This window comes from Mycobacterium sp. SP-6446 (assembly GCF_001954045.1).
Classification (GTDB): Bacteria; Actinomycetota; Actinomycetes; order Mycobacteriales; family Mycobacteriaceae; genus Mycobacterium.
Genome location: NZ_MBEM01000009.1, coordinates 1 through 57,671 on the forward strand (window position 1 = coordinate 1; position 57,671 = coordinate 57,671).

Genomic DNA, 57,671 nt, shown 5'->3' on the forward strand with positions numbered 1-57,671 from the left:
TGTCGGATGTGATGAGCGTGCAGACCCCGGCTGGCCCCGCAGCCAGGAACCACGCACGCCCGGTCGCGGTGCTCGAGTGCACGGCGAAGCCGGCGGTTGATCAGCCGAGTCGAGCGGCCGGCGCCGATGAGCTGACCGTCGCGTTCCAACCACACCTCACAGGTGGCATCACAGGACAGGTATTGGCGTTCGGCGTCCGATAACACCGGGCCCAGGTGCAGTGCGGCGATGCGCGCCTGGGTGTCGAGATGCATCACCACGGTGGTGTGCTGCCCATGCGGGCGGCGGGCCACCTCGGCGTCCCACCCCGCCTCGACCAGTCGCATAAACGCCGCAGCGGTGTTCGGCAACGGCGGCGCGTTATCCGATGCCCGTGCGTCGTGGTCGCGATCGTGTTTCCACTCGGCGATCAGCGCATCACGATGCGACGCCAGCGCCGCGTCGAACTTCGCCGCCTCATCGTGAGCAAGGGTGATCCGGTAGCAACTGCCCTGCTCGGTGCTGGTCCTGGTGAACGCGCGCTCGGGCTCGCGGCGCGGTTCGGGTTGGGGCCGCGGTTCCAGCTTGAGCGCGGTGCGCAGCTGATTGACCGTGGCCACCCGCGCCAACTGCAGGTAATGCTCATCAGCTCCCGCACCCGCGCGCGCGCCGCGATGACGCCCACCCGATCCAGCGACAACCAGCCCTCCCGCATGCCCTGAACGCAGCGCGGGAACTCCGGGAGCCGGGCCGCGACAGTCGCGATCGTGTGGGCGTTTGTCGATGACGAACCCAGTTTCCAGGCCACCAACGCCGGCACCGAGCGCGCCCCGGTGGCGCCCCACAGCCGGTCGCGATCAATCTCGGACACAATCTCCACGATGCGCCCATCAATCGCGTTGCGCTGACCGGCCAACTCCGCCAACTCCTCAAACAACACCTCAAGACGCTCAGCAGGACTCAACCCCGCCAAGGCAAGCGATGCAGTCGAAGACATGACCACATCCTCGCAAAGGGGTACGACAAATCCCGGCCGCCCAATCCGGGGCAGCCCCGGGGGCCGGACCCGTCGCTCTAACCGATCAACACGGCGTAGCGCGGCTTGATCACCTCGTCGATGATCGCCAGGCGTTCGTCGAACGGAATGAACGCCGACTTCATCGCATTGATCGTGAAGCGCTCGAGGTCGCTCCATCCGTAGCCGAAAGCCTCGACGAGACGGTGCATTTCCAGGCTCATCGAGGTATCGCTCATCAGCCGGTTGTCGGTGTTGACGGTCACCCGGAACCGGGATCGGGCCAGCAGATCGAACGGGTGGTCCGCGATGCTCTTGGCCGCGCCGGTCTGCACGTTCGAGCTGGGACACATCTCCAGCGGAATTCGCTTGTCCCGCAGGATCGATGCCAGCCTGCCCAACCGCACGCCACCGTCGTCCAGGACGTCGATGTCGTCGACGATCCGCACCCCGTGGCCCAGCCGATCCGCCCCGCAGAACGCGATCGCTTCGTGGATGGACGGCAAGCCGAAGGCCTCACCCGCGTGAATCGTGAAGCGCGCGTTGTGATCTCGCATATACTCGAACGCGTCCAGATGTCGCGACGGCGGGTTGCCGGCCTCCGCGCCGGCGATGTCGAAGCCGACCACACCCTTGTCCCGGAAGCGGATCGCCAGCTCGGCGATCTCCCGTGACACCGCGGCGTGTCGCATGGCGGTGACCAACAGGCGCACCACGATGGGCCGGCCGGCGGCGGCGCAGGCCTTCTCGCCGTCGGCGAAACCCGCGAGCACGGCGTCGACGATCTCGTCGAAAGACAGTCCGCGGTCGATGTGCAACTCGGGCGCGAAGCGCACCTCGGCGTAGACCACCGAATCGGCGGCCAGGTCCTCGACACACTCGTAGGCCACCCGATGCAGCGATTCGGACGTCTGCATGACCGCGACGGTGTGCGAGAACGGCTCCAGATAGCGCTCCAGCGAACCGCTGTGCGACCGGGTGCGAAACCAGGTGGCCAGCTCCTCGACATCGGTGGCGGGCAGCCCGTCGTAGCCGGTCTGGCCGGCGATCTCCAGCACGGTCGACGGGCGCAGCCCACCGTCGAGGTGATCGTGCAGCAGGGCCTTCGGCGCTTTTTCGATCTGCCGCAGATCCAAAGGTGTGGTCACGTGGCGATCCGATCGATGATCAGCGGCCTTGGAACCGGCCGCGGCGCCGGCGGTGTGTCCCCGACGCTCCACGCGCCGTCCAGCTCGGCCATCGCGGCGCCGAAGCGTTCCGGGGTGTCGGTGTAGAGGGTGAATAACGGCTCGCCGGCCGCCACGGGTTCGCCGGGACGGCGGTGGATTTGCACGCCGGCGCCGAATTGCACCCGCTCGCCCGGGCGGGATCTGCCCGCACCGAGCCGCCATGCCGCCAGCCCCACTGCCATCGCGTCGATATCGCCCATTGTGCCGCCCCGGGTGGCGGCCACGGTCTCGGACAGCGCACCGATCGGCAACGGTATCGACAAATCACCGCCCTGGGCCGCGACGAGCCGGCGAAATCGGTCCATCGCGGTGCCGTCGCGCAGGGTCTCCGCGGGGTCGGCGCCGTCGATCCCGGCGAGTTCGAGCATCTCGCCGGCCAGCGCCAGCGTCAGCTCGACCACGTCGGGCGGCCCGCCGCCGGCCAGGACCTCCAGGGATTCGGCGACCTCGAGCGCGTTGCCGACGGCCGCGCCGAGCGGGGTGCTCATGTCCGTCAGCAGCGCGCGGGTGGGCACCCCGCGCGCGGCGCCCAGCTCGATCATGATCTGCGCCAGCTCGCGGGAGTGCGCCTCGGACTTGAGCAACGCCCCCGCGCCGACCTTCACGTCGAGCACCAACGCGCCCGCGCCCTCGGCCAGCTTCTTGCTCATCACCGAGCTGGCGATCAGGGGCAGGGACTCGACCGTGCCGGTGACATCGCGCAGCGCGTACAGCTTGGCGTCCGCCGGCGCCAGCTCGCCCGCGGCGAAGATCGCCGCGCCCACATCGACGAGCTGTTCGCGCACCCGTCCGTTGGACAGCTGGGCGGTGAATCCGGCGATGGATTCCAGTTTGTCGAGGGTGCCGCCGGTGTGCCCGAGCCCGCGACCCGACGCCTGCGGTACCGCCGCACCGCACGCGGCGACGACGGGCAGCAGCGGCAGGGTGATCTTGTCCCCGACCCCACCGGTGGAGTGCTTGTCCACGGTGGGCAGCGGCCGCCCGTCGCGGCGCAGGTCGCTGAAGTCCAGCCGCTCCCCGGACGCCAGCATCGCCGCCGTCCACTCGGCGATCTCGCGGCGGTCCATGCCGCGCAGGACGATCGCCATCAGTAGCGCCGCCATCTGCTCGTCGGCGACGCGGCCGTCGGTGTAGGCGTCGACGACCCACGCGATGGCGGCGTCGGATAACCGGCCGCCATCGCGCTTGGTCCTGATCACCGTCGGCGCGTCGAATCCGAAATCGGTCAAGAACGTTCCCGGGGGACCTCGGCGCCGAACGCGTCGGGCAGCAGCTCGCCGAGCCGGCGGGGCCCCGCCGGATGGTCGATGAGCAACCCGGGACCGCCGTGCTCCAGCAGCACCTGACGGCATCGCCCGCACGGCATCAGCGGGGATCCCCGCCCGTCCACGCATGCCAGCGCAATCAGCCGGCCCCCGCCGGTGGAATGTAGGGCGCACACCACACCGCATTCGGCACAGAGACCAAGGCCATATGAGACGTTCTCCACATTGCAGCCGGTGACCACGCGGCCGTCGTCGACCAGTGCCGCAGCACCCACCGGGAATCGCGAGTACGGCGCATACGCTCCCGCGGCCGCCTGGATCGCGTTGTCCCGCAGCATATTCCAATCGACATCTGGCATTTCGCAACCCCCGTTCACCGATGGGCTGACTTGTTGGGCCGGTTCAAGCAGCCACCCTAACTCCGATGCGACACGGCGTCTTGGCCGGACCGAGCTCCTACCGCGGCCCGTCGTTGCGGGGTTAAGGTCGGTTGCCCGGCTTGTTGACGAAGGCGGTGAGAACTTCAGTGAGTACACAGGCGACAACCGCGGATCCGGCCGTACCGGCGTCGACGCCCTCGCGCAAGCGGCGGCCGCCGCGAACGCTGTATCGGGGGGATCCCGGCATGTGGTCGTGGGTGCTGCATCGCATCACCGGTGCCACGATCTTCTTCTTCTTGTTCGTGCACGTCTTGGACACCGCCCTGGTCCGGGTCAGCCCGCAGGCCTACAACGAGGTGATCGCGACCTACAAGACCCCGATCGTGGGCCTGATGGAATTCGGCCTGGTCGCCGCGGTGGCGTTCCACGGCCTGAACGGGATCCGGGTGATCCTGATCGACTTCTGGTCGCAGGGCCCCCGCTACCAGCGGCTGATGTTCTGGATCGTCTGCATCGTCTTCCTGCTGCTCATGGTTCCGGTGGGGGTGGCGCTGGGCATCCACATGTGGGAGCACTTCCGATGAGCAGCCCCGACCTTCAGCTCGGCCGGGGCGAGCAAGCGCCGGTACACCAGCGCAGCCACGACCGTCCGGCGAGCCTGGACAATCCGCGCTCGCCGCGGCGCCGCGCCGGCATACCCAACTTCGAGAAGTTCGCGTGGCTGTTCATGCGGTTCTCCGGCGTCGCGCTGGTATTCCTGGCCATCGGGCACCTGTTCATCATGCTGATGTGGGACAACGGGGTGTACCGCATCGACTTCAACTACGTGGCCCAGCGGTGGGCGTCGCCGTTCTGGCAGTTCTGGGACCTGGCCCTGCTTTGGCTGGCGCAGCTGCACGGTGGCAACGGCCTGCGCACCATCATCGACGACTACAGCCGCACGGATCGCACCCGATTCTGGCTCAACAGCCTGCTGCTGCTGTCGATGGGGTTCACGTTGGTGCTGGGTACCTACGTGCTGATGACATTCGACCCGAATATCGGAGGCTGACCGGTGATCCAGCAACACCGATACGACGTGGTGATCGTCGGCGCGGGCGGTGCGGGAATGCGGGCGGCCGTCGAGGCCGGACCCCGCGTGCGCACCGCGGTGCTCACCAAGCTCTACCCCACTCGCAGCCACACCGGGGCCGCCCAGGGCGGCATGTGCGCCGCGTTGGCCAACGTCGAGGACGACAACTGGGAATGGCACACCTTCGACACGGTCAAGGGTGGCGACTACCTCGCCGACCAGGACGCCGTGGAGATCATGTGCAAGGAGGCCATCGACGCGGTGCTCGACCTGGAGAAGATGGGGATGCCGTTCAACCGGACCCCCGAGGGCCGCATCGACCAGCGCCGCTTCGGTGGGCACACCCGCGACCACGGCAAGGCGCCGGTGCGCCGGGCCTGCTACGCCGCCGACCGCACCGGCCACATGATCCTGCAGACGCTCTACCAAAACTGCGTCAAGCACGACGTGGAGTTTTTCAACGAGTTCTACGCGCTCGACCTGGCTTTGACGCAGACCCCGAGCGGTCCGGTGGCCACCGGGGTCATCGCCTACGAGCTGGCGACCGGCAACATCCACGTCTTCCACGCGAAGGCCGTTGTGATCGCGACCGGCGGTTCGGGCCGGATGTACAAGACCACCTCCAACGCGCACACGCTGACCGGCGACGGCATCGGCATCGTCTTCCGCAAGGGACTTCCGTTGGAGGACATGGAGTTTCACCAGTTCCACCCGACCGGGCTCGCCGGCCTGGGGATCCTGATCTCCGAAGCGGTGCGCGGCGAGGGCGGCCGGCTGCTCAACGGCGAGGGCGAGCGCTTCATGGAGCGCTACGCCCCGACGATCGTCGACCTGGCGCCCCGCGACATCGTCGCCCGCTCCATGGTGTTGGAGGTGCTGGAGGGCCGCGGCGCCGGGCCGCACAAGGACTACGTCTACATCGACGTGCGCCACCTCGGTGAGGAGGTGCTCGAGGCCAAGCTGCCCGACATCACCGAGTTCGCCCGCACCTACCTGGGTGTGGACCCGGTGCACGAGCTGGTCCCGGTCTACCCGACCTGTCACTACTTGATGGGCGGCATCCCGACGACCGTCACCGGACAGGTGTTGCGGGACAACACTTCCACCGTCCCGGGCCTGTACGCGGCCGGCGAGTGCGCGTGTGTGTCGGTGCACGGCGCCAACCGGCTGGGCACCAATTCGCTGCTGGACATCAACGTCTTCGGGCGCCGGGCCGGCATCGCGGCGGCTTCGTATGCGCGGGGGCACGACTTCGTCGACATGCCGCCGGAGCCGGAGGGGATGGTCGTCGGGTGGGTGGCCGACATCCTCTCCGAGCACGGCAACGAGCGCGTCGCCGACATTCGCGGCGCCCTGCAGCAGACGATGGACAACAACGCCGCGGTGTTCCGCACCGAGGAGACGCTCAAGCAGGCGCTGACCGACATCCACGCATTGAAAGAGCGCTACTCCCGAATCACCGTGCACGACAAGGGCAAGCGCTACAACAGCGACCTGTTGGAGGCCATCGAGCTGGGCTTCCTGCTGGAGCTGGCCGAAGTCACCGTCGTCGGCGCCCTGAATCGCAAGGAGTCCCGCGGCGGGCATGCCCGCGAGGACTACCCGAACCGCGACGACGTCAACTACATGCGCCACACGATGGCCTACAAGCAGGGCAGCGACCTGCTGAGCGACATCGCGCTGGACTTCAAGCCCGTGGTGCAGACCCGCTACGAACCCAAGGAACGGAAGTACTGATGACTTCGGAACCAGGAGAGGCGTCGGACGCCGAGACTTTGGACCCGCCACTGCCGCCGGTTCCGGAGGGCGCGGTGCTGGTGACCGTCAAAATCGCCCGGTTCAACCCCGACCAGCCCGATGCCTTCGCGAAAACCGGTGGGTGGCAAAGCTTTCGGGTGCCCTGCCTGCCCAGTGACCGGCTGCTCAACCTGCTCATCTACATCAAGAGCTACCTCGACGGGACACTGACCTTTCGGCGATCCTGCGCGCACGGGGTGTGCGGGTCGGACGCCATGCGCATCAACGGCGTCAACCGGCTGGCCTGCAAGGTGCTGATGCGCGATCTGTTGCCTCAAAAAAAGAAGGGGCAGCCCGGCAAGTCTTTGACCATCACGGTCGAACCCATCCGCGGGCTGCCGGTGGAGAAGGACCTCGTCGTCGACATGGAGCCGTTCTTCGACGCCTACCGCGCGGTGAAGCCGTACCTGATCACCACCGGCAATCCGCCGACGCGGGAAAGAATCCAGAGCCCGACCGACCGCGCCCGCTACGACGACACCACCAAGTGCATCCTGTGCGCGTGCTGCACCACCAGCTGCCCGATCTTCTGGCACGAGGGCAGCTACTACGGCCCGGCCGCGATCGTCAACGCGCACCGCTTCATCTTCGACAGCCGCGACGAGGCCGCCGCCGAGCGCCTCGACATCCTCAACGAGGTCGACGGCGTGTGGCGCTGCCGCACCACGTTCAACTGCACCGAATCCTGCCCGCGCGGCATCGAGGTGACCAAGGCGATCCAGGAGGTCAAGCGCGCGCTGATGTTCACGCGCTGATACCTGCACCGGTCAACAAAGCTCGTGGTGATTACTTTGGTTGCCCCCCAACCGTTTAGCCTGATACATCGCGGCATCGGAGGCCGTGATCAGCTCATCGAGAACTGATTGCGGTTCGTTTGCGGCGTCCTCGAGGCGGGCGCACGCGGTGCCAACGCTGGCGGTGACTCCCGCGGCCGAGATCGCGATGGCCCGGCACGCGCGCGCGGCCAACGACTCGGCGTTGCAGGTCGAAGACGTGCCGGCGACGAGAAATTCCTCACCACCGCTTCGGGCCACCACCGCCTGATTGTCGGCGGCGGCCAACAGCGCCCGCGCGACCTGGACCAGTGCGCGATCGCCCGCCGCGTGGCCACACCTGTCATTGACGGCTTTGAAGTTGTCGAGATCGATCAACATGACCACGAGGTGGGAGTCGATGCCGCGTCGGGCCAAGATCATTCCCAGCGCCTCGTGCTGAAATGCGCGCCGATTGAGCAGGCCCGTCAACGGATCGCGGTCGGCAGTCAGCAGATCTCCCGCCAAAGCGCGCACCAGGATCCGAATGGCGAGAGGTAGGGCGATGTTGACCTCGATCACCAGCCACAGGTCCACCCCCGCCAGGCTGGGGTGTCCAGATCTCGCCAACGACACCGCCTCCCAGGAGCCGACGGCAGCGGCAACCGCGAAGTTGTACAGCACCAATCCCGTGGTGTGAAAGAACGCCATGTAGGCGCCGAAGGTCGCGAATGCTATGCACCCGATCAGCGCGGCGAGCGGGTTCGGGTGTGCCAGGCACGCCAAGGCGACGGCGGTGTTGCACGTGATGGCAAATGCGATCGACTGCCTGCGCGTCGGCCACCGCCAAACCCACAGCAACACGCCCGCTACCCCGCCGCCGACGGCGACCCATGTCATCGCCACCGGCACAGGTCCGCGGGGACCGTCCGAACTGCCCAGCAGGGCGAGCAGGCACAACACCATCGACGTCGCGATGAACGCCATCAGGGCCCGAGTGGCGCCGCCGATGCCCCGCGACGCGAGGTAGCCGGACAGCCAGTCGTACTGGTCGGCCCGCCGGCTAAACAGCGCAGTCATCGTTGACTCCCAATCGCCACCACTGGCCATCGATGCCGAGAGGCTAGCCGCATGCTACGGCCGTCTCGCGGCCCGCGAGGCAGAAGGCCCGAAGTCGCCCCTCGCGCTGACCGCGCTCGTCACACATTGTCGACCTGTCTCGTCTGAGGGGTATGACACAGAAAACACGCATCGAGCCCCTGCCCCCCAAGCGCGCCGGCCTGCTGACCCGCGCGATGTACCGGGTCGCCAAGCGGCGCTACGGCCAGGTTCCCGAACCGTTCGCCGTGTCCGCGCATCATCGCAAACTGATGATCGCCGGCGCCGTCCACGAGACCATGGTCGACCGGGCGTCGAAGACGCTTCCGGTCAGCGTGCGTGAGCTCGCGGTGTTGTGGACCGCGCGCGCGATCGGCTGCTCCTGGTGCGTCGACTTCGGGTCGATGCTGCAACGCCTGGACGGCCTGGACATGGAGCGGCTCAAGGACATCGACAACTACGCCACCTCACCGGCATTCACCGACGACGAGCGCGCCGCCATCGCCTACGCCGACGCGATGACCACCGACCCGCACACCGTCACCGACGAACAGGTCGCCGACCTGCGGACCCGTTTCGGCGACGCGGGAGTGTTCGAGCTGACTTATCAGATCGGGCTCGAGAACATGCGGGCGCGGGTGAATTCCGCCCTGGGCATCACCGAGCAGGGCTTCAATTCCGGTGACGCCTGCCGTGTTCCGTGGGCGGAGGAAAACCAGGCCGCGCGCTGATTGCCCGGACACGTATCGGATCGGTGACCTCAGCTGGTCGAACTCGGACCCCGTCGAAAGGGGGAGACGATTTCCCCCACCCAATCCGGCTTTCACCCGATAGACCGACCAACATCATGGCAGAACACTGGTCAGTGAGCGGAGCCAAGCACCCCCGCCATCCGTGTTGAACCGACTTGGGAGAACCGAAATGAACTGCACCGCAACCCCGATGGGCAATACCGGGCAGGCCAGGCGCAAAACGCGCCGGACCGCGCGGTCATGGGCCGCGGCGACTGCGGCATGGATGCTAGCGCTTGCGGCGGCCGCGGCGGTCTGGCTGCCCATCGTGATGCCGGCGGCCGCCAAGGCCGACACCTGCGGCAGCGTCGGCGGCCGCCACTGGTCGGTCAGCGGGTGCCCAGCCCCACCGGCCTACGATCCGCCGCCGCCAACGGATTACACCCCTAACGCGACCGTCTGCGCCCAGGGTGGACGGTGGTTCAGTTGGAGCGCCTGCAAGTAGCACGACGCCAATGCATCGAGGGTCGTTGCATTTCGCGGCTTGGCAAATGAACATCGTTAATCAATGAGTACGTCGGATCTCGACCGAGTGCGCCGGACGCACCGGCTTCGATCGCTGCGCGCAGGGTATGGGCTTCGTGTCGGCGTGGTGGCCATCATGGTCGGTGCGATGCTGGTGAGCACCGATCCCGGCAAATGGGTCAACGAGGGCGTCCTGGTCGCCCTGTACGCCGCGATCGCGGTGACCGCGGCCGTCGTGGTGCTTTCTCCCCCAAGCCATCTGGTCACCGGCGACTGGTTCGTGGTGATCCTCACGCTCGTCGACATCGCGGCGGTGTGGTGCTTCAAGCTGATGTCGCCGGGTGGATACCTGCCCTTGCTACTGATGGCCCTGCTGCCCATGTTGGTAGCGACTGGAGTGTCGTGGCGGCCGACGGCGGTGGTGCTGGGGACGATCTACATCGCGTTCGCGATAGTCCTATTGCAAGACCCGGTGATTCAGCCACGCATCGGGTGGCCCGAAACGACGCTGCTGCTGGCCATGTATGCATTCGTCTGTTCCGCGAGGTTGGTGGTGGCCGTTCTTCGGGCGAGGTACGAGGACGAAGTCGCCACGGTAACCGCGTCACGCGAGGAATTGCTCGCGGATACGATGACCTCTTCGGAGGCGCAGCGCCGCCAGATCGCCGAAGCCATCCACGACGGTCCGCTGCAGGATGTGCTCGCCGCCCGTCGCGACATCTCCGACCTGCGCAAGACGACACCCGCGGTGCAGCTCGACCGCGCGGTGGCCAGCCTGCAGGAGGCGTCGCGGCGCCTGCGGGAGGCCACGTTCGAGCTGCACCCGGAGGTCCTCGACGAGGTGGGGCTTGGCGCCGCGGTGCACAAGCTGGCCTCGCTAACCGCGGAGCGATCGGGTATCGCCATCGCAACCGATATCGAGTATCCCGGCACCAACGCGATCGACCCGATGATATTTGGGGTGACTCGCGAGTTGCTGTCCAACGTGGTCCGTCATTCCCGTGCCAGCCGGGCCTCCGTGAAACTGGCGGTGGTCGACGACGCGTGCTGTCTCGACGTGGCGGACAACGGGATTGGGATCAGGCGCGACGCCGCGGCGCGCCGCCTCGCGGAGGGGCACATCGGCCTGGCGTCGCACCGGGCGCGGGTAGAGGCCGCCGGTGGCAGCATGCGTATCGTCGACGAACCCGCCGGAGCGCACATCCGCATCGAAGTCCCGCTGCGGGTGTAGGTAGAGCGCCCCGGTCACTCCACCAATCGACGCCGCATCGCCTCGGCCACCGCGGCGCCCCGGTCGGAGACCTTCAGCTTCTCGTAGAGGTTCTGCACATGCGACTTGACCGTGCTGGGCGCCAGATGCAGCCGCGACGCAATCTGAGGAACCGACAACCCGTCGGCCATCATGCGGACCACCTCCTGTTCGCGCGTCGTCAACAGCGCGGACTCGCCTTTAGCCCGCTGCTGGAGTTCACCTGCCAGTGCACCGGACAGGTGGGTAGGTAGGTAACCGTCGCCGGCCGCGCATTTGAGGACCGCGGTGATGATCTCGTCGCTGTCGGACTCTTTGGTCAGGTAGCCTTTGGCGCCTTCGGCCAGGGCTTTGTACACAACCGAACTGTCGTCGAAGGCACTGAGCAGCACGATGCGGGTGGGCAGCGCGTCCCGGGTGACGGCGTGGACGACGTCAAGTCCGTTGAGTTCGGGCATCTTGTAGTCGAGCAGCGCCACCGCCGGCCGCAGCTCGCGAATCGCCTCCAGCGCGGCTCTGCCGTCGGCCACTTCGGCGACAACCTCTACTCTTCCGCTTGAATTCAGCGCTCGTACTACGCCTTGTCTGGTCACCGGGTGGTCGTCGGCTACGACTACTTTGATCCGTTTTGAGGGGTAGCTCATGGGATGCTCCCGAAATGTCGCGCTGGTCCCACCGGGCACCGCTATGTGGTCTTTGTATTCTTGCTCCCCGCGGGGGGCAGTGTGGTCACTTTCTCCCGCGCTCCAATCACTTCCACGCGATGCAGATCCGGCCCCAGCTCGATGCGCCCACTGAACTGTGACCGCGCCCGTCCCCGCCAGTCATCCTCCTGACCGGGCGCCACCGCCGGCACACAGTGCGTCAGGACCAGAGTATCGACGCCGGCCCGCTCTGCGGTGCAGGCGGCCTCTTCGACCGATGAGTGATAGTCGCAGATGTCGCGGATCCGCTGCATCGGCAGCGCCTCGATGAGGTCTTTGCGGATCACGGTGTGTACCAGTGCATCAGCGCCTGCGGCCAGCTCGTCGAGGCTGGCGCACGGCACCGTGTCGCCGGCCAAGACGACAGACGCCGAATCGTGGTGTAACCGAAAGCCGATGGTGGGATCCACCGGCCGGTGATCCGTCGGGGCGGCCTCGATGCGCACGTCACCGGCGTCCCATACGATGCCCTCGGTGAATTCGCGGACGTCGACGGCGGGAGGACCGTTCAGGTCGGCGTGGTGCGCAATCCGATAACCGATGTCGGCGCCGAACGCGCCGAGCGTCGCTTCGACCGCGGCAGCGGTCCCGGGCGGACCGATGATCGGCAAGGGTGCCGGTTCGGGCGTGAAGGTGCTCACCCACCGGGTGATCAGCACGTCGCCGAGGTCGGCGATATGGTCGCTGTGCAGGTGGGTGAGGAGCAGGGCGGTCAGCGCGTTGGCGCCGACGCCGATCGCGGCGGCACGCTGCAACACACCCCTGCCGCAGTCGATCAGAAACGTCTGACCACCCGCACGTACCAGGGTCGCGGGCCCGGCCCGCAGCGGATCGGGTATCGGGCTGCCCGTTCCAAGGAGAATGATTTCGATCACGCCCTAGATATGCCACAACGCGATTGCCTACGCAACGACGTGATTCGGGGGTCACTCGGCATGGTCGCCGGCACTGCACGGGATCCGGACGCGGGTGTGAGCGGCGTCTAAGTTACTCTGCCGCAATATGTTTCGTGCTTCCCAGGCGGTGGCGCCGTTGATCTCTGCGGCCGCTGCGGGCGGTGTGGCTCTCCCCCATTAGGGGGAGAAAGGTTCCTCCACCGAATCCGGCGTTTAGCGGAGCCGTGGCTTCTGACGGCAGGCGTTGGTGCCTCAGCGGGCCTCGCCGACCGCTGCGATGTGCGAGCTGGCGCCAGGCGTCATGTCGCCAGACGCCGCCTTGATCGTGCGGACGCGTCGCTACCGGCGGCCACAACACGCGCTAGCGGCACACACAGCGCGGCGCCGGCGAAGCCAACGACGAGGATGGAGACCGCCACCATCGGCGGACCGCCATGACCCAGTCCGTATGCCACCAGGAGGGGCGCGGCGATCGCCGCCAGCGCCAGGGCCATTCCCCACACCCCGTGGTAGCGCCCGCGATGCTCGGCCGGGGCGATCCGGTGGACGACGCCGGCGGCCAGCACAAACCAGGCGATCTCACCGGGGGCACACGCCGCCACCGCCAGGCTGAAGCTAAGTGTGGAATCCGCTACGGCGGCGGTCGCCAACCACCCGGTGGTCCATGCCGCGGCCGCGGCCAGAATGTCCATTCTTGGAAGTGTCGCAACTTGTCGGCTCAGCCACGGAGTGAGTAATGGCGTAAGCGCCATGACGGTCGACGCATTGGCCAGCTGCGTCCAGCCGTACGCACCGGCACCCAGGCCATGACGCGACATCAACATCGGCAGGGCGGCGAAGAAACCGATGGACGCCGTCAATGTGGCGGCGCTGCTGACCAACAGCAGCATCAATCGGCGGTCCGAAAAAGCCCGACGGTAACCGGTTTTAGTAATCGACGGTGGGCGGCGCACATCGGGCGGCATGCCGCTCAACGCGATCGCCGCGAAAAGCGCGAACGCTACGGCGTTGATCCAATACAGAGCGGGTACGCCGATCGCGTCTGCGAGCAGACCGCCGATGCCGCCGCTGATCGCAGCGCCGGCGTTCGTTGTCCAACCCAGCCGCCAAGCGTCGACTTTCGCCCGCTTCCGAGGATCGGGAATTAGCTCGTTGATCGCTGCACTGAGCACCGGTCGCGGCGCGTCGAAGACCACCCCGACCAGCGCGGCCCCAACTACCAATGCCCCAGCCGTTTTCGCACCGGCCAGCAGCGCCGATGCCAGCCCCGCTAGCAGCATCATGGCCGCCAGCGTGGATCGTCTTCCCAGCCGGTCAATCAGCCACCCGCAGAGCAGCTGGCCCATCACCCACCCGACTCCGAACACCGCCAAAATCGTGCCCACGGTTCCGGGCGCGTGCCCCGGCTCGGCAACGTGATATGCCAGGAACGGATAGGCGAATCCCGCGGCGCGCACGAGCAAGTTGCCGGCCAGGAGGACCCAGATCACCGGCGGATACTCGTAGCGCCCCGGGGTATCACGCCTAGCGGCGGGGGATGCCGTCATCATTTCGTCCTTCACCAAAGGGCCACGCTCATGTCGGTAACCGACGGGCTTCGGTCACGAACGTAAGTCGCGCAAAGCGAAGCGCTAATCCGCCGATCGGCCCTCAACCGCGGTGAAGCGCGCTCCTGCGATTGAGCGTGTCTCCCCCGATTGGGGGAGAGCGTTTCATCCCCTGACTCCGCCAGGCACCCGACAGACACTCGGCGATCACCACGAAATAGTGGTGGTGACCCGAGCGAGTCACGCTCGGCAGACGAATGCCAGCGAAGCCGGAGCATCCATGAGCAATCCCAACGCCCCGATGCGGGCCCTGGTAACGGGCAGTTCCGGTCACCTCGGCGAAGCGCTTGTGCGCACCCTGCGTGCCCGCGGCGCCGACACCGTCGGGCTCGACGCACGGCCGTCGAAGTGGACCAATGTTGTTGGCTCCATAACTGATCCAGGGCTGACACGCGAGCTAATGGCCGACGTGGATGTGGTGTTCCACACCGCCACGCTGCACAAGCCACAGCTGGCATTCGTGCCGCGCCAGGAATTCTTGAACACCAATATCGGTGGCACGCAGACCCTTCTGGATGCGGCGGTGGGGGTCGGCGTTCGCGCGTTCGTGATGACATCGTCAACGACGGTGTTCGGTGACGCGCTCGTGCCGTCGCCGGGGCGGCCCGCCGCGTGGATCGACGAATCCGTGACGCCGATTCCCAAGAACATCTACGGTGTTACCAAGGCCGCCGCCGAGGACCTCTGCCAGTTGGCGCACCGCAACGACGGCCTGCCCTGCGTGGTGCTGCGCACCGCGCGATTCTTCGCCGACGGCGACGATATGCCAGACGTTCATGACGGGCGCAGCGACGATAACGTGAAGGCCAACGAATACGCGTCACGCCGGGTCGCGCTCGAAGATGCCGTCGACGCGCACCTGAAAGCGGCACAGCAGGCGCCGCGTCTGGGGTTTGCGCGCTACGTCATCGCGGCCACAACACCGTTCACGCGTGATGACATGGCCGAGTTGCGAACCGACGCGGAGTCGGTATTCGCGCGCCGCTCGCCGGTGGCCGCGGCCGCTTGGAGAGAACGAGGCTGGCGGTTCCCCCACCGCCTGGACCGTGTGTACGTCAACGCCAGAGCGCGCCATGAGCTGGGCTGGCACCCGCGGTTCGATCTGGACGCGATCGCAGCCAGAGTCGCACGCGGCGACTCCGTGCGCACGCCGCTATCACAACTCGTCGGGGTAAAGGAGTACCCGAGCAGTTCGTACCACTTGGGAGTGTTCCATCCAACGAGCGGCCAGCACCGTGTTCGGGTGTGTCGCGATCAGCTTGCTAATGCCAAGTGCCACAACCACTCACATGCCATCCCGGCCCTCGCCGGCTGATTTATCAGCTGCTGTGTCGGCTGATTTGCCCTACCGTCAACGGCGCACGCGCTGATGCCGCGCGTGGATCAACGCGACCTCGTGATCTAGTAAGTTGCCGCGGCGCGTCTCGGTGGTCGTACCCGCATGAGGCTCGCTGATGCCCCGAAGTCTCATGCAGTCGTGAGTGGCGGTGATGAGACACATTGCACCCGAAGGGTGTAGCCGGTCGGCGATGGCGTCGACCACCTGACAACCGATCCGTTCCTGGACCTGTAGCCTCCGCGCATAGCCGTGTACCAGCCGCGCCAGCTTCGACAGCCCTACGATTCGCTGACCGGGCCCGGGTCGGTACGCGACGGTGGCGTGCCCGGTGAACGGCAGCAGATGGTGAGCGCACGTGGACATCAACGTAATGCCCTCCACGATCACCAGCCCGGGTTCCTGCGGCGCCGGAAACACGCGGCCGAGGTGGTCGGCGGGATCCTCGCGATAGCCGGCGAGCATGTCTCGCCACGCCCGCGCAACGCGGCCGGGCGTATCGGCGGTGTGATCGTGCTCATCGACGTCCATCGCTACCAGGAGCGCCTTCACAGCGACCTCAGCGTCGGCGAGATCCATAGCTCGCTTCCTTTCGTCAGGCGGAGACGGCGTTTTTGCGACAGCCGGACGTTGCGGTCTCCCACACCTCGATGTAGGAAAGTCCGGGAATGCGCAGCCGCTGCCAGATCCAGCAGGCGACGTTCTCGCACGTCGGATTCTCAATGAAGTGATTCAGCGCACTGTGGTCGAGCTCATCTAGCACGGGCTTGATCGCGCACTTGATCTCGGCGAAGTCAACGACAAAACCGGTGTGCGAGTTGGGGATTCCCTTGACGCCCACAACCACTTTGTAGCTATGACCGTGAAGGAAACCGCATTGGTGGCCTGCTGCAACGTTCGGCAGAAAATGCGCGGCCTCGAAAGTGAAAACTTTGAACACCTCGATCGCACTGCTCGTCGGGACTTGCCCATCCGCCAACGTCGGATGTACTGCGCTGGCACGGACTGATGGGTTATTTCTCATTTGGCTTGACGGATGAGCTACGTCTGCAAGGGACGAGGTCTTTGGCATACCGAGAACGTAAGGCTCGCTTCCGGTCTGGACAATCCAACCGTTGCGGGTTTGGGCGGTGGAAGCCGGCTCCTGCGATCGGTGGAGCGCACAACTTTTTGTTAGCCGGCGGCCGGCGTACGAATGACCACCGTGGGGCGGAACCCATATTTTGGAACGACGTTGCCGTTGCCGTTGGCGTTCGCCGCCGGGCCCGTTATCGGCATTGCGGGCACGCCCGGGGGCCCGCTACTCGGAGGCGCGGTGAAGGGGGTGCTGCCCAGAGCCAAGGCCATAGGGCTTGTCGCCGACGACGTGGTCCAGCTCGGCGGCACCGAGAGCGGTCCAATCGATGTCGCCCGACCCAGACCTGCCGACGCCGCACCCGCGCCGACCCCCAGACCCGCCGATCCCGCAACGCGCGCGACGGAAGGCAGGCCTCCCGGAGCTGCCGTAGCCGGGGCACCCGCGACCGGCGCCGCGCCGTTCGCGAGCCCGCCCATGGTGCCGATTGTCGCCATGCATGAGCTCAGAACCGACGAAGCGGATGCAGCAACCACACCGATGTTGGCCACGATGTCGACAAGGTAGTAAAGGGGGTGATTCGTCGGGTCGGGCGACGCGAGCCGCTGAAGCGCGTGCGGGACCGCAGAGATTACTCGCGAGCCCTTCGACATGACCGTCTGCGCGCGGGTTCCCGCCAGCGGCCCCGTGGGGTGGGTGACCGGCGGCGGCGGGGTGAACGGTGTCAACGTCGCGGCTGCCGCCGACGCGGCGGCGTAGCCATACATGGCAGCGGCGTCCTGGGCCCACATCTGGGCATAGAGCGCCTCGGTGGCCGCGATCGCAGGGGTGTTCTGCCCGACGACGTTGGTAGCAATCAGCGCCATCAGCGCGGCCCGGTTGGTCGCGATCACGGATGGCGGAACCGTCATCGCGAACGCTGCCTCATACGCGCCGGCGGCGGCCTGGGCCTGGGTGCCCGCCTGCGCCGCCTGGCCGGCGGTGGCACTCATCCACGCGAAGTAGTGTGTGGCCGCCGATGCCATCGATACCGACGCGGAGCCTTGCCACGGCCCGCCGGTCAGTCCGGAGATGACCGACGCATACGACGCTGCCGTCTCATGCAAGTCGGCGGCCAACCCATGCCAGGCGGCCGCGGCCGCCAGCATCGGACCCGGCCCCGGCCCGGCATACATCCTGGCGGAGTTAATTTCCGGCGGTAGTGCTGCGAAATCCATCGCTCGACCGTCTTGCCGGTGTAATGCGAACCACATAGCTACGGTGCCCAGGCGAGTTCGACATTCGTATCGGCCGACTGGGCAGAACTCAGTACGGGTCCCTGCCCCCCAATCGACGGATCCCGTACCGCGGGCCGGCGCTAAAGTGGCGGCATGCGCGTCTGGGATGTGCAGCCGGGGCGGCTAATTGCGGGCGGCGGATTCTCCGACCTCGCCGTCCACCACCACCCCGCGGTTCAGGTCACAGTCGGTGCGCAGGGTCCCGTTACGGTCACGCGCGACGGCGCTGCACAGGACGTGTGCCGGCTGGTAGTCGTCGCCAGCGGAGCCCGCCACGCCGTGCGGTCGGATTCGGGATCCGGGGCGTTGACGCTGTACTTCGGGTTGCAGACACCGCAGGGCTTTGCGCTGAACACGCTGGGTCACAGCCGCGGCCGGCACGGAGTCTGGATCGTGGACGACGGGCAACGACTGGCCGAGGCGGCCGCGGCGTCGCTGGCCACCGACGGCCCACGCGCCGCGGCGGACTTACTCGTCGACGAGCTGTGCGGGACACACGACCGGCGCCCGGGCGAACCGCCGTCCGTTCACCCACAGCTGCGGCGGGCGATGGACGTCGTGTCGAGCCAGGTTCCCGCCCACGTCGACGTGGCCTCGGTCGCGAATGCCGTTGCGCTGTCGCCCGATTACCTCGGGCGGCTATGCCGACAACAGACCGGCGTCTCGTTGTCGGCCACGATCCGTTGGCAGCGGCTGGTGACCGCCGTCGGCCACCTCCTCGACGGGCACTCCGTGACCGATGCCGCCCACCTGGCCGGATTCGCCGACGGCTCGCACGCCAACAAGGTGTGCTGGGAGATGACCGGCGCAGCCCCGCGCTCCTTCGCGCAAGCGGTTCGCGAGATCTGACGGATCCATACAAGCGCCCCGTTCGCCGCTGACCCACGCTTGGGACATGGCGAACGGACAAATCCCATGACAGCACCGTTAGGTACCCAGACGAAGGCCGCCGTCATCCGGGCCCTCTTCGCGTTGCCCAGACCGGTCCGACGGTTGTTGGCCGGCCCTCCGGTCCGCATCGACGGGCAGGAACTCACCCTCGACGCGCAATTGGTGATCCGGCTCAAAAACCTCTCGGGCTCCGACGTTTTCACCGACCCCGTCGACAACGCCCGCGCGCGCTATGACCAACTCTCGCGAATCATGCCGTACGAATCGCCGGTCCCCATCGCGACGCGGGAAATCACCATCCCCGCCGAGCACGGCGGCGTCCCGGCCACCCTGTACACGCCCGCGGACGTGCCCGAGCCGTCGGGGCTGCTGGTGTATTTCCACGGCGGCGGCTTCTCCGTCGGCTCACGCCTGAGCCACGACCCCGTCGCCCGGTACCTCGCGAGCCACGCCGGCGTGCGCGTGCTGTCGGTCGAGTACCGGCGGGCGCCCGAGCACCGGTTCCCCGCGGCCGTCGACGACGCCGTCGCCGCATTCGCGCACGCGCACCGCCACGCCACCGATCTGGGCGCGGACCCCGGCCGCATCGCGGTCGGCGGCGACAGCGCCGGAGGCAATCTCGCGGCTGTCACCGCGCAGCAGGCGGTGCGGCGGGGCGGTCCGGTGCCGGCGTTTCAGCTGCTGATGTATCCGCCGACAGACCTCAGCACGCGCCGTCCGTCGCGCGACCTGTTCGCCCGGGGCTCCACCTTCAGCGACGCGAACCTCGAGTGGGCGCTGGCGAACTACATACCGCCGGGAACCGATCGCGCCGATCCGCGACTGTCACCGCTGCACGGCGACGTCACCGGCTTGCCGCCCGCCTATGTCGCCAGCGCCGGTTTCGATCCGATCCGCGACGACGGCGAGGCATACGCGAAAACGCTGCGCGCCAACGGAATCCCGGTCGCATTCACACGTCAGGCTGACCTGCCCCACGCATACCTCAACTTCGTCAGCCTCGGCGGCCGGTTCGCCGAGGCGGCCAGCGAGGCAGCGGGTGCGCTGCGGGTCGGGCTGGAAACGATGCGCGCTGATCAAGCCTCGGGCGCGGGTGCGATCTCGATGTAGGTGGTCGGGATGTCGAACGCGGCGCTGCCCTTGTCCAGACTGCGCTCGAACAACTTCATCGGCAGGCTCCAGTTTGCCGCGATCACCTTGTCCGCGTGCGGATGTTCGGACTCGGGCAGAATCCTGGCCACCCCGGCCACAGCTTGCCCTCTCGGCTTGCCGCGAAGGCTGCTCGGCACCACCACGACGCGCGGATTGTTCTTGATCCGCTTGACCTTTCCGGTGGAGCCATCCGTGCGCACGTAGATCTTCCCGCCGGCGACGCCGTGATTGATCGGGCTCGGCATCGCCTCGCCGGAACGCTTGAACGTCACCAACAGGATCTGCCGCGTCTTCTCGAAACCGCTGAAGTCCGTACCTTGCGGGGTCCTGGCGCCGACGTCAAAGGCGCTGCGGTGCCGCATCTTGTCCATGGCGCGGAACATCAACTTGCCCATCGCTTCGGCGACGCTGCCGGCCATGTACTCTCTCCAATCCCCTCTTGACTCGATTGACTTACCGCCGCTCACGCCGCAGCGGAGAACCGGTGAATTTGTCGGGGTTGGCGATATCCCACAGGGCGCAAACCTTTCCGTCGCGCACCGTCATCGCCATCACCCGCGGACACATCTCCCGGTAGCCGTCGCTGGCGGGGAAGCCGGCCGTGTAGATGCCCAGCTCGCCGTTGACCAGCCCCAGCTGATAGGCCGTGTAAAAATCGGGGCCGTAGCGGCGGGCCAGGCCGAGCATGAACCGGACCACCTTCTCCGGTCCGTGGATGACGTGAACTGCGGTGGGCGCCTTGCCATTCGAATCGCCGGTGAACGTCACGTCCGGATGCAGCAGCGCCACCACGGCCTCCACATCGCCGGCGGACATTGCGGCCATCAGCTGGCCAACCACCTCGTTGTGCGACGGGTCGGGCTCCGGGGGCGGTTCGGCGGCCACGGCCTTGCGGGCCCGCGAAGCCAGCTGACGGGCGGCGGCCTCGTTGATCCCCAACACCTCGGCCACTTCCGCGAAGGGCATGCCGAACCCGTCGTGCAACACGAACGCGACCCGCTGATCGGGAGTGAGCCGTTCGAGCACCACCATCGCCGCGAACCGGGCGTCCTCCGCGGCCACGACCGCGGCCAGCGGATCGGGCTCGTCAAAACCCGTGACCACCGGCTCGGGCAGCCAATTGCCGGTGTAGGTTTCGCGGCGATGCGCGGCGGAGCGCAACCGGTCCAGCCCGAGCCGGCTCACCACCGTAGTCAGCCACGCGCGCAGGTCGGTGATCGCGCCCGCGGTCTCCGCGGAATCCCAGCGCAACCAGGCGTCCTGGACGATGTCCTCCGCGTCGGCCACCGTTCCCGTCAGCCGGTAGGCGACCGACAGGAGATGCGGCCGCAGCTCTTCGAACTCGCTGACCTGCTGCGCTGCGGTCATATCGCGAGCCTAGCGTTACGCTCGCGGCGATGACCGAACACCTCTGGCTGCATTTCACCCGGCACGGCCCCAACTTCACGCCGCCGATCATCACCCGCGGCGAGGGCGTGACCATCTTCGACGACCGCGGCAAGAGCTACCTCGACGCGCTGTCCGGTCTGTTCACCGTGCAGGTCGGCCACGGCCGCGCTGAACTCGCCGAGGTCGCCGCCCGGCAGGCCAGCACCCTGGCGTTCTTCCCGCTGTGGGGCTATGCCACCCCGCCCGCAATCGAGCTCGCCGAACGCCTCGCGCGCTACGCGCCGGGCGACCTCAACCGGGTGTTCTTCACCACCGGGGGCACCGAGGCCGTCGAGACCGCGTGGAAAGTGGCCAAGCAGTACTTCAAGCTCACCGGCAAACCCGGGAAACACAAGGTGATTTCGCGATCGGTCGCCTACCACGGCACCACCCAGGGCGCGCTGGCGATCACCGGGCTGCCGTTGTACAAGGCGCCATTCGAGCCGGTGACGCCGGGCGGTTTCCGCGTGCCCAACACCAACTTCTACCGCGCACCCGAACCGTTCGACACCGACCCGAAAGCCTTTGGGCAGTGGGCCGCCGACCGGATCGCCGAGGCCATCGAGTTCGAGGGCCCGCAGACCGTCGCGGCGGTGTTCCTGGAACCCGTGCAGAACGCCGGCGGCTCCATCCCGCCGCCCCCGGGTTATTTCGAACGGGTCCGCGAGATCTGCAATGAGTACGACGTGCTGCTGGTCTCCGACGAGGTGATCTGTGCGTTCGGCCGGATCGGCTCGATGTTCGCCTGCGACGACTTCGGTTACGTGCCCGACATGATCACCTGCGCCAAGGGCATGACGTCGGGCTACTCACCGATTGGCGCGATGATCGCCAGCGAGAAGTTGTTCGAGCCCTTCGACGACGGCAAGACGATGTTTCCGCACGGCTACACGTTCGGCGGGCATCCGGTGTCGGCCGCGGTGGCGCTGGCCAACCTCGACATCTTCGAGCGGGAGGGTCTCAACGACCACGTCAAGACGCACGCGCCGGCATTTCGCGCCACCCTGGAGAAGTTGTACGACCTGCCCATCGTGGGCGATGTGCGCGGCGACGGATACTTCTACGGCGTCGAACTGGTCAAGGATCAGGCGACCAAGCAGACCTTCAGCGACGACGAACGCCGAGCGCTGCTGGGCCGCGTCTCGGCGGCGCTGTTCAAGGCCGGGCTGTATTGCCGCACCGACGACCGCGGCGATTCCGTCATCCAGCTGGCCCCACCGCTGATCAGCGGCCAGGCTGAGTTCGACACGATCGAATCCATCCTGCGCACCGTGCTCCGCGAGGTGGAGTCGGCCTGAATTGCCGTAGATTGAACGCCGGCAAACATAACGATTAGCTGAAATACAAGTCGCGCTTGCCCGTCGCAGGTGTACGTTCTGCGCGATGGGCGCTCTCAGCCGGCCCCCCAAAGCGCCGTTCATGCCGCGGATGATCACCCGCTTTGCGGTGCCGATCGTCCTGTTATGGCTAGGGCTCACAGCCATTCTCAATATTGCCGTCCCACAGCTGGAAGTGGTCGGAAAAGCACGCTCCGTATCGCTGAGTCCGAAAGACGCGCCCGCGGTTCAGGCGATCAAGCATGTGGGTCAGGTATTCGGCGAGTTTGATTCCAACAGCCGGGTGACGATTGTGCTGGAAGGCGACAAGCCACTCGACGACACTGCGCACCGGTTCTACGACGACCTGATGCGCAAGCTTTCGGCGGACACCCGTCACGTCGCGCACATCCAGGACTTCTGGAGTGATCCCCTGACGGCGGGCGGATCGCAAAGCGCGGACGACAAGGCCGCGTACGTTGTGGTGTATCTCGTCGGCAACAACGAAACGCAGGCGTACAACTCCGTTCACGCCGTCCGGCATATCGTGAATGGCACCCCGGCGCCGCGCGGGGTCAAGGCCTACGTCACCGGCCCGTACGCGCTGATCGCCGATCAGACGGAGGCTGGTGACAGGAGCGTCGCCAAGGTCACGCTGATCACCGCCTCGGTGATCGCGGTGATGTTGCTCTTCATCTACCGGTCCGTGGTCACCATGGTTCTCGTCCTGGTCATGGTCGTGGTCGACCTGGGGGCAATCCGCGGGACCGTCGCGTTTCTGGCTTACCACAACGTTTTCGGTCTTTCGACGTTCGCAACCAACTTGCTCACCCTGTTGGCCATTGCCGCCAGCACGGACTACACGATCTTCATGCTGGGCCGCTACCACGAGGCGCGCTATGCGGGCGAGGACCGAAAAACGGCCTTTTACACGATGTTTCGCGGGACCGCCCATGTGATTTTGGGCTCGGGGTTGACCATCGCCGGCGCCATGTATTGCCTGAGCCTTGCCCGGCTTCCGTATTTCAAGACGCTCGGCGCTCCTTGTGCCATCGGCATGTTGATTGCGGTTCTCGCCGCACTCACGCTCGGGCCGGCGGTGCTGGCCGTTGGCAGCATCTTCAAACTCTTCGACCCCAAGCGAAGGCTCAACACCCGGCGCTGGCGCCGAGTGGGCACCGCAATCGTCCGCTGGCCCGGCCCAGTACTCGTGACGACAAGTCTGGTTGCGTCGATTGGCCTGCTCGCGTTGCCGACTTACAAGGCGACTTACGACCTACGCAAATTCATGTCTCCTAGCATGCCGTCCAATGTCGGGGATGCGGCCGCGGGTCGACACTTTTCGCAGGCGCGGCTCAACCCCGAGGTGCTGTTGCTCGAATCCGATCACGACATGCGCGATCCGGTGGACACGCTGGTGTTGGACAAGGTAGCGAAGGCGATCTTTCACAGCCCCGGCGTCGCGCAGGTGAAATCGATAACCCGGCCGCTGGGAACGTCCATCAAGCACACGTCGATTCCGTTCATCATCAGCATGCAAGGCGTAGTGAACGCCGAAAACATCGGGTTCATGAAGGACCGATTGAACGACATGATGGTCCAGGTACACGCGATGGATGAGTCGATCGAAGCGATGCAGCGCATGTATCAACTCATGGGCGGAGTTGTTGACGACACCGTCGACATGGATCACCTCACCCACGACATGTCGGACATCACCGACTTGATAAGGGACCACCTTGCGGACTTCTCGGATTTCCTTCGCCCGATCGGTAGCTATTTCTACTGGGAGAAACATTGTTTCGATATCCCGGTCTGCTGGGCGATTCGATCGGTATTCGACACGTTCGACAATGTCGACCAGCTGAGCGAGAAGCTGCGATTTCTCACCAAGGATCTGGACGTTCTCATCCGGCTCTTGCCGGAGATGCGAGCGCAGATGCTGCCGATGCTATCGACGATGAAAATCATGCGGGACATGATGCTGGTCTGGCACAGCACACTTGCGTCTCTCGACAACGAGCAGGAGATGAATAGCAAAGATCCCGGCGCCATGGGCCGGGACTTCGACGCCGCCCAGGTCGACGATTCGTTCTATCTGCCCCAATCCGCCTTTGACAACGCGGATTTCAAGCGCGGCCTCAAGATGTTCTTGTCGCCCGATGGCAAGGCGGCCCGCTTCATCATTGCCCTCGAGGGAGAGCCCGACACGCCTGAGGGCATTTCCCGTGTCGAGCCGATCCAGCAGGCGGCAAGAGAAGCCATCAAGGGAACTCCGCTGCAGGGCGCCGTGATCTCGATGGGCGGCGTCGCCGCGACGTTCAAAGACCTACAAGAGGGCGCCACCTACGATCTGCTGATCGCCGGAGTGGCTGCGATCAGTCTCATCGTGATCATCATGATGATCGTCACCCGAAGCGTGGTTGCCGCCGCGGTCATCGTGGGCACGGTGCTGCTCTCGCTGGGCTCCTCGTTCGGCCTATCGGTGCTCGTCTGGCAGGACTTGCTCGGCATCGATCTGTATTGGCTCGTGTTGGCGATGTCGGTGATGCTGCTGTTGGCGGTGGGATCGGATTACAACCTGTTGCTGGTCTCCCGGCTCAAAGAGGAAATCGGTGCCGGTCTGAATACGGGGATCATCCGCGCGATGGCGGGCACCGGAGGGGTGGTGACGGCCGCCGGCATGGTCTTCGCCGTCACCATGTCGCTCTTTATCTTCAGCGACTTGCGGATCATCGGACAGATCGGCACCACCATCGGGCTGGGCTTGCTCTTCGACACGCTGATCGTGCGCTCGTTCATGACGCCGTCCATCGCCGCGCTGCTCGGGCGCTGGTTCTGGTGGCCCCAACGGGTGCGCCCGCGCCCCGCCAGCCACATGCTTCGGCCGTCTGGACCGCGTCGCGTGGTGCGCGCCCTGTTGCAGACGCCCACCGAAAAGCCGGCGCAGCCGACCCGGCGCTAGGCCGGCTCCGCGGCGACGCGCGGCTGCGACGCGGGTGCGCCCAGTGCCGCGACGGCGGCGGCGACGGCCAGGATCAGCACGACGGCGACCGGCCAGATCGTGGCGTGGTTTTGTGCGATGCCGCCGAGGGCGCCTCCCAGGGCCGTGGTTTCGATGGCGAGCAGCATCGAGCAAAACCCGATCAGTATCCCGCGGTGGGGTTCGGCGGCGACCACGCCGATCCACGAAATCGCCGCGGCGAAGACGGCCAGGGCGGCCACCGTCGCCAGCAGGAACACGCTGCCGTAGGCCCAGATGTGAACCCACTGGCCGCGCGCCTCTGCCGCGATGGCCAGCACGCCGGCGGCGGCGCTGAGCAGGGCGCTGCCCAGCAGCATGCCGCGAACGCCGAACAGTTGGTAGACCTTGCGCCACAGCGCGGAACCGATGACCAGTGCGACGCTGGACAGGGCCACCAACACACGCAGCGTGCCGCTCTCGTGCGCGGTACGCAGGGCGTAGAAGGTGGTGCCCAGCGAGAGCGGGGCGAACAACAGGCACGTGATCACGTATCGGCGAAACCAGGGCTGGGTGCGGGCGACCCCGAAGCCCTGGCGGCAGGTGTCGCGCACGGAGATCCTCGGGGCGGTCGACGTGGACCTCGCCGGGCCGACGAACAGGGCCGCGAATCCGGCGGCGGCCAGGCCGAATGCGCCCAGGCACAGCAGATCGCGGTGCAACGTCGCCTTGTCACCGGTGGCGAACCCGGGCACCAGGAACAGTGCGGCAACGGTGGCCACCACCGACGCGATGGCCCCCTGGACCATCAGCAGCCGCAGCGCGGACAGCTTGCTGGGCGGCATGTCCGGGTAGGCGGCATTGGATACCGCGACGAGGACTCCGCCCCCGGCGCTCATCAGCAGAAATACCGCCCCGGCGAGCACGCCACTCCAACGGATCACAGCCCCACACAAGATCAGCGCGGCCGCACTCGCCGCCATCGCCGCCAGCAGCAGGTGCCGCACCTGGCCCACTCGCCGCAGGACCGCGGGAGACACCGAGTTCCCCACGATGGAGCCAAGCCCGTACGCCGGAAACAGCAGCGCGGCCAGCCAGGTGAGCCCCAGGTGTGCGCAGATGAACGGCAACACCACCGCGCCGTTGCTGAACTGCATCCCGGCGGTGTAGAACGCGCCCTGGGATGGCAGGCGCGGGAACGGGTTCGTGTGTACGGAAACCCCGTCCAGCGATCCGGCCATGGCACCGACACTATGGGCGCTGAGCAGGCAGAACTATCCTCCGATCGGATACGGCCGGACGAATCGCATGTCCCCCGATCGGGGGAACAGCCAGACCCGCCAGCGGCTTAGCCGATGGCGAGGACCCGTTTGACTTCGTACGCGGCCAGCAACACGTCCCTGGAATGCGCCGGCGACGGGCTGCTCGCCAGCCGCGATTGCGCGTTGCAGAGCCAGGCGAGCGCCGAACGCAGGTCGGCGTTGGTGGTGCTGTCGCGATGCTGCTTCAGGTCGTCCAACACACCGTCGGCCCCGGAGCCGCGAACCTGCGTCCCCTTCTCGACCTGCTTGAGCAACTGTTCCAGCGATCGCGGCGCGGAATCGTCACCGTCGCGCCGCCACCTGGACCAAAATCGGTTGTTTTGAATGGTGTCAGCGTAGTGCTTCGGCGCCGTCCGCGCCCGCATCGGCGAGTTTGTAACATCTGCCCCATCAGTCACAGCGCGGCTCCCGGGAATTGACCTTCCGATCGCCTAGTCTGCTGAAACAATGAGCCTGTTACGTTCCGCGTCATGCCTGGCAGCGGCCGTTTTTATGGCCGGCGCCCCAATCGCTGTGCCGGTTGCTGTGCCGGCGTTTGCTAACGCCGAGCCCACCCCCGGACCCAACGCCGGTCCCGCCAACTGCCCGTACCAGGTGAACACGCCGCCCGCGGTGGATTCGTCGGAGGTGCCGCAAGCCGGTGACGCGCCGGTCCCGCTGGCGGTGCCGCCCAAGCCGGTCGGCGGCGACGCGCTCGGCGGCTGCGGCATCGTCGCCGCGCCGGGCACCCCCCCGCTGCCGAACGACGTCTCCGCCGACGCCTGGCTGGTCGCGGACCTCGACAGCGGCGCCGTCGTCGCCGCCAAGGACCCACACGGCCGTCACCGCCCGGCCAGCATCATCAAGGTGCTCGTAGCGATGGCGTCCCTGAACGCGCTGCCGCTCAACAAGTCCGTCGTCGGCACCCCCGACGACGCGGCCGCCGAAGGCACCAAAGTCGGTGTGGACGACGGCGGTACGTACACCGTCAACCAGTTGCTGCACGGGCTGCTGATGCACTCCGGCAACGACGCCGCGCACGCGCTGTCCATGCAGCTGGGCGGGATGCAGCAGGCGCTGGAGAAGATCAACATCCTGGCCGCCAAGCTCGGCGGCCAGGACACCCGGGTGGTGACGCCGTCGGGACTGGACGGACCCGGCATGAGCACGTCGGCCTACGACATCGGGTTGTTCTACCGGTACGCGTGGCAGAACCCCACCTTCGCCGACATCGTGGCCACCCGGACGTTCGACTTCCCCGGCCACGGCGACCATCCCGGCTACGAGCTGGAAAACGACAACCAGCTGCTGTTCAAATACCCGGGCGCGTTGGGCGGCAAGACCGGCTACACCGACGACGCCGGGCAGACCTTCGTCGGCGCGGCCAACCACGACGGGCGACGCCTGATGGCGGTGCTGCTGCACGGGACCCGGCAGCCGATCGCCCCGTGGGAGCAGGCCGCGCACCTGCTGGACTACGGCTTCAGCACCCCGACGGGCACCCAAGTCGGCAACCTGATCGAACCCGACCGCTCGCTGATGGCCGCAAAGCCGGACGCGGCGGCCGACCGGCAGACCAACGACGCCCAGGCGGGCGGGATCCTGCCGTCGGCAGACGCGCTGCCGGTGCGGGTGGGCGTGGCCGTCATCGGCGCCATCATCGTGTTCGCGTTGATCATGGTCGCGCGCTCGATGAACCGCCGCCCGCAGCACTAGCCGCACATAACAATTCGTTGAAACTCAAGGATGCTGCGGTCCATTCGCGGTAGCGTTTTCGTCGCTAATGCGACGACGCGGCAATGACGCGACACGCGATATTTCGACCCGGTGGCACAACACGAGGGAAAAGATGATTCGGGTTACCAGGTTCGTCAAACGAATGTGGTTATTGCTGGCAGTCCTCGCGGTGGCCAGCGTCGCGGGATTCGGCATCTATCGCCTGCACGGGATGTTTGGCGTTCACGGGCACCCCGTTGTGAGGGTTAAGGCCGATCGCGATATCCCGCCGTACAACCCAAAACAGGTCACCTATGAAATCTTCGGACCCGCGACGTCCGCAAGAATCGCCTATTTGGATCCCGATGCCAGGGTGCAGCAACTGGAAAATGCGCCGCTCCCCTGGTCCCAAACGGTGACGACGACGCTGACCGCGATCACGGTCAACCTTGAGGCACAGAGCAGTGGCGACATGCTCGGCTGCCGAATCACCGTGAACGGCGCGATTAAAGACGAGAGGTCCGTGACCGGACCAAAGGCCCTGACTTATTGCGAAGTGGCGGGCGGATGAGCGAAACGGACGCCGCCCCGGATTCCAGCCCGCCGCTCTTCCCGCGGCTGATCCGCCGGTTTGCGGCGCCCATCGTCCTGTTGTGGGTGGTGCTCACGGCCCTTCTCAATATCGCTGTCCCGCAACTGGAAGCGGTCGGAAAAGCGCACTCGGTATCCATGAGCCCCAAGGGTGGCGCCTCGATTCAGGCGATAAAACGAATCGGCAAGGTGTTCGGCGAGTTTGATTCCGAGAACGCGGTCACCGTGGTGCTGGAAGGCGACAAACCACTCGCGGATGCCGCTCACCGGTTCTATAACGAGCTGCTGCACAGGCTTTCAGCCGATACTCGCCACGTCGCGCACATCCAGGACTTCTGGAATGATCCGCTCACCGCCACGGGATCGCAAAGCGCGGATCACAAGGCCGCGTACGTCGTGGTCTATCTCGCCGGCAAAAGCGAGACGGAGGCGTACAACGCGGTTTTCGCCGTCCGGCACATCGTGGATAGCACCCCGGCGCCGCCGGGGATCAGGGCCTACGTCACCGGTCCGACAGCGCAGATCGCCGACCAATCGGTGGCCGGGGACAAAAGCATCGGCAGGGTCACCCTGATTACCGGTGTGGTGATCGCGGTGATGTTGCTGTTCATTTACCGATCCGTGGTCACCATGGCCCTGGTCCTGGCCATGGTCGGGATCGAGCTGGGGGCGATTCGCGGGACCGTGGCATTTCTGGCCGCTCACAACGTCTTTGGCCTTTCGACCTTCGCGGTCAACCTGCTCACCCTGTTGGCCATCGCCGCCAGCACGGACTATGCGATATTCATGCTCGGCCGCTACCACGAGGCGCGCTACGCGGGCGAGGATCGAAAAACCGCTTTCTTCACCATGATTCACGGCACGGTTCACGTGATTTTGGGCTCGGGCCTGACCATCGCAGGCGCCATGTGTTGCCTCAGCTTTGCGCGACTCCCGTACTTCCACTCGCTCGGCGCACCCTGTGCGATCGGCATGTTGGTTGCCGTCCTCGCCGCGATCACACTCGGCCCCGCCGTGCTGACCGTCGCCAGCTTCTTCGAGCTGTTCGACCCCAGGCGACGGCTCAATACTCGGCGCTGGCGCCGAGTGGGCACCGCGATCGTCCGCTGGCCGGGCCCGGTGCTCTTCGCGACGTGCCTGATCGCGTCGATCGGCCTGCTGGCACTGCCGACTTATCGGACTACTTACGCGCTGGGCAAATACATGCCGGCCGCTATGCCGTCCAATGTCGGGGATAGGGCCGCGGCCCGACACTTTTCGCTGGCACGGCTCAACCCCGAGGTGCTGTTGCTCGAGAGCGATCACGACATGCGCACGTCGGTTGACATGCTGGTGCTGGACAAGGTGGCCAAGACGATATTTCACAGCCCCGGAATCGCACAGGTGAAATCGATAACCAGGCCGCTGGGAACGTCCATCAAGCACACGTCGATTCCATTCCTCATCAGCATGCAAGGCGTCACGAATGCCGAAAACATGGGATTCATGAAGGATCGATTGGACGACATGCTGGTCCAGGTGCAGGCGATGGATGTATCGATCGAAACGATGCATCGCATGTACGACATCATGGGCAAGATCATCGACAATACGAACGACATGGACAGCCTGACCCATGACATGTCAAATATCACGGATACAATTCGCGATCACCTCGCGGACCTCTCGGATTTCCTTCGCCCGATCGGTAGCTATTTCTACTGGGAGAAACATTGTTTCGATATCCCGGCCTGCTGGGCGATCCGAGCAGTATTCGACACGTTCGACAATGTGGACCAGCTGAGCGAGAAGCTGGCATTCCTCGCCAAGGATCTAGATATCCTCGTCAAGCTTTTGCCGGAGATGCGCGCGCAGATGCTGCCGATGCTGTCGACGATGACGATCATGCGAGACATGATGGTCGTCTGGCACGGCACACTCTTGTCGTTCTACAAGCAGCAAGAGATGAATACCAAAGACCCCGGGGCCATGGGCCGGGTCTTTGACGCCGCCCAAGTCGACGATTCGTTCTATCTGCCCCAATCCGCCCTCGACAACCCGGATTTCAGGCGCGGCCTCAAGATGTTCTTGTCGCCCGATGGCAAGGCGGCCCGCTTCATCATTGCCCTCGAGGGAGAGCCCGAGTCGCCCGCGGGCATCGGCCGGGTGGAGCCGATCCAGCAGGCGGCAAGAGAAGCCATCAAGGGAACTCCCTTGCAGGGCGCTGCGATTTCTCTCGGCGGCACCGCCGCGATGTTCCGCGACATCCAAGAGGGCGCCACCTACGATCTGCTGATCGCCGGAGTGGCTGCGATCAGCCTCATTCTGATCATCATGATGATCGTCACCCGAAGCGTGATTGCCGCCGCGGTCATCGTCGGGACGGTGCTCCTCTCCCTGGGCTCATCCTTCGGCCTGTCGGTCCTCGTCTGGCAGGACCTGCTTCACGTCGATTTGTATTGGCTGGTCATGGCGATGTCGGTGATCCTGCTGTTGGCGGTGGGATCGGACTACAACCTGTTGCTGATCTCCCGCCTCAAAGAGGAAGTCAATTCGGGTTTGAATACGGGGATCATCCGCGCGATGGCGGGCACCGGGGGGGTGGTGACCGCTGCCGGCATGGTCTTCGCCGTCACCATGTCGCTGTTTATCTTCAGCGACTTGCGGATCATCGGACAGATCGGCACCACCATCGGATTGGGCTTGCTCTTCGACACGCTGATCGTGCGCTCGTTCATGACGCCGTCCATCGCCGCATTGCTCGGCCGCTGGTTCTGGTGGCCCCAACGGGTGCGCCCACGCCCGGCCAGCCAGATGCTTCGGCCCTACGCGGCCCGTCGTCTGGTGCGCGCGCTGTTGCAGACGCCCGCCGACAAGTCGCCGGAACGGCCCCTGACCTAGGCCCTGACCTAGGCGGCCTGAAGGCTCACCGGCGGCGCGACCCTCGCGAAGGACCGGGGCGCGAACGCCACCGTGCGCTCGCGATCGGCGGGTGCCGGTCGCGTCTCCGACTTCGGTGCTCCCAGCGCCGCAATGGCCGCGGCGACGGCCAGCACCAGCACCACGACGTCCGGCCAGATCGCGGTGTGGTTCTGCGCGATGCTGCCGAGCACGAATGCGAGCGCCATGGCCTCGATAGCAACCAGCGTCGAGCTGAACGCGATCAGTGTCCCGCGGTGCGACTCGTCGGCCACCGCGCTGAGCCACGAAATCGCGGCGGCGAAGACAGCCTGGCCCGCCACCGTCGCCAGCAGGAACACCGTGCCGTACGCCCAGACGTGGAACCACTGGCCGCACGCCTCGGCAACCACGGTCAGCGTGGCGGCGGCGATGCTGAGCAGGGCACTGCCCAGCATCATGCCGCGCACCCCGAAGAGCCGGAAAACCTTGCGCCACAGCGGCGACCCGAAAACCAATCCGATGCTCGACAGGATCACCAGCACATGCAAGCTGCTGTTGTGGTGGGCGGTGCGCAGCGCATAGAACGTGGTGCCAAGGGTGACCGGAGCGAACAACAGGCACGCGGTTACATACCGGCGAAACCATGGCTGGGAGCGCGCGACCGCGAAGCCCTGCCGGTAGGTCTGCCGCGCGGACATCCGGGTGGTGTTCGAGACGGACCGCACCGGGCCGACGGACAGCGCCGCGATGGCCGAGACGACCAGTCCGGCTGCGCCCAGCCACAGCAGATCGCGGCGATACATCATCTCGTCGCCGTGGGCCAGTACCGGAACGACGAACAACGTGACCAGGGTGGCCAGCACCGACCCGGTGGCACCCTGGAACAGCAACAGCTCGCCACGCCCCGCCGCGGATAGCTTGCTGGAGATCAGGTCGGGGTACGCGACGCCGGCGATCCCGAGGAGGACTCCGGCTGCCCCGCAAGTCAACAGAAACACCGGCGCGGCGAGACCGCCGTTCCAAGGAACGAACGCGTCGCACAAGATCAGTGCGGCCACGCTCGCCACCAACGCCGCCAGCAGCCGGTGCCGCATCAGACCCACCCGCTGCAGCACCACCGGAGACACCGAGTTCCCGACGATATCGCCGAGGCTGTAGGCCGGAAAGAGCAGCGCGGCCACCCAGCTGAGACCCTGGTGCGCGCAGACGAACGCCAGCACCACGCTGCCGTTGCTGAGTTGCATGCCTGCGTTGTAGAAGGTGCCCTGGGAAAGCAGGCGACCGAACACGCGCGGCTGTGCCGGGGCGGGTACCAGGGCTGCGGGCATGCTGACAAATTTATGGTGGCTGAGGTCACAGAAGTATCCGCCGATCGGGCAGCGCGGGTGGAATTCGCGTGTCCCCCGATGGGGGGACAAGGCCGCGATGCCGCAACATTAGACTCACCGAAATGACTCAAGCCCCCCCATCGCGGCGGGGCCTGCGGGTTGGGCTCACCGCGGCCAGCCTCGGCATCATCTTCGGATACGACCTGTCGATCATCGCCGCCGCGCAACTGTTCATCACCGAGGACTTCGGACTCACGACCCGGCAACAAGAACTCCTGACGACGATGGTTGTGGTCGGCCAGATCGCCGGGGCGCTCGGTGGCGGAGTACTGGCCAACGCGATCGGGCGCAAGAAGTCGATGATCCTGATCGCCGCCGGCTACACGGTGTTCGCGCTTGTCGGTGCGCTCTCCGTCTCGCTACCGATGCTGTTGGCGGCGCGATTCGTGCTCGGTCTGACCATCGGCGTGATGGTGGTGGTCGTCCCGGTATACATCGCGGAATCGGCCCCGGCGGCGGTGCGTGGCTCGCTGCTGACGGCCTATCAACTGGCCATCGTCAGCGCGCTGATCATCGGCTACCTGACCGGTTACCTGTTGGCGGGCACCCACAGCTGGAGGTGGATGCTGGGCCTCGCCGCCGTACCCGCGGTGCTCCTCCTGCCGCTGCTGGCTCGGCTGCCCGACACCGCTCGGTGGTATCTGCTGAAGGGCCGGGCCGACGACGCCCGCCGAGCGCTGCTGGGCGTGGAGGCCAGCGCACAGGCCGACGACGAACTCGCCGAAATCGCCACTGCCATACGGGAAGAAAGCGGCGGGGGGCTGCGCGAAATGCTGCTGGAGATGCTTCGCAGGCCCTATCTGCGGGCCACCACCTTCGTGGTCACGCTCGGTTTCCTGATCCAGATCACCGGCATCAACGCGATCATCTACTACAGCCCCCGAATATTCGAAGCCATGGGCTTCAAAGGCAATTTCGCGCTGCTGGCCCTGCCCGCACTGGTTCAGGTCGCCGGCTTGGCGGCGGTGTGCACCGCGCTGCTTCTCGTCGACCGGGTGGGGCGCCGTCCAATCCTGTTGTCCGGCATCGCGATGATGATCGTCGCCGATGTCGTCCTGATCGCCGTGTTCGCCCAGGGCCATCTCGGCGGCGCCGGATTGTTTTTCGGGTTCGCCGGCGTGCTGTTGTTCATCATCGGCTACACCCTGGGTTTCGGCTCCCTGGGCTGGGTGTACGCGAGTGAAAGCTTCCCGTCCCGGCTACGGTCCATCGGTTCGAGCGCAATGCTCACCTCCAACCTGGTGGCCAACGCGATCGTTGCCGCCGTCTTTCTGACGATGCTGCATTCCCTCGGCGGCGCGGGGACTTTCGCGGTGTTCGCGACCCTCGCGGTGGCCGCCTTCGGCTTTGTGCACCGGTCGGCTCCCGAGACCAAGGGACGCCAACTCGAGGAGATAAGCCACTTCTGGGAAAACGGTGGCCGTTGGGAAAACCCGGGCCCATGATCAGCGCGGGCACCGTCGTACTCGACGGTGAGGTGTGCCGGCCGGGATGGATCGAGACGTCGGGCGCGCAGATCGTCGCCTGCGGTGCCGGCCCGCCACCGGATCAGTCCAGGCGGCCCGCGGACCGCGATTTTCCCGGTTGCGTTGTGGTGCCGGGGTTTATCGACATGCACGTGCACGGCGGCGGCGGGGCGTCGTACACGTCCTACTTGCAGACCGGGGAGATCGCCAAGGCCGCCGGGTTCCACCTGGCGCATGGCACGACGACGACGCTGGCCAGCCTGGTCACCGCCCCGCCCGCGGAGCTGATCGCCGGCGTGCGGGCACTGGCCGACGCGACCCGGCAGGGCGTCGTCGCCGGCATCCACCTGGAGGGGCCGTGGCTGAGTGCGGCTCGTTGCGGAGCGCTCGACCCTGCCCAGATGCGCGACCCAGACCCCGCCGAGATCGACGCCGTGCTCGCCGCGGGCGCCGGAACGATCCGGATGGTCACGCTGGCGCCCGAGCGGGCCGGGAGTGACGACGCGATCCGGCGCTTTCTGGACGCGGATGTGGTTGTCGCCGTGGGCCATACGGATGCGACCTACGAGCAGACCAACCGCGCGCTCGCGCTGGGCGCCACCGTCGGCACGCATCTGTTCAACGCGATGCCGCCGTTGCACCATCGCGAGCCCGGCCCGGCACTCGCGCTGCTGCAGGACCCGCGGGTCACCGTGGAGCTCATCGCCGACGGCGTGCACGTCCACCCCGCGATGACACGCGCGGTGATCGGGGCGGCCGGGCCCGACCGGATCGCCCTGATCACCGACGCGATCGCCGCGGCCGGTTGCGACGACGGGGCGTTTGCGCTCGGCTCGGTGGCGATCGACGTGGAGTCCGGCGTGGCGCGGGTGCGCGGAACCTCGACGATCGCCGGCAGCACCGCCACCATGGATCGGCTTTTTCGCACCGTGGCCGCCGATGCGGGACTGGCCGCCGCGGTCCAGATGACCTCGGCGACGCCGGCCGGTGCGCTGGGCCTGCAGCGGGTGGGCAGCCTGCGGGCGGGCTATGACGCCAATCTTGTTGTGCTGGACCGCGATTTGCGGGTCCGCGCAGTCATGGTGCGCGGCGACTGGCGGGCCGGCTAGTCAGTCACCGCCTGCGGCGGGTCAGGCGGGAAAAGGCCAGCGCACCAACGGCTCCCGCGGCCATCGCGGCCAGGGTCTGACGCGCGCTGGGCCCCTCGCGCAGCTGTACCCGCGGGGCGATGATCGCGGGCGTCGGCGGCTCGACGGGCTTGGCGCGCGGATCGGTGGACGCGGTGGCGGCCCATGCGGCGGCGAACAGGACGAGAAAGCCGGTGATGTAGGCGAACACCATCAGGCCCAACACCGGACCGAACACGGCGCCCGCCGGACTGCGCAGCACGGTCTGCAAGTAGATCGATCCCACCTGTTTGAAGAGTTCGAAGCCGATCGCCGCCATCAACCCGCCCCGCATCGAGGCGACGAGGCTCACCTTTTCACGCGGCAGCCGGGCGATCATCCAGGTGAACAGCAGCCAGGAAACCAGCCAGGACACCACCAGCGAAACGATCCTGAAGATCAGGTCGAACACCGAATACTGGGGTATCCCAAACCACCTCAACATGGCCGACATCGGCGCGGCGTGGGCGAGCGCGCTCAACGCGACGGTGGCCATCAACACCAAGAACGTCGCCAGCATCGCCAGCAGATCGGATAACTTGTTGCGCACGAAGCCCGGCGAGTCGATGCGTTGGTCCCACCACATCTCGGTCAGCGCCTGCCGCAGGTGTGACATCCAGCCCAGGCCGGCCCAGGCCGCGGTCGCCAGACCGATCACACCGACGGATGCCCGCGCGTCGATCGCCGAGTTCATCAATTGGACCAGCTGCTGCCCCAGCGAACCGGGCACCGAGGCGTGGATATGGTTCTGAATCGTGTCCAGCAGCTGGGGGCGCCGGGACAACGTGAATCCGACGATCGCGAAACCCACCATCAGCAAGGGAAATAACGCGAAGATCGTGTAGTAGCTCAAGCCCGCCGCGAAGAAGCTGCCGTTGCGGTCGTCGAAGCGCCCATAGGCGCGCATCACGTGATCGAACCATCCGAACCGGGCCCGCAGCCGATCCATGAATCTACTTCCGTTGGAGAAGGAACCCCAGCCGATCGTAAACCCGCTGTACCGTTTTCCCGGCCACATCCTGGGCGCGCTCCGCGCCGGCGGCCAGCACGGCCTCCAATTCGGTGCGATCGGCCAGCAATTCGTCGACCCGCGTCTTGATCGGCCTGACGAACTCGACGACGGCGTCGGCCGTGTCCTTCTTCAGATCGCCGTAACCGCGCCCGGCGTAGCCCTCGACGAGCTTGTCGATGCCGACACCCGTGACCGCCGATTGGATGGTCAGCAGGTTCGACACGCCCGCCTTCGCCTCGGTGTCGTAACGAATCTCGCGCTCGCTGTCGGTCACGGCCGAGCGAATCTTCTTGGCGGACAACGCCGGATCGTCCAGCAGGTTGATCAAGCCGGCATCGGTGGCCGCCGACTTGCTCATCTTCGACGTCGGATCGCCCAGGTCGTAGATCTTCGCGGTGACCTTGGGGATGAGCACGTCGGGAACCACGAAGGTGTCCGGGAAGCGGGCGTTGAACCGCTGCGCGACATCGCGCGCCAACTCGAGGTGCTGGCGCTGATCCTCGCCGACGGGCACCAGGTCGGTGTCGTACGCCAGCACGTCGGCGGCCTGCAGGACGGGATAGGTGAACAGGCCGACGGTGGTGGAGTCGCTGCCCTGGCGCAGCGACTTGTCCTTGAACTGCGTCATCCGCGACGCCTGCCCGAAGCCGGTGAAGCAGCCCAGCACCCATGCCAACTGCGTGTGGGCGGGAACCTGACTCTGCACGAAGACGGTGCTGCGCGCCGGATCGATGCCCAGCGCCAGGTACTGCGCGGCGGTCACCAGGGTCCGGCGTCGCAGCGCCTCGGGATCCTGCGGGACGGTGATGGCGTGCAGGTCGACGACGCAGAAGAACGAATCGTGGTCGTCCTGCAGCGCGACCCATTGGGTGACGGCGCCCAACGCGTTGCCGAGGTGAAGCGAATCGGACGTGGGCTGCACGCCCGAAAAGATGCGGCTGGGTCCGGTAGCGGTGCTCATGATGCCCCCGATCTTTTCACGCCCCGGTTTTCGTGCGGGCCCACGGCCGTTACCAGACCGCGCCTTGCTTGCGGTACCGGCGGTATCGCCTTTAGTGTCGGCAGCATGACGACTCGCCCGCCGATCCACCTTGGTTCTACGCAGGGCACCAGGGACGGTTCCCGAGAGCCGGTCCTGCTCCTGCACGGGTTCCTGATGTCGCAGACGGTGTGGGACGGGGTGGCGCCGCGGCTGGCCGACACCGGCCGCTACGAGGTGTTCGCCCCGACCATGGCCGGGCACAACGGCGGACCGTATGCGGGCACCTGGCTGCTGAGCTCGTCGGTGCTGGCCGACCACGTCGAGCGGCAGCTCGACGAACTCGGCTGGGACAACGCCCACATGGTGGGCAACTCGCTGGGCGGCTGGGTGGCGTTCGAACTCGAGCGGCGCGGGCGGGCGCGCAGCGTCACCGGCATCGGCGCCGCGGGGGGCTGGACGCGCTGGAGCCCGGTCAAGTTCGAGGTGATCAGCAAGTTCCTCTCGGGCATGCCGCTGCTGGTCCTGGCGCGATTGCTCGGTCAACGGACCCTGCAGCTGCCGTTCAGCCGCCGGCTGGCGACCCTGCCGCTGAGTGCGTCGCCGGACGGGGTCAGTGAACGCGAACTGTCCGGCGTCATCGACGACGCCGCCCATTGCCCGGCCTATTTCCAGCTGCTCTTCAAATCGCTGATGCAGCCGGGGTTGCTCGAGTTGGCCGAGACGGCGGTGCCCGTCCAGCTGGTGCTGTGCGAGAAGGACCGCGTGGTCCCGCCGCGCAGATTCAGCCGGCACTTCACCGACCACCTGCCCGAAGGAACGAAGATCACCAAGCTAGACGGCGTCGGGCACGTTCCGATGTTCGAGGCGCCCGAGCGGGTCACCCAGGTCATCTCCGAGTTCATCGACGAGTGCAGCCCGCCGCTGCGGGCGGCTGAAAACCCGCCGGCGAGTTAGTTAGCCAGTTCCTTTTCGAGGTTCTCGGCGATCGAGTTGAGGAAGTCCTCGCTGTTCTGCCACTCCTGCTCAGGGCCGATGAGGATGGCGAGGTCCTTGGTCATCTTGCCGCCCTCGACGGTGCCGATGACGACGTCCTCGAGCTTCTGGGCGAACTCGATCACCTCAGGCGTGTCGTCCAGCTTTCCGCGGTGCTGCAGCCCCCGCGTCCAGGCGAAGATCGAGGCGATCGGGTTGGTCGACGTCGGCTTGCCGGCCTGGTACTGGCGGAAATGCCTGGTGACCGTGCCGTGTGCGGCCTCCGCCTCGACCGTCTTGCCGTCCGCGGTCATCAGCACCGACGTCATCAACCCCAGGGATCCGTAGCCCTGCGCGACGGTGTCCGACTGGACGTCGCCGTCGTAGTTCTTGCACGCCCACACGTAGCCGCCCTCCCACTTGAGGCAGGCCGCGACCATGTCGTCGATCAGCCGGTGCTCGTAGGTCAGCCCTTCGGCCTCGAACTTGTCCTTGAATTCCTCTTCGTAGATGCGCTCGAACTCGTCCTTGAACATGCCGTCGTAGGCCTTCAGGATGGTGTTCTTCGTCGACAGATACACCGGCCACTTGGCGTTCAGGCCGTACGCGAAGGACGCGCGGGCGAAATCGCGGATGGATTCCTTGAAGTTGTACATCCCCATCACGACACCGCCGTCCTCGGGGATGGACACCATCTCGTGCACCATCGGCTCGCTGCCGTCGGCGGGCGTGAAAGTCAATGTCACTGTTCCGGGCTGGTCGACCTTGAAGTTGGTGGCCCGGTACTGATCACCGAAGGCGTGACGGCCGATGACGATTGGCTTGGTCCAGCCCGGAACCAGCCGTGGGACATTGGAGATCACGATCGGCTCTCGGAAAATGGTGCCGCCCAAGATGTTTCGGATCGTTCCGTTGGGCGACAGCCACATCTTCTTCAGGTTGAACTCCTGGACGCGCGCCTCGTCGGGGGTGATGGTCGCGCACTTGACGCCGACGCCGTGCTTCTTGATGGCATAGGCCGCGTCGATCGTCACCTGGTCGTCGGTGCGGTCGCGGTGCTCCATGCCCAGGTCGTAGTAGTCCAGGTTGATGTCGAGATGGGGCAGGATCAGCATGTCCTTGATGAGCTTCCAGATGACGCGGGTCATCTCGTCGCCGTCGAGCTCGACTACCGGGCCCTTGACCTTGATCTTGGATTCGCCTTTGGATTCGCCTGACATATCGAGTTCGACTTTCTTTTTGCCGCGTCCTTGCGGACCTAGCCTTGGGAGGCTTGCGAAGCGGCTAGCGCTTCGTTGAACGTTTTGCTCGGCCGCATCACTGCAGTCGTCTTCTCGGTGTCCGGGCGATAGTAGCCGCCGATGTCGACCGCCTCACCCTGCGCCTGCGCGAGCTCGGCCACGATGGCGTCCTCATTGCGGCTCAGCTCCTCGGCCAGCGCAGCGAAGTGCGCGCGCAATTCTTCGTCGTCGGATTGCGCGGCAAGTTGTTCGGCCCAGTACAGCGCCAAGTAGAACTGGCTGCCGCGGTTGTCGAGTTCGCCCGGCTTGCGCGACGGACTCTTGTCGTTGTCCAACAGCTTGCCGATCGCCGCGTCCAGCGTCTTGCCCAGTATCTTGGCGCGCTCGTTGCCGGTCTTGATACCGATGTCTTCGAAACACGCTCCCAGAGCGAGGAACTCACCGAGGGAATCCCAGCGCAGATGATTCTCCTCGACGAGTTGGTGGACGTGCTTGGGCGCCGAACCGCCCGCTCCGGTTTCATACATTCCGCCGCCGGACATCAGCGGCACGATGGACAGCATCTTGGCGCTGGTCCCGAGCTCCAGGATGGGGAACAGGTCGGTGAGGTAGTCGCGCAGGATGTTTCCGGTCGCGGCGATGGTGTCCTGCCCGCGCATCAGGCGCTCCAGCGTGTACCTCATGGCCCACACCTGCGGCATGATCTGGATCTGCAGGCCCTCGGTGTCGTGCTCCTTCAGGTAGGCCTTGACCTTCTTGCGCAGCTCGACCTCGTGCGGCCGTTCGGTGTCGAGCCAGAACACCACCGTCATGCCCGAGTTCCGGGCCCGCGTGACGGCCAGCTTGACCCAGTCGCGGATCGCTTCGTCGGTGACGATGGGCATCCGCCAGATGTCGCCTTCTTCCACGTTCTGGGTGAGCAGGACTTCCCCGGTGTCGAGGTCGACGATGTTGGCGACGCCGTCCTCGGGGATTTCGAACGTCTTGTCGTGCGAGCCGTACTCCTCGGCCTGCTGCGCCATCAGGCCGACGTTGGGCACGGTGCCCATCGTCGTCGGGTCGAACTGCCCGTGGGTTTTACAGAAGTTGATGATCTCCTGGTAGATGCGCGCGAAGGTCGACTCGGGGTTGACGGCCTTGGTGTCCTTCTGCCGCCCGTCGGCGCCCCACATCTTGCCGCCGGCGCGGATCATCGCCGGCATCGACGCGTCCACGATCACGTCGCTGGGCGAATGGAAGTTGGTGATGCCCTTGGCCGAATCGACCATCGCCAGCTCGGGACGGTGTTCGTGGCAGGCGTGTATGTCGCGGATGATCTCCTCGCGCAGCGACGCCGGCAACGACTCGATCTTGTCGTAGAGATCGACCAGTCCGTTGTTGACGTTGACGCCGAGTTCGTCGAACAGCGCCTGGTGCTTGGCGAATGCTTCCTTGTAGAAGACCTTCACGGCGTGGCCGAAGACGATCGGGTGGGAAACCTTCATCATGGTCGCCTTGACGTGGAGTGAGAACATCACGCCGGTTTCGTAGGCGTCCTGCATCTGCTCCTCGTAGAACTCGCAGAGCGCTTTCTTGCTCATGAACATGCTGTCGATGACGTCGCCGTCGCGCAGCTCGACTTTGGGTTTGAGCTCGAGGGTCTGCCCGCTTTTGGTTTCCAGCACCATCTTCACGTTGCGCGCGCGATCCAGCGTCATCGACTTCTCGCCGTGATAGAAGTCGCCGTGCCGCATGGTCGCGACGTGGGTGCGCGCCGCCGGCGAGAACTCACCCATGCTGTGCGGGTGCTTGCGCGCGTACTCCTTGACGGCCTTGGGCGCGCGTCGGTCCGAGTTGCCCTCACGCAGTACCGGGTTGACCGCGCTGCCAAGGCATTTGGCGTATCGCTCGCGAATTGCCTTGTCCTCGTCGGTCTTCGGACTCTGCGGAAAGTCCGGAATCTTGTACCCCTTGCCTTGCAGCTCCTTGATCGCGGCGACCAACTGGGGCACCGAGGCGCTGATGTTGGGCAACTTGATGATGTTGGTGTCGGGTCGCTTCGTCAGCGCGGCCAGTTCCGCCAGGTCGTCTGGCACCCGCTGCTCTTCGGTGAGGTAATCGGCGAACTCGGCAAGGATCCGGGCGGCCACGGAGATGTCACGCGTCTCGATCTTGATGCCCGCCGGCTCGGCGAACGTTCGCAAGATCGGCAGGAACGCGTAGGTCGCCAGCAGCGGCGCCTCGTCGGTCAGCGTGTAGATGACGGTCGGCTGTTCGGCGCACACGGTTGGTCCATCTCCCGGCGTTGGGTCAGATTGGGGTCAGATATGGATAGGGCTCGGCGTTCTGCTTGCCACGTTATCAAGGGGATTTGGACAGGTGTCGACCCGCAGGCCAGGCCGCACACCGCGGCACCGATGGCCCACCGATGGGCACCGCAGCGGCCCATTGGCGCCCGCTCCGCACAATAAGCTAGGCTTCGTATCGGTCATGAGCGCCAGCGACAAGCCCCGGCTTGCTGGCCGGCAACCCTCCAACCGCGGTGGGGTGCCCCGGGTGATGACCAGGTTGAGTAGCCACAACCGGCTATCCGGCAAGCGCGGGTCCGCCATGACGGGCCCCTGACTAGAGGGGAAGCTTTCCATGAGCGACGACACCGGTCCCGAGGCCGATCCGACTGCACATGGCTCGTCCGAAACCTGGTCGTTCGAGACGAAGCAGGTCCACGCCGGCCAGAGCCCCGACCCGGCGACCAGCGCCCGTGCCCTGCCGATTTACCAGACCACGTCCTACACCTTCAACGACACCAGCCACGCCGCCGCGCTGTTCGGGCTCGAGGTCCCGGGCAACATCTACACCCGCATCGGCAACCCCACCACCGACGTCGTCGAACAGCGCATCGCCGCGCTAGAGGGCGGCGTGGCCGCGCTCTTCCTGTCCTCGGGACAGGCCGCTGAGACGTTCGCCATATTGAACCTCGCGAGTGCCGGGGATCACATCGTCTCCAGCCCGCGGCTCTACGGCGGCACCTATAACCTCTTCCACTATTCGCTGCCGAAGCTGGGCATCGACGTCAGCTTCGTCGAGGATCCCGACGATCTGGATTCCTGGCAGGCGGCGGTGCGGCCGAACACCAAGGCGTTCTTCGGCGAAACCATCTCCAACCCGCAGATCGACATCCTGGACACCCCAGGGGTTTCCGGGGTGGCCCACGCCAACGGTGTACCGCTGATCGTCGACAACACCATCGCCACACCGTATTTGATTCAACCGCTGACGCAGGGTGCCGACATCGTCGTGCACTCGGCCACCAAATATCTGGGCGGGCACGGCGCGGCGATCGCCGGCGTCATCGTCGACGGCGGCACGTTCGACTGGACGCAGGGCCGCTTCCCCGGGTTCACCACACCCGATCCGAGTTACCACGGCGTGGTGTACGCCGAGCTGGGACCGCCGGCGTTTGCGGTCAAGGCCCGCGTGCAACTGCTGCGCGACTACGGGTCGGCGGCGGCGCCGTTCAACGCGTTCCTGGTGGCGCTGGGTCTGGAGACGCTGAGCCTGCGCGTGGAGCGCCACGTCGCCAATGCGCAACGCGTCGCCGAGTTCCTGGCCGCGCGTGACGATGTGCTGTCGGTCAACTACGCGGGGCTGCCCGGCTCGCCGTGGCATGAGCGCGCAAAGAAGCTGGCGCCCAAGGGAACCGGGGCCGTTCTGGCGTTCGAGCTGGCGGGCGGTGTCGAGGCCGGGAAAGCGTTCGTCAACGCGCTGCAACTGCACAGTCACGTCGCCAACATCGGCGACGTGCGCTCCCTGGTGATTCATCCCGCGTCGACCACGCACGCCCAGCTGAGCCCCGCCGAGCAGCTGAGCACCGGCGTCAGCCCGGGGCTGGTGCGGTTGGCCGTCGGCATCGAGGGCATCGACGACATCCTCGCCGACCTGGAGCTCGGCTTCGCCGCGGCGCGGAAATTCGGTGCGCCGGCGGCGGGGTCCGCTCAAGCCGGCGACCCGCAGACGGTGGCGGCGTTCTAAGGAACCCCGACGTGACGATTTTCGAAATTCCCACCCAAACGCTGCCCGCCGAAGGCGAAATCGGCCTGGTCGACATCGGTTCGCTCACCCTCGAGAACGGTGCGGTGCTCGACGACGTCTACATCGCCATCCAGCGCTGGGGTGAATTGTCGCCAACGCGTGACAACGTGGTGGTGGTACTGCACGCGCTCACCGGGGATTCGCACATCACCGGACCGGCCGGGCCCGGGCACCCCACGGCCGGATGGTGGGACGGCGTGGCCGGGCCGGGCGCCCCGATCGACACCAACCGGTGGTGCGCGGTGGCCACCAATGTGCTGGGCGGTTGCAGCGGCTCTACGGGTCCGAGTTCCCTTGCCAGGGACGGAAAGCCGTGGGGCTCGAGGTTTCCGCACATATCCGTACGCGATCAGGTGGAAGCGGACGTCGCGGCGCTGGCCGCGCTGGGTATCGAGCGGGTTGCCGCCGTCGTCGGCGGATCCATGGGCGGCGCAAGGGCTTTGGAATGGATAGTCGGCCACCCCGACGATGTTGGGGCCGGGCTCCTGCTGGCGGTCGGCGCGCGCGCCACCGCCAACCAGATCGGAACCCAGTCCACTCAGATCGCCGCCATCGAGACCGACCCGAATTGGCAGGGCGGCGATTATTACGACAGCGGGCGAACACCGGATGCCGGGCTGGCGATTGCCCGTCGCTTTGCGCACCTGACCTACCGGGGCGAGGTCGAGCTCGACACCCGGTTCGCCAACGGCGGCCAGGGCGATGAGGACCCACTGAACGGCGGCCGCTACGCGGTGCAGAGCTACCTGGAATACCAGGGCGACAAGCTGGTGGGCCGGTTCGACGCCGGCAGCTATGTGGTGCTGACCGAGGCGCTGAACAGCCACGACGTCGGCCGTGGCCGCGGCGGGGTGCGCGAGGCGCTGCGCGGGTGCCCGGTACCGGTGGTAGTCGGTGGCATCACGTCCGACCGGCTGTACCCGCTGCGGTTGCAGGAGGAACTGGCCGAGCTGCTGCCCGGCTGTGCCGGCCTGCAGGTGGTCGACTCTCCCTACGGGCACGACGGCTTCCTACTGGAATTCGAGGCGGTCAGCGACATGATCCGCAAGACCCTCGAACTGGCCCAGCGCGAATTGGCCCACAACGAATTGGCCCAGAACGAAAGCGCGTGACGGCAGCGTTGTGATGAACTCTGAGATGATGACGTCCGACATTTCACGCCAGACTCCCGCCCAGACGCTGCCCCCCGAAGGCGAAATCGGCCTGGTCGACATCGGCTCGCTGACGCTCGAAAGCGGTGCGGTGATCGACGATGTCCGGATAGCCGTCCAACGCTGGGGTGAATTGTCGCCAACACGTGACAACGTGGTGGTCGTGATGCACGCGCTCACCGGCGATTCGCACATCACGGGACCCGCCGGACCCGAGCATCCCACGGCCGGATGGTGGGACGGGGTGGCCGGGCCTGGTGCGCCGATCGACACCAACCGCTGGTGCGCGGTGGCCACGAATGTGCTGGGCGGTTGCCGTGGCTCCACCGGGCCGAGCTCGCTTGCCCCGGACGGAAAGCCGTGGGGCTCCAGGTTTCCACGGATTTCCGTGCGGGATCAGGTCGAGGCGGATGTCGCCGCGCTCGCCGCACTGGGTATCAAGCAGGTTGCCGCCGTCATCGGCGGATCGATGGGCGGCCTAAGGGCTTTGGAGTGGATGGTGAGCCGCCCGGACCAGGTCCGGGCCGCACTGCTGTTGGCGATGAGCGCCCGCAGCTCCGCTGACCTGATCGGTCATCTGGAGACCCAGATTTCGGTCATCAAGGGCGACCCCGACTGGCAGGGCGGCGACTACTACGACACCGGACGCAAGCCCGATTTCGGGATGTCCATCGCCCGTCGCTTCGCCCACCTGACCTACCGCGGCGAGGCCGAGCTCGACACCCGGTTCGCCAACGGCAGCCAGGGCGATGAGGACCCGTTGACCGGCGGCCGGTACGCGGTACAGAGCTATCTGGAGCACCAGGGCGACAAGCTGGTGGACCGGTTCGACGCCGGCACCTACGTGGCGCTCAGCGCGTCGTGCAGCAGCCACGACGTCGGCCGCGGCCGCGGTGGGGTGCGAAAAGCGCTGCGCGGGTGCCCGGTACCGGTCGTGGTCGGCGGCATCACCAGTGACCGGCTCTACCCACTGCGGTTGCAGGAGGAACTGGCCGAGCTGCTGCCGGGCTGCACCGGCCTGCATGTGCTCGAGTCCCCCTACGGCCACGATGGCTTCCTGATCGAAGCTGAGGCGGTCAACGACTTGATCCGCAAGACCCTGGAATTGGCCGGGAACGAAGGCGCGTGACAAAGGTGACCCGCCCCAGGCACGACCGCTCGCTGTCGTTTGGCTCCGCAGCTGCCGCCTATGAGCGTGGCCGTCCGTCGTATCCGCCCGAGGCGATCGACTGGTTGTTGCCGCGCGGCGCGCGCCACGTGCTCGACCTCGGTGCGGGTACCGGCAAGCTGACCACGCGCCTGGTGGAGCGCGGCCTGGACGTGGTGGCCGTGGATCCCATTCCGGACATGCTGGAGGTGCTGCGTAGTTCGCTGCCGGAGACTCGCGCCGTGCTGGGCACCGCCGAAGAGATTCCGTTGGAGGACAACAGCGTTGACGCGGTCCTGGTCGCCCAGGCGTGGCACTGGGTGAATCCCGAGCGCGCTATTCCGGAGGTGGCCCGGGTGCTGCGGCCGGGCGGCCGATTGGGCCTGGTGTGGAACACCCGTGACGAAAGGCTCGGCTGGGTACGCGAACTGGGCGAGATCATCGGCAGCGACGGCGACAGGGGCCGGTTCGACGTCGGGTTGCCCGCGCCGTTCGCCGAGTCGCAGCGCCATCAAGTCGAATGGACGAATTACCTTACCCCGCAAGCGCTGATCGACCTGGTGGCTTCGCGTAGTTACTGCATCACCTCCCCCACCGAGGTCCGCACCAGGACGCTCGACCAGGTGCGGGAGTTGCTCGCCACCCATCCGGCACTGGCGAATTCCACCGGCCTGGCGATGCCCTACGTCACCGTCTGCATCCGCGCGACGCTGGCCGAGTAGGGCCGAGTCAGCCCGCCGAACTTTGTTGCTCGAATTCATGTGACGGAGTCACAGAAACGTTAGGCTCTCGCGCAGGCTTCGGGTGCCTGACAATCAACGCAGTTTTGTACGGGGTTCGATATGCGCGTTCAGATTAGGGTGCTCGTCGTCGCGTCAGCGATTGGAGCGTCAGCCCTAGGCATTGCGTCAACCGTTGTCGCCGGCAGTCCGACGGCGGTCTTGGCCAGTTGTAGCAGCGGTTATTACCAAAACTCGGACGGGCAATGTATCCCTCGGCCATCGTCGGGTCTGCCCCCTGGCGGTGCCCCCGGCCTCGTAGGTGGTGGGCCACCTTCCGGCGCCACCGCGATCTGCCGCGATGGCGACTATTCATTCAGCACCCACCACACGGGCACATGCTCGGGCCACGGCGGCGTACGCCAATGGCTGACAAGCTGAGCAGTTACCACTCGTCATCGTCCTCGTCGTAGCGCAGCAGTTTCTCGGGGTGATGGAAGGTGTTGGTTCGCGGTTGGCCGCGATCCAAGTGCGTGGGCGGGATCCATTCGGTGTCGCCGTTGGCGCGTTTTCGCGTCGTCCAGCCGCCGGGTCGCAGCAGTCGGTGGTGGGGTCCACAGCCGAAGGTGAGGTCATTGACGTCGGTGGTGCGGCACTTCGCGTAATCGGTGACGTGGTGGACTTCGCTGTAGTACCCGGGCACGTCGCAGCCAGGCGCCGAGCAGCCGCGGTCCTTGGCGTACAACACAATCCGCTGGGCGGGGTTTGCGAGCCGTTTCGTGTGATAGAGCGCCAGGGCCTTGCCCTTGTCGAAGATCGCCAAGTAGTGCCGGGCATGCCGCGCCAGGCGGATCACGTCGCTCATGGGCAAGATGGTGCCGCCACCGGTGAGGCCCTTCCCGGCGGCGGCTTCCAGTTCGGCCAGGGTGGTGGTGACGACAATGGAGGCCGGTAACCCGTTGTGCTGACCGAGTTTTCCCGACGCGAGTAGAGCGCGCAGCGCGGCATTGAGCCCATCGTGGTTGCGCTGGCCCGCCGAGCGGGCGTCTTTGTCGATGGCCTCTTGCGGGGGCGGCCCATCCACCGTTGGGGCTTCATCGAGAGGATTGCACATCCCGGGTGCGGCGAGCTTGGCCAGCACCGCCTCCAGGGTGGCGCGGGCCTCCGGTGTCAGCCAGCCGCGCAGCTGCGACATTCCATCCGAGCCCTGGGTGCCCAGGGTCAGGCCGCGGCGCCGGGCTCGTTCCTCGTCGGTGTAGGTTCCGTCGGGGTTGAGGCAGTCGGCCAGCGTGTCGGCGAGCCCGGCCAGTTGTTCCGGACGAAACTGGCTGCCCTGCTTGGCCAATTGGGCTTCGGCCTGGTCGCGCGTGGAATCATCTATCCAGCCGGGCAGCTGGTGATAGAAGCGGCGGATCACCGCGACTTGCCCGGGGCCCAACGTCCCATCGCGCTGCCCGGCGGCGGCGCCCGGCAGCACAGGAGGGAGGGGTTCTCCCGTCAATGCTTGTCGGGGTCCCAGATCGGCGGCTTCGCGGATGCGCCGGGACGCCTCGGCGCGGCTGATCAGTGTCCACTCGGCCATCGCATGCGAGAGCTTGCCGCCCATCTCCTCCGGAGTGGCCTGGCGGCCAAGCTGATTGATCAGCGGATGCTCCACCGCCGGCAACCGGCGACGCACCCGTTCGCAGCGCTCCAAGAAACGGAAGCGTTCGGGCGTGGTCAGCGGATCGAAGTCCAGCGCGGCGACCACGTCGAGTGCGGCGTCCAACGCATCAAAAGCAGCCGTCATCGCCTCTCGGTCGACCACCCCGCCGGAATTCATAATGCGAAGCTATCCAAGCGCACCGACAAGAATCGTTAGTTTGTGACTACTGAAACCAAAGTGGCGCAAGAAATTTGAACGACGGTGGACCGACCGGAAGGCGTCAGAAGTTCAATCCGGAGAACATGATCCGGTTCGGGTCGTACTTCTGCCGGACGGTCGTCAGCCGCGACAGGTTCGGCCCGAAGTAGCGGGCCGCGGGGGTGTTGACCTCGAGGTAATTGACGTAGCCGCCAGCCGAAAACTGTTGCACCGCTTGGTGTGCGGAATTCAGCCACTGATTGGCTGCGGACACCTGACTTGCGGCCGGCTCCACGTACCATTGCAGCACCGCGGACTGCTGACGCCAGGGAAATGCGGTGTCTCCGGCGGCCACATCGCCCACCGCGCCGCCCAACGGGTCGACGAGCACCGACGCCTGCCCCGCCGAAGAGGGCCACTGCCCGATCGCGGTGGCAATGGCATGGGCCGCAGCCGAATCCACCGAACCGATGACGTCGGATCCGGCGACGAACCCACGCGGCGGAGGCGCCGAACTGCCGCCGGCCAGGAACATCACCAGATCCATGTGGCTCATCGTCTTGGTCTGCACCGCGGTGGGCGCCACGCCGACCGCCGATTTGATGGCATCGGCCACCCCGGATCCCGCGCCGGCCGGACAGGTCGCCAGGATATGGCACCTCGGAGTCGCGCCGATGGCGAGATCGACGATTCCGCCGGTGTTTCGGTCCGCGCCGGTCAGCCACGACTGCCAGCCGACGAGCACCTGAACGGCCGACGCCGGCGGGAAATCGAGCCGGACCACGTCGCTGTCGGCGGTAGCGAACGTTCCGAAGGTCATCGACGTGGTCACACCGAAATTGCCCCCGCCACCGCCACAAAGGGCCCAGAACAGATCCGGATGGTCACTAGCCGAGGCGGTGACCACATCGCCGCTCGGCAGCACCACGGTGGCGGACTTCAGCGCGTCACACGTCAGGCCCGCGTGCCGGGAATCGGCCCCAATCCCGCCGCCGAGCGCCAGCCCCGCGACGCCGACCGTCGGACAGCTCCCGGTGGGGATCGCCTGGCCGGCGGCGGCGCACGCCTGGTGGACCGCATAGAGATTCGTCGCCGGCGTCACCGTGACGTTGCCGCTACCGCCGTCGAAGTTCGCTCCCCCCGGTAGCCCGCGCAGGTCGAGCACCATCGTGTCGGTGGCGCTGGACGCGCCGACATACGAATGCCCTCCCCCACGCGGCGCGACCCTCAGGTTGTGCGCCGTGGCGAACGACAACGCCTTCTGCACATCGGCTTGCGACGAGACCCTCACCACCGCAGCGGGATTGGAGTTGTCGTAGAACGAATTGAAGATTTGCTTGCCCGTCACGAACTGAGTTCCGTTGGCGGGCAACAGGACAGCACCGCCGATCGACGAGGCCAGACCGTCCCACCCGGGGTCCGGGTCGGCCGCCGCACGCGTGCCGCCGAACACCGCCCCGTTCAACAACGCTCCGACGGCGCCGCGGAGCAAAGCCTGACGGGAGATCACGGGGTCAGACGGACGGCTGCGATTCGTCGTCATGCCAGATTCTGGACCATTTCGCCCCGAAAGTCGGGCGTCGACGCGCGTGTCGGCGCGTGCCGACCTACAGCCGCTCCAATAACCGAAGTCTCGCGCACGTCGCGTTCACGAAACGCATAGTGTGCAAACCTTTATCTCCCCGTGTTGTAAATGTGACAGTAGTAGACCAAAGTTTCCAAAGTGATTTGAGTGCCATGAGCGCACTCGGGACGGATGGGGAAGCTGTTGAAGGCTCTGGCACGAACTCAGGACTGGCTGTGGGTGTTTCGCCGTCAGCCCCTGACGATCCGCCTGCTGGCGGCGACGGCCGCCCTGCTCACGATGGCCGCGGCCTTTTCGGCGCCCGCCGAGGCCGACCCGGGGACCGACGACGCCTTCATCGACGCGCTGAACCACGCCGGCGTCGACTTCGGCCAACCCGGCAACGCGATGGCTGTCGGCGAATCCATCTGCCCGATGCTCGCCCAGCCGGGCGGGAGCATGGCCGCGGCCGTGCAGCGCGTGCGGGGCGCCGGCCTATCGCCGGGAATGGCCCAGATGTTCACCACGATCGCGATACAGACGTACTGCCCGACCGAAATGGCAAACATAGCCAACGGCAACCTATCTGGTGTGCCGCAGGTCCCGGGCATGCCGGGGGGGATGCCGGGCATGCCGGGAGGGATGCCGGGTGTGCCTGGGGGCATGCCCGGCATCCCAGGCAACTACACGCCGGGGATCTAACGCGTCCCCAGCGGATCGATGGTCGACGCGATGTAGATCATCGCGGCCCCGACCATCGCGGTCGTCATGAAGTCGGTGCCCTTGCTGCGCACCACCAGCAGGCCGGCACGGTCTTCGGACAACACCAGCCGCAGCGCCGCCGCGGCCCCGACGCCGATGCCGATCAGCAGCGAACCGCGGCGCCAGAAGTTGGCCCCGACCAACACCAAAGCCGCGGCGAAAATCAGCCCGACCGACAGAATCGGCCATTGCGCCCGCAGGACGGTCCTGGCGGTCATCGCCGCTCGGCCAGCTCGACGACGTTGGTCAGCAGGAACGCCCGAGTCAGCGGGCCGATGCCGCCGGGATTCGGAGACACGTGACCGGCGACGTCCCACACGTCCGGATGCACGTCACCGACGAGCTTGCCGTCCACCCGGCTGACGCCGACGTCGAGCACCGCGGCACCGGGCCGCACCATGTCGGCGGTCAGCAGGTGCGGCACTCCCACGGCGGCCACGATGATGTCCGCCTGCTTGGTCAACGCGGGCAAGTCGCGAGTTGCGGTGTGGCACAACGTCACCGTGGCGTTCTCGGAGCGACGGGTCAGCAGCAGGCCCAGCGGGCGGCCAACCGTGACACCCCGGCCGATGACGACCACGTGCGCCCCGGCGATCTCGACGTCGTAGCGGCGCAACAAATGCACGATGCCGCGCGGGGTGCACGGCAGCGGCGCGGACTTGTTCAGTACCAGCCGGCCCAGGTTGGTCGGGTGCAGCCCGTCGGCGTCCTTGTCGGGGTCGACGCGCTCCAGCGCCGCGTTCTCGTCGAGGTGCTTGGGCAGCGGCAACTGCACGATGTAACCGGTGCAATCGGGGTTGCCGTTCAACTCGTCGATCGTCTCGTCGAGCACGGCCGCGCTGATGTCGGCGGGCAGGTCGCGGCGGATCGAGTTGATGCCCACCTTGGCGCAATCGGCGTGCTTACCGCGGACGTAGGCCTGTGAGCCCGGGTCGTCCCCGACCAGGATGGTACCCAGCCCGGGCGTGCGACCCGCGGCGCTCAACTCGGCGACGCGCTTCTTCAGGTCTACGAAGATCTCGTCACGGGTGGCCTTGCCGTCCAGCGTGATTGCGCCCACGCCTGACAGTGTTCCATGGCCAAGGTTTACGCTGCCCACATGCCCGAGACCCCAGACGTGTTCTCGCCGGCCAAGCTGGGCCCGGTCACGCTCCGCAACCGGATCATCAAGGCCGCGACGTTCGAGGCGCGCACACCCGGCGCGCTGGTGAGCGACGACTTGATCGAATACCACCGGCTGCCGGCCGCCGGCGGGGTGGGCATGACCACCGTCGCGTATTGCGCCGTCTCGCCCGGCGGCCGCACCGAGGGCAACGGCCTATGGATGCGCCCCGAGGCGGTGCCGGGACTGCGGCGGCTGACCGATGCGATCCACGCCGAGGGCGCGGCGGTGAGCGCGCAGATCGGCCACGCCGGCCCGGTGGCCAACGCCCGCTCCAACAAGGCCACCGCCCTGGCGCCGGTGCGGTTCTTCAACCCGATCGGGATGCGGTTCGCGAAGAAGGCAACCCGCGAGGACATCGACGACGTCATCGAAGGGCACGCCAACGCCGCGCGCCTGGCCATCGAGGCGGGCTTCGACGCGGTCGAAATCCATTTGGGTCACAACTATTTGGCAAGCGCATTCCTGTCGCCGCTGATCAACCGCCGCGACGACGAGTTCGGTGGATCGCTGGAGAACCGGGCGAAGCTGGCCCGCGGCATGGTGATGGCTGTCCGGCGCGCGGTGGAAAAAGAGGGGACCCCGATCGCGGTGACCGCGAAGCTCAACATGGCCGACGGTGTGCGCGGCGGCATCAGCACCGAGGAATCGCTGACCACCGCCAAATGGCTGCAGGACGACGGCGGGCTGGACGCAATCGAACTCACCGCCGGCAGCTCGCTGGTCAACCCGATGTATCTGTTTCACGGCGACGCACCGGTCAAGGAGTTCGCCGGCGCCTTCAAGCCGCCGCTGCGCTGGGGCATCCGCATGACGGGAAAGAAATTCCTTCGCGAGTATCCCTACCGCGAGGCCTATCTCTTGCGCCACGCCAAGCTGTTCCGCGCCGAGCTGACGATGCCGCTGATCCTGCTCGGTGGCATCACCAACCGGGAAACGATGGACCTGGCGATGGCGGAGGGATTCCAATTCGTCGCGATGGCCCGGGCGCTGCTGGCCGAGCCGGACCTGGTCAATCGGATCGCGGCCGACGGCGCCGCGCACGGCGTGCACTCGGCGTGCACGCACTGCAATCGCTGCATGCCCACGGTCTACAGCCGGACGCACTGCGTGGTTACCGGGGCGCCTGACATTGCAGGCTGACGGCAGTTGCACCAGCTAGAGTTGTGGCGATGACCGCCGCACCCCCGCCAGCGCTAACCGTTCGACACGATGGGTCGGAACGGACTTTCGCGGCGGGCCATGACGTGGTGGTCGGTCGCGATCTCCGCGCCGACATGCGCATCACACACCCGTTGATTTCGCGTGCCCATCTACTACTGCGCTTCGACCAGGGCAGGTGGCTGGCGATCGACAACGGTTCGCTCAATGGGACTTTCGTCAACGGCCGCCGGGTGCCGGTGGTCGACATCCACGACGGCCAGACCGTCAACATCGGCAATCCCGACGGGCCGCAGCTGACCTTCGAAATCGGTCACTACCAAGGGATGGCGGGTCGCCCGCCCCGCACCGAGTCGATGGGCATCCCGGTGGCGGCGCACGCGGGAACGGCGTGGCCGCCCTCGCCGGCCCCGGGTCAGCCGGGCCCTCCACCCGCGCCGCCCGGCCCGCCGGGCCGCCCGCCGAACCGCGCCGCGCCCCCGTTGCGTCGACCGCATCCGGGCCCACCGCCGGGGCCACCACCGGCCCGGCCGACCGCGTTTCCGCCCGGCGCGCCGCCACCGCCACCCAGCTTCCCGCCGCCGCAGATGCCGAGTGTGGGATCCGCGGCGTCGGCGCCGGCCGCGCCGCACACCGAGATATCACGCACCGCCCCCAAGCAACCGGAGGTGGGCAACCTCGCGACGAAGATGTTCCAGGCGCTGATGCCGTCTCGGTCCGGGGCGATACAGAAGCCGGTCGGCTCGATCACGATCGGCCGTGCCACCGACAACGACGTCGTCATCCAGGACGTGCTGGCGTCACGCCATCACGCGTTCCTGACTCAGACGCCGCTGGGCACCGAAATCCGCGACGCGCACAGCGTCAACGGGACCTTCGTCAACGGTGTGCGGGTCGGGTCTGCGGTGCTCACCGAAGGAGACGTGGTCACCATCGGCAACGTCGACCTGGTGTTCACCCGCGACACCCTGGTCCGGCGCACCGAAGCGGCGACGCGCACCGGCGGCCTGGAGGTGAACTCGGTCTGCTTCACCGTCGACCACGGCAAGCAACTTCTGGACCACATCTCGCTGACCGCCCGGCCCGGGACGCTCACCGCCATCATCGGTGGTTCCGGCGCCGGCAAGACGACCCTGTCGCGGCTGATCGTCGGCTACACCACCCCGACGTCGGGCTCGGTGACCTTCGAGGGTCACAACATCCATACCGAATATGCGTCCATGCGCAGCAGGATCGGGATGGTCCCGCAGGACGACGTGGTGCACCGCCAGCTGACCGTCAACCAGGCCCTTGGCTACGCCGCCGAGCTGCGCCTGCCGCCCGACACCAGCAAAGAGGAACGTGCCCAGGTCGTCGCTCAGGTGCTCGAGGAACTCGAGCTGACCAAACACGCAGACACCCGGGTCGACAAGCTCTCCGGCGGCCAGCGCAAACGCGCCTCGGTGGCGCTGGAGCTACTGACCCAACCATCGCTGCTGCTCCTGGACGAGCCGACGTCCGGGCTGGACCCGGCGCTGGACCGTCAGGTCATGCTGATGCTGCGTCAGCTCGCCGACGCCGGCCGCGTGGTGTTGGTGGTCACCCACTCCGTGTCCTATCTCGACGTCTGCGATCAGATCCTGCTGGTCGCGCCCGGCGGTAAGACCGCGTTCTGCGGGCCGCCCGACCAGGTCGAGGCGGCCATGGGGACCCGCAACTGGGCCGACATCTTCGCCAAGGTGGGCGCCGATCCCGACGAGGCCAACCGCCGATTCAAGGAACGCAACCAGCCGTCGTCGCAGGCGCCGGCTCCCGAGAGCCCGGCGGATCTGGGCGAACCACCCCAAACCGACCTGTGGCGGCAGCTATCGACGATCGCCCGCCGTCAGGTTCGCCTCGTCGTGTCCGACCGCGGTTACACGATCTTCCTGGCGATCTTGCCGTTCCTCATCGGCGCGTTGTCGCTGACCGTGAAAGGTCCAAAACCCGGCCTCGGCCCCGCCGACCCGCTGGGTCTCGCGCCCACTCAGCCGCAGTACATCATGGTGCTGTTGAACATCGGCGCCGTCTTCATGGGCACCGCGCTGACCATCCGCGACCTCATCGGCGAGCGCGCCATCTTCCGCCGGGAGCAGGCCGTCGGCCTGTCCACCACGGCGTATCTGCTGGCCAAGATCGTGGTGTTCTGCGTCTTCGCGACCGCGCAGGCAGCGATCGCAACGTTCATCGTGCGGCTGGGCAAGGGCGCACCGACCGCAGACCCGCCCTTCTTTGGCAACTCGACGTTCTCGCTTTTCGTCACCGTCGCGGGCACCTGTGTTGCTTCGGCGATGCTCGGCCTGCTGCTGTCGTCGCTGGCGCAGTCCAACGAGCAGATCATGCCGCTGCTCGTGGTGTCGATCATGTCGCAGCTGGTGTTGTCCGGCGGGATGATCCCGGTCTACCAACGCGTCGGTCTCGAGCAGCTCGCATGGCTGACACCCGCCCGCTGGGGCTACGCCGGGGGTGCGTCCTCGATCGACTTTCCGTCACTGGTGAAGGTCAAACAGATCCCGACCAACGACCCGGTCTGGCAGCACTCCAAACACATTCTGCTGTTCGACATGGCGATGCTCGCACTGTTGAGCGTGCTCTACAGCGCCATCGTGTGGTGGAAGATCCGGCTCAAGCGGCACTGATCACCCAATGAATCGCCCTGCGCAGCCCGTGCTGACCGTTCGGTCCAACCGATCCCAGGGCAGCTTCGCCCCGGGCGGTGACGTGGTGGTCGGCAGCGACCTGCGCGCCGACCTGCGAGTGGCTCATCCGCTGGTCGCCCGCGCGCACGTGCTGTTGCGCTTCGACCAGGGCCGCTGGGTGGCGGTCGACAACAACTCGCTCAACGGTGTGTTCGTCAACGGCCAGCGCGTGCCCACCGTCGACATCCAGGACGGGCAGAGCATCAACATAGGCAAGCCCGACGGGCCGCGGATCACCTTCGAGGTCGGACATCACCGGGGCAGCGTCGGCTCGCTACCGCGGACGACGCAGGTGATCCCGACGATCGCGCCACCCGAGGGGCCGCCGTCGGGTGCCATACGCAGCCCGGCGTCGCGCTCGCAGCCCGTGTCCCGCCAATCACCGGCCCAGGCACCGGTCGCGCGCCGCTACCAGCCCGGCGCGCCGCAGCCGGTGCCGATCGTCGCGCCCAAAGCACAAACCCACCAGGTGCCGCCGCCTACGGCCGGACCCGGGCCCGACGCCCCGACCAGAACGATCAAACCCCTGGGGCCCGAATCGGGGGCGGCACCCGTCGCCGGCGCCGCCCGGATCGGCCGCGCGATCGACAACGACATCGTCATCCACGACGTGCTGGCGTCGCGCTATCACGCCTTCCTGGCCCCGACGCCGATCGGCACCGAGATCCGCGACGCCAACAGCATCAACGGGACGTTCGTCAACGGGCTCCGGGTCGGGTCCGCGCTGCTGTCCGAGGGCGACGTCGTCACCATCGGCAACGTCGACCTGGTCTTCACCGGCGGCGTCCTGCTGCGCCGCCAGGAAGCGGCGACGCGCACCGGCGGCCTGGAGGTCCGACACGTCGACTTCAGCGTCGACGGCAAGAGCCTGCTCGAGAAGATCTCGCTGACCGCCAGGCCCGGCACCCTGACCGCCATCATCG

General features: G+C 66.6%; 49 protein-coding genes, 2 pseudogenes and 1 riboswitch (1 of these 52 running past the window's edge). Of the genes and pseudogenes, 27 read left to right on the forward strand and 24 right to left on the reverse strand.

Translation table 11 applies throughout. The features are described 5' to 3' along the window. The 4 genes and pseudogenes from A5736_RS00845 to A5736_RS00860 form a co-directional block, all read right to left on the reverse strand. A pseudogene (locus A5736_RS00845) lies at window positions 1–976 on the reverse strand (13E12 repeat family protein); the annotation flags it as partial. A gap of 77 nt (window positions 977–1,053) precedes the next feature. Beyond that, entirely contained in the window at window positions 1,054–2,142 is a 1,089-nt protein-coding gene (locus A5736_RS00850) for an adenosine deaminase (protein WP_076122233.1), read from the reverse strand. Then, window positions 2,139–3,452, reverse strand: coding sequence for a thymidine phosphorylase (locus A5736_RS00855; protein WP_076243986.1), 1,314 nt, complete (start codon window positions 3,450–3,452; stop codon window positions 2,139–2,141). Before A5736_RS00855 ends, A5736_RS00850 begins: the two co-directional genes overlap by 4 nt. Next, entirely contained in the window at window positions 3,449–3,847 is a 399-nt protein-coding gene (locus tag A5736_RS00860) for a cytidine deaminase (protein ID WP_076243988.1), read from the reverse strand. The genes A5736_RS00855 and A5736_RS00860 overlap by 4 nt, the downstream gene beginning before the upstream one ends. Window positions 3,848–4,113: 266 nt before the next feature. Here A5736_RS00860 and sdhC point away from each other — a divergent pair, with 266 nt between their 5' ends. Genes sdhC through A5736_RS00880 form a run of 4 tightly spaced genes read left to right on the forward strand, consistent with a single transcriptional unit; the run spans window position 4,114 to window position 7,492 of the window. Continuing rightward, window positions 4,114–4,452 carry a succinate dehydrogenase, cytochrome b556 subunit gene (gene sdhC, locus A5736_RS00865; protein ID WP_233147930.1) on the forward strand — a complete coding sequence of 113 codons (339 nt, stop codon included), beginning with the start codon at window positions 4,114–4,116 and terminating at the stop codon, window positions 4,450–4,452. After that, a complete protein-coding gene (locus A5736_RS00870; RefSeq protein WP_076122230.1) occupies window positions 4,449–4,919 on the forward strand; it encodes a succinate dehydrogenase hydrophobic membrane anchor subunit in 471 nt (156 codons plus the stop codon). Before sdhC ends, A5736_RS00870 begins: the two co-directional genes overlap by 4 nt. A gap of 3 nt (window positions 4,920–4,922) precedes the next feature. Next, entirely contained in the window at window positions 4,923–6,677 is a 1,755-nt protein-coding gene (gene sdhA / locus A5736_RS00875) for a succinate dehydrogenase flavoprotein subunit (RefSeq protein WP_076243989.1), read from the forward strand. Beyond that, window positions 6,677–7,492 (forward strand): succinate dehydrogenase iron-sulfur subunit, encoded by an 816-nt coding sequence (locus tag A5736_RS00880; RefSeq protein ID WP_076243991.1) that lies wholly within the window; start codon window positions 6,677–6,679, stop codon window positions 7,490–7,492. Before sdhA ends, A5736_RS00880 begins: the two co-directional genes overlap by 1 nt. 12 nt (window positions 7,493–7,504) lie before the next feature. Here the strand turns inward: A5736_RS00880 and A5736_RS00885 are convergent, their stop codons facing one another. Further along, window positions 7,505–8,569: a diguanylate cyclase gene (locus tag A5736_RS00885; RefSeq protein WP_076243993.1), complete on the reverse strand. Its 1,065-nt coding sequence runs from the start codon at window positions 8,567–8,569 to the stop codon at window positions 7,505–7,507. 140 nt (window positions 8,570–8,709) lie between these two features. Here A5736_RS00885 and A5736_RS00890 point away from each other — a divergent pair. The 3 genes and pseudogenes from A5736_RS00890 to A5736_RS00900 all read left to right on the forward strand — a co-directional run. Continuing rightward, window positions 8,710–9,318: pseudogene (locus A5736_RS00890) on the forward strand (carboxymuconolactone decarboxylase family protein); the annotation flags it as partial. A 190-nt stretch (window positions 9,319–9,508) separates the two neighbouring features. After that, the gene (locus A5736_RS00895; protein WP_076122225.1) at window positions 9,509–9,823 is read left to right on the forward strand and encodes a hypothetical protein; all 315 of its coding nucleotides are present in this window, start codon (window positions 9,509–9,511) and stop codon (window positions 9,821–9,823) included. A gap of 63 nt (window positions 9,824–9,886) precedes the next feature. Then, entirely contained in the window at window positions 9,887–11,074 is a 1,188-nt protein-coding gene (locus A5736_RS00900) for a sensor histidine kinase (protein WP_076122224.1), read from the forward strand. Between the two features lie 14 nt (window positions 11,075–11,088). On the opposite strand, the gene A5736_RS00905 is transcribed toward A5736_RS00900, so the two are convergent. The 3 genes from A5736_RS00905 to A5736_RS00915 all read right to left on the reverse strand — a co-directional run bounded on the left by A5736_RS00905 (window position 11,089) and on the right by A5736_RS00915 (window position 14,239). Next, entirely contained in the window at window positions 11,089–11,736 is a 648-nt protein-coding gene (locus A5736_RS00905) for a response regulator transcription factor (protein ID WP_076122223.1), read from the reverse strand. A 41-nt stretch (window positions 11,737–11,777) separates the two neighbouring features. Next, entirely contained in the window at window positions 11,778–12,671 is an 894-nt protein-coding gene (locus A5736_RS00910) for a ribonuclease Z (RefSeq protein ID WP_076122222.1), read from the reverse strand. 320 nt (window positions 12,672–12,991) lie between these two features. Continuing rightward, window positions 12,992–14,239 carry an MFS transporter gene (locus tag A5736_RS00915; protein WP_254848261.1) on the reverse strand — a complete coding sequence of 416 codons (1,248 nt, stop codon included), beginning with the start codon at window positions 14,237–14,239 and terminating at the stop codon, window positions 12,992–12,994. Between the two features lie 301 nt (window positions 14,240–14,540). On the opposite strand from A5736_RS00915, the gene A5736_RS00920 reads away from it, so the two are divergent. After that, entirely contained in the window at window positions 14,541–15,614 is a 1,074-nt protein-coding gene (locus tag A5736_RS00920; protein WP_083667096.1) for an NAD(P)-dependent oxidoreductase, read from the forward strand. A 36-nt stretch (window positions 15,615–15,650) separates the two neighbouring features. Here the strand turns inward: A5736_RS00920 and folE are convergent, their stop codons facing one another. From folE to A5736_RS00935, 3 genes are all read right to left on the reverse strand, one after another. After that, window positions 15,651–16,214 carry a GTP cyclohydrolase I gene (gene folE, locus A5736_RS00925; RefSeq protein WP_076122221.1) on the reverse strand — a complete coding sequence of 188 codons (564 nt, stop codon included), beginning with the start codon at window positions 16,212–16,214 and terminating at the stop codon, window positions 15,651–15,653. A gap of 16 nt (window positions 16,215–16,230) precedes the next feature. Further along, a complete protein-coding gene (gene queD, locus A5736_RS00930) occupies window positions 16,231–16,614 on the reverse strand; it encodes a 6-carboxytetrahydropterin synthase QueD (RefSeq protein WP_254848263.1) in 384 nt (127 codons plus the stop codon). 194 nt (window positions 16,615–16,808) lie between these two features. Further along, on the reverse strand, window positions 16,809–17,927 hold the full coding sequence (locus tag A5736_RS00935) for a PPE family protein (protein WP_076243995.1): 1,119 nt from the start codon (window positions 17,925–17,927) through the stop codon (window positions 16,809–16,811). 153 nt (window positions 17,928–18,080) lie between these two features. Between A5736_RS00935 and A5736_RS00940 the strand changes: the two genes are divergently transcribed. Continuing rightward, entirely contained in the window at window positions 18,081–18,836 is a 756-nt protein-coding gene (locus A5736_RS00940) for a helix-turn-helix transcriptional regulator (protein WP_083667095.1), read from the forward strand. A 66-nt stretch (window positions 18,837–18,902) separates the two neighbouring features. Beyond that, window positions 18,903–19,988, forward strand: coding sequence for an alpha/beta hydrolase (locus A5736_RS00945; RefSeq protein ID WP_076243998.1), 1,086 nt, complete (start codon window positions 18,903–18,905; stop codon window positions 19,986–19,988). Here A5736_RS00945 and A5736_RS00950 read toward each other — a convergent pair. Beyond that, window positions 19,955–20,449 (reverse strand): PPOX class F420-dependent oxidoreductase, encoded by a 495-nt coding sequence (locus A5736_RS00950; RefSeq protein ID WP_076244000.1) that lies wholly within the window; start codon window positions 20,447–20,449, stop codon window positions 19,955–19,957. The two genes, A5736_RS00945 and A5736_RS00950, sit on opposite strands and share 34 nt — an antisense overlap. A gap of 34 nt (window positions 20,450–20,483) precedes the next feature. Then, window positions 20,484–21,398, reverse strand: a complete 915-nt coding sequence (locus A5736_RS00955) for a sigma-70 family RNA polymerase sigma factor (protein WP_076244001.1) — start codon at window positions 21,396–21,398, stop codon at window positions 20,484–20,486. Window positions 21,399–21,427: 29 nt separating this feature from the next. Between A5736_RS00955 and A5736_RS00960 the strand changes: the two genes are divergently transcribed. Both A5736_RS00960 and A5736_RS00965 read left to right on the forward strand, forming a co-directional pair. Beyond that, window positions 21,428–22,756, forward strand: a complete 1,329-nt coding sequence (locus A5736_RS00960; RefSeq protein WP_076244003.1) for an aspartate aminotransferase family protein — start codon at window positions 21,428–21,430, stop codon at window positions 22,754–22,756. An 85-nt stretch (window positions 22,757–22,841) separates the two neighbouring features. Continuing rightward, a complete protein-coding gene (locus tag A5736_RS00965) occupies window positions 22,842–25,739 on the forward strand; it encodes an RND family transporter (protein ID WP_076244004.1) in 2,898 nt (965 codons plus the stop codon). Here A5736_RS00965 and A5736_RS00970 read toward each other — a convergent pair. Both A5736_RS00970 and A5736_RS00975 read right to left on the reverse strand, forming a co-directional pair. Beyond that, window positions 25,736–26,977, reverse strand: a complete 1,242-nt coding sequence (locus tag A5736_RS00970) for a hypothetical protein (RefSeq protein ID WP_076244006.1) — start codon at window positions 26,975–26,977, stop codon at window positions 25,736–25,738. The genes A5736_RS00965 and A5736_RS00970 overlap by 4 nt on opposite strands. Window positions 26,978–27,084: 107 nt before the next feature. Then, window positions 27,085–27,321 (reverse strand): hypothetical protein, encoded by a 237-nt coding sequence (locus tag A5736_RS00975; RefSeq protein WP_076244052.1) that lies wholly within the window; start codon window positions 27,319–27,321, stop codon window positions 27,085–27,087. Window positions 27,322–27,505: 184 nt separating this feature from the next. Between A5736_RS00975 and A5736_RS00980 the strand changes: the two genes are divergently transcribed. The 3 genes from A5736_RS00980 to A5736_RS00990 all read left to right on the forward strand — a co-directional run bounded on the left by A5736_RS00980 (window position 27,506) and on the right by A5736_RS00990 (window position 32,224). Beyond that, window positions 27,506–28,753: a D-alanyl-D-alanine carboxypeptidase family protein gene (locus A5736_RS00980; protein ID WP_076244007.1), complete on the forward strand. Its 1,248-nt coding sequence runs from the start codon at window positions 27,506–27,508 to the stop codon at window positions 28,751–28,753. Between the two features lie 133 nt (window positions 28,754–28,886). Continuing rightward, complete coding sequence (locus tag A5736_RS00985) at window positions 28,887–29,324, forward strand: MmpS family transport accessory protein (RefSeq protein WP_076122211.1); 438 nt, start codon at window positions 28,887–28,889, stop codon at window positions 29,322–29,324. Beyond that, a complete protein-coding gene (locus A5736_RS00990; protein WP_076244009.1) occupies window positions 29,321–32,224 on the forward strand; it encodes an RND family transporter in 2,904 nt (967 codons plus the stop codon). The genes A5736_RS00985 and A5736_RS00990 overlap by 4 nt, the downstream gene beginning before the upstream one ends. An 8-nt stretch (window positions 32,225–32,232) precedes the next feature. On the opposite strand, the gene A5736_RS00995 is transcribed toward A5736_RS00990, so the two are convergent. After that, a complete protein-coding gene (locus tag A5736_RS00995; RefSeq protein ID WP_076244010.1) occupies window positions 32,233–33,552 on the reverse strand; it encodes a hypothetical protein in 1,320 nt (439 codons plus the stop codon). A 122-nt stretch (window positions 33,553–33,674) separates the two neighbouring features. Here A5736_RS00995 and A5736_RS01000 point away from each other — a divergent pair, with 122 nt between their 5' ends. Continuing rightward, on the forward strand, window positions 33,675–35,057 hold the full coding sequence (locus tag A5736_RS01000; RefSeq protein ID WP_076244012.1) for a sugar porter family MFS transporter: 1,383 nt from the start codon (window positions 33,675–33,677) through the stop codon (window positions 35,055–35,057). After that, window positions 35,054–36,187: an N-acetylglucosamine-6-phosphate deacetylase gene (nagA, locus tag A5736_RS01005; protein ID WP_076244014.1), complete on the forward strand. Its 1,134-nt coding sequence runs from the start codon at window positions 35,054–35,056 to the stop codon at window positions 36,185–36,187. The genes A5736_RS01000 and nagA overlap by 4 nt, the downstream gene beginning before the upstream one ends. Window positions 36,188–36,191: 4 nt before the next feature. On the opposite strand, the gene yhjD is transcribed toward nagA, so the two are convergent. Then, window positions 36,192–37,193 carry an inner membrane protein YhjD gene (gene yhjD, locus A5736_RS01010; protein WP_076122206.1) on the reverse strand — a complete coding sequence of 334 codons (1,002 nt, stop codon included), beginning with the start codon at window positions 37,191–37,193 and terminating at the stop codon, window positions 36,192–36,194. 4 nt (window positions 37,194–37,197) lie between these two features. Next, a complete protein-coding gene (trpS, locus tag A5736_RS01015) occupies window positions 37,198–38,217 on the reverse strand; it encodes a tryptophan--tRNA ligase (RefSeq protein ID WP_076122205.1) in 1,020 nt (339 codons plus the stop codon). Between the two features lie 174 nt (window positions 38,218–38,391). On the opposite strand from trpS, the gene A5736_RS01020 reads away from it, so the two are divergent. Beyond that, window positions 38,392–39,192: an alpha/beta fold hydrolase gene (locus tag A5736_RS01020; RefSeq protein ID WP_076122240.1), complete on the forward strand. Its 801-nt coding sequence runs from the start codon at window positions 38,392–38,394 to the stop codon at window positions 39,190–39,192. Here the strand turns inward: A5736_RS01020 and A5736_RS01025 are convergent. Further along, a complete protein-coding gene (locus A5736_RS01025; protein WP_076244015.1) occupies window positions 39,189–40,430 on the reverse strand; it encodes an NADP-dependent isocitrate dehydrogenase in 1,242 nt (413 codons plus the stop codon). The two genes, A5736_RS01020 and A5736_RS01025, sit on opposite strands and share 4 nt — an antisense overlap. Before the next feature lie 38 nt (window positions 40,431–40,468). Continuing rightward, window positions 40,469–42,715, reverse strand: a complete 2,247-nt coding sequence (locus tag A5736_RS01030; protein ID WP_076244017.1) for an NADP-dependent isocitrate dehydrogenase — start codon at window positions 42,713–42,715, stop codon at window positions 40,469–40,471. 201 nt (window positions 42,716–42,916) lie between these two features. Then, a riboswitch (SAM riboswitch) is annotated at window positions 42,917–43,036 on the forward strand. 37 nt (window positions 43,037–43,073) lie between these two features. Here A5736_RS01030 and A5736_RS01035 point away from each other — a divergent pair. The 5 genes from A5736_RS01035 to A5736_RS01055 all read left to right on the forward strand — a co-directional run bounded on the left by A5736_RS01035 (window position 43,074) and on the right by A5736_RS01055 (window position 47,980). Then, window positions 43,074–44,462: a bifunctional o-acetylhomoserine/o-acetylserine sulfhydrylase gene (locus A5736_RS01035; protein ID WP_076244024.1), complete on the forward strand. Its 1,389-nt coding sequence runs from the start codon at window positions 43,074–43,076 to the stop codon at window positions 44,460–44,462. An 11-nt stretch (window positions 44,463–44,473) separates the two neighbouring features. Further along, window positions 44,474–45,634: a homoserine O-acetyltransferase gene (locus A5736_RS01040; protein ID WP_076244026.1), complete on the forward strand. Its 1,161-nt coding sequence runs from the start codon at window positions 44,474–44,476 to the stop codon at window positions 45,632–45,634. A gap of 28 nt (window positions 45,635–45,662) precedes the next feature. Then, window positions 45,663–46,802, forward strand: coding sequence for a homoserine O-acetyltransferase (locus A5736_RS01045; protein ID WP_371328346.1), 1,140 nt, complete (start codon window positions 45,663–45,665; stop codon window positions 46,800–46,802). Between the two features lie 5 nt (window positions 46,803–46,807). Then, window positions 46,808–47,542, forward strand: coding sequence for a class I SAM-dependent methyltransferase (locus A5736_RS01050; RefSeq protein ID WP_076244053.1), 735 nt, complete (start codon window positions 46,808–46,810; stop codon window positions 47,540–47,542). Between the two features lie 120 nt (window positions 47,543–47,662). Continuing rightward, a complete protein-coding gene (locus A5736_RS01055) occupies window positions 47,663–47,980 on the forward strand; it encodes a DUF3761 domain-containing protein (RefSeq protein ID WP_076122200.1) in 318 nt (105 codons plus the stop codon). 4 nt (window positions 47,981–47,984) lie between these two features. Here A5736_RS01055 and A5736_RS01060 read toward each other — a convergent pair whose 3' ends face one another. Beyond that, entirely contained in the window at window positions 47,985–49,361 is a 1,377-nt protein-coding gene (locus A5736_RS01060; RefSeq protein WP_076244027.1) for an HNH endonuclease signature motif containing protein, read from the reverse strand. A 103-nt stretch (window positions 49,362–49,464) separates the two neighbouring features. Further along, complete coding sequence (locus A5736_RS01065; RefSeq protein ID WP_076244029.1) at window positions 49,465–50,925, reverse strand: FAD-binding oxidoreductase; 1,461 nt, start codon at window positions 50,923–50,925, stop codon at window positions 49,465–49,467. A gap of 225 nt (window positions 50,926–51,150) precedes the next feature. On the opposite strand from A5736_RS01065, the gene A5736_RS01070 reads away from it, so the two are divergent. Then, window positions 51,151–51,648 (forward strand): DUF732 domain-containing protein, encoded by a 498-nt coding sequence (locus A5736_RS01070; protein ID WP_175611151.1) that lies wholly within the window; start codon window positions 51,151–51,153, stop codon window positions 51,646–51,648. Here the strand turns inward: A5736_RS01070 and A5736_RS01075 are convergent. Together A5736_RS01075 and A5736_RS01080 are read right to left on the reverse strand one after the other, a co-directional pair. Continuing rightward, window positions 51,645–51,926 (reverse strand): DUF3017 domain-containing protein, encoded by a 282-nt coding sequence (locus A5736_RS01075; RefSeq protein ID WP_076122197.1) that lies wholly within the window; start codon window positions 51,924–51,926, stop codon window positions 51,645–51,647. The genes A5736_RS01070 and A5736_RS01075 overlap by 4 nt on opposite strands. Further along, window positions 51,923–52,768 carry a bifunctional methylenetetrahydrofolate dehydrogenase/methenyltetrahydrofolate cyclohydrolase gene (locus A5736_RS01080; RefSeq protein ID WP_076122196.1) on the reverse strand — a complete coding sequence of 282 codons (846 nt, stop codon included), beginning with the start codon at window positions 52,766–52,768 and terminating at the stop codon, window positions 51,923–51,925. Before A5736_RS01080 ends, A5736_RS01075 begins: the two co-directional genes overlap by 4 nt. A gap of 39 nt (window positions 52,769–52,807) precedes the next feature. On the opposite strand from A5736_RS01080, the gene A5736_RS01085 reads away from it, so the two are divergent. The 3 genes in view from A5736_RS01085 to A5736_RS01095 are tightly spaced (at most 29 nt apart) and all read left to right on the forward strand, a layout consistent with a single transcriptional unit that may run on beyond the window. Continuing rightward, on the forward strand, window positions 52,808–54,013 hold the full coding sequence (locus tag A5736_RS01085; RefSeq protein WP_076244055.1) for an NADH:flavin oxidoreductase: 1,206 nt from the start codon (window positions 52,808–52,810) through the stop codon (window positions 54,011–54,013). 29 nt (window positions 54,014–54,042) lie between these two features. Beyond that, complete coding sequence (locus A5736_RS01090; RefSeq protein ID WP_076122235.1) at window positions 54,043–56,688, forward strand: FHA domain-containing protein; 2,646 nt, start codon at window positions 54,043–54,045, stop codon at window positions 56,686–56,688. 7 nt (window positions 56,689–56,695) lie between these two features. Further along, window positions 56,696–57,671: the 5' end (the start) of an ATP-binding cassette domain-containing protein gene (locus A5736_RS01095; RefSeq protein ID WP_076244030.1), read on the forward strand. It continues 1,541 nt past the right edge of the window; 976 of the gene's 2,517 nt are visible here — the first part of the coding sequence; its start codon is at window positions 56,696–56,698; the stop codon falls past the right edge of the window.

Excerpts from the sequence above, each read along its gene's own strand:
- A5736_RS01000 (WP_076244012.1), top strand. The coding sequence starts at position 33,675 with ATGACTCAAGCCCCCCCATCGCGGCGGGGCCTGCGGGTTGGGCTCACC.
- A5736_RS00915 (WP_254848261.1), bottom strand. The coding sequence starts at position 14,239 with ATGACGGCATCCCCCGCCGCTAGGCGTGATACCCCGGGGCGCTACGAG.
- A5736_RS00905 (WP_076122223.1), bottom strand. The coding sequence starts at position 11,736 with ATGAGCTACCCCTCAAAACGGATCAAAGTAGTCGTAGCCGACGACCAC.
- A5736_RS00920 (WP_083667096.1), top strand. The coding sequence starts at position 14,541 with ATGCGGGCCCTGGTAACGGGCAGTTCCGGTCACCTCGGCGAAGCGCTT.
- sdhC (WP_233147930.1), top strand. The coding sequence starts at position 4,114 with ATGTGGTCGTGGGTGCTGCATCGCATCACCGGTGCCACGATCTTCTTC.
- A5736_RS01035 (WP_076244024.1), top strand. The coding sequence starts at position 43,074 with ATGAGCGACGACACCGGTCCCGAGGCCGATCCGACTGCACATGGCTCG.
- A5736_RS00990 (WP_076244009.1), top strand. The coding sequence starts at position 29,321 with ATGAGCGAAACGGACGCCGCCCCGGATTCCAGCCCGCCGCTCTTCCCG.
- folE (WP_076122221.1), bottom strand. The coding sequence starts at position 16,214 with ATGGATCTCGCCGACGCTGAGGTCGCTGTGAAGGCGCTCCTGGTAGCG.
- A5736_RS01025 (WP_076244015.1), bottom strand. The coding sequence starts at position 40,430 with ATGTCAGGCGAATCCAAAGGCGAATCCAAGATCAAGGTCAAGGGCCCG.
- yhjD (WP_076122206.1), bottom strand. The coding sequence starts at position 37,193 with ATGGATCGGCTGCGGGCCCGGTTCGGATGGTTCGATCACGTGATGCGC.
- A5736_RS01085 (WP_076244055.1), top strand. The coding sequence starts at position 52,808 with ATGCCCGAGACCCCAGACGTGTTCTCGCCGGCCAAGCTGGGCCCGGTC.
- A5736_RS01065 (WP_076244029.1), bottom strand. The coding sequence starts at position 50,925 with ATGACGACGAATCGCAGCCGTCCGTCTGACCCCGTGATCTCCCGTCAG.
- A5736_RS00940 (WP_083667095.1), top strand. The coding sequence starts at position 18,081 with ATGCGCGTCTGGGATGTGCAGCCGGGGCGGCTAATTGCGGGCGGCGGA.
- A5736_RS01055 (WP_076122200.1), top strand. The coding sequence starts at position 47,663 with ATGCGCGTTCAGATTAGGGTGCTCGTCGTCGCGTCAGCGATTGGAGCG.
- A5736_RS01060 (WP_076244027.1), bottom strand. The coding sequence starts at position 49,361 with ATGAATTCCGGCGGGGTGGTCGACCGAGAGGCGATGACGGCTGCTTTT.
- A5736_RS01075 (WP_076122197.1), bottom strand. The coding sequence starts at position 51,926 with ATGACCGCCAGGACCGTCCTGCGGGCGCAATGGCCGATTCTGTCGGTC.
- A5736_RS00970 (WP_076244006.1), bottom strand. The coding sequence starts at position 26,977 with ATGGCCGGATCGCTGGACGGGGTTTCCGTACACACGAACCCGTTCCCG.
- A5736_RS00980 (WP_076244007.1), top strand. The coding sequence starts at position 27,506 with ATGAGCCTGTTACGTTCCGCGTCATGCCTGGCAGCGGCCGTTTTTATG.
- A5736_RS00860 (WP_076243988.1), bottom strand. The coding sequence starts at position 3,847 with ATGCCAGATGTCGATTGGAATATGCTGCGGGACAACGCGATCCAGGCG.
- A5736_RS00895 (WP_076122225.1), top strand. The coding sequence starts at position 9,509 with ATGAACTGCACCGCAACCCCGATGGGCAATACCGGGCAGGCCAGGCGC.
- A5736_RS01090 (WP_076122235.1), top strand. The coding sequence starts at position 54,043 with ATGACCGCCGCACCCCCGCCAGCGCTAACCGTTCGACACGATGGGTCG.
- A5736_RS00950 (WP_076244000.1), bottom strand. The coding sequence starts at position 20,449 with ATGGCCGGCAGCGTCGCCGAAGCGATGGGCAAGTTGATGTTCCGCGCC.
- nagA (WP_076244014.1), top strand. The coding sequence starts at position 35,054 with ATGATCAGCGCGGGCACCGTCGTACTCGACGGTGAGGTGTGCCGGCCG.
- A5736_RS00885 (WP_076243993.1), bottom strand. The coding sequence starts at position 8,569 with ATGACTGCGCTGTTTAGCCGGCGGGCCGACCAGTACGACTGGCTGTCC.
- trpS (WP_076122205.1), bottom strand. The coding sequence starts at position 38,217 with ATGAGCACCGCTACCGGACCCAGCCGCATCTTTTCGGGCGTGCAGCCC.
- A5736_RS00965 (WP_076244004.1), top strand. The coding sequence starts at position 22,842 with ATGGGCGCTCTCAGCCGGCCCCCCAAAGCGCCGTTCATGCCGCGGATG.
- A5736_RS00945 (WP_076243998.1), top strand. The coding sequence starts at position 18,903 with ATGACAGCACCGTTAGGTACCCAGACGAAGGCCGCCGTCATCCGGGCC.
- A5736_RS00955 (WP_076244001.1), bottom strand. The coding sequence starts at position 21,398 with ATGACCGCAGCGCAGCAGGTCAGCGAGTTCGAAGAGCTGCGGCCGCAT.
- A5736_RS00900 (WP_076122224.1), top strand. The coding sequence starts at position 9,887 with ATGAGTACGTCGGATCTCGACCGAGTGCGCCGGACGCACCGGCTTCGA.
- A5736_RS00880 (WP_076243991.1), top strand. The coding sequence starts at position 6,677 with ATGACTTCGGAACCAGGAGAGGCGTCGGACGCCGAGACTTTGGACCCG.
- A5736_RS01045 (WP_371328346.1), top strand. The coding sequence starts at position 45,663 with ATGACGTCCGACATTTCACGCCAGACTCCCGCCCAGACGCTGCCCCCC.
- A5736_RS00935 (WP_076243995.1), bottom strand. The coding sequence starts at position 17,927 with ATGGATTTCGCAGCACTACCGCCGGAAATTAACTCCGCCAGGATGTAT.
- A5736_RS00995 (WP_076244010.1), bottom strand. The coding sequence starts at position 33,552 with ATGCCCGCAGCCCTGGTACCCGCCCCGGCACAGCCGCGCGTGTTCGGT.
- A5736_RS00985 (WP_076122211.1), top strand. The coding sequence starts at position 28,887 with ATGATTCGGGTTACCAGGTTCGTCAAACGAATGTGGTTATTGCTGGCA.
- A5736_RS00870 (WP_076122230.1), top strand. The coding sequence starts at position 4,449 with ATGAGCAGCCCCGACCTTCAGCTCGGCCGGGGCGAGCAAGCGCCGGTA.
- A5736_RS00960 (WP_076244003.1), top strand. The coding sequence starts at position 21,428 with ATGACCGAACACCTCTGGCTGCATTTCACCCGGCACGGCCCCAACTTC.